Origin of the sequence: Rhizocola hellebori (assembly GCF_016862955.1) — a bacterium.
GTDB classification, from domain to species: domain Bacteria; phylum Actinomycetota; class Actinomycetes; order Mycobacteriales; family Micromonosporaceae; genus Rhizocola; species Rhizocola hellebori.
The window spans coordinates 1-57,671 of the sequence record NZ_BONY01000047.1 but is presented as its reverse complement, the minus strand read 5'-3'; the positions used below and the strand labels follow the sequence as shown (position 1 = coordinate 57,671).

General features: G+C 67.3%; 43 protein-coding genes (1 of these 43 running past the window's edge). 26 read left to right on the top strand and 17 right to left on the bottom strand.

What is annotated here, in order from left to right:
- From Rhe02_RS31515 to Rhe02_RS31500, 4 genes are all read left to right on the top strand, one after another.
- Positions 1-2,738: the 3' portion of a hypothetical protein gene (locus Rhe02_RS31515; RefSeq protein ID WP_203912061.1), read on the top strand. Its footprint begins 415 nt before the window's first position; the window shows 2,738 of its 3,153 coding nt (coding positions 416-3,153); its start codon lies beyond the left edge, outside the window; it ends in the stop codon at positions 2,736-2,738.
- Positions 2,739-2,804: 66 nt separating this feature from the next.
- On the top strand, positions 2,805-5,585 hold the full coding sequence (locus Rhe02_RS31510) for an AfsR/SARP family transcriptional regulator (protein WP_203912060.1): 2,781 nt from the start codon (positions 2,805-2,807) through the stop codon (positions 5,583-5,585).
- Positions 5,586-5,908: 323 nt separating this feature from the next.
- Positions 5,909-6,346: a hypothetical protein gene (locus tag Rhe02_RS31505; protein WP_203912059.1), complete on the top strand. Its 438-nt coding sequence runs from the start codon at positions 5,909-5,911 to the stop codon at positions 6,344-6,346.
- A 63-nt stretch (positions 6,347-6,409) separates the two neighbouring features.
- Entirely contained in the window at positions 6,410-7,507 is a 1,098-nt protein-coding gene (locus Rhe02_RS31500; RefSeq protein WP_203912058.1) for a hypothetical protein, read from the top strand.
- Between the two features lie 17 nt (positions 7,508-7,524).
- Here the strand turns inward: Rhe02_RS31500 and Rhe02_RS31495 are convergent, their stop codons facing one another.
- Both Rhe02_RS31495 and Rhe02_RS31490 read right to left on the bottom strand, forming a co-directional pair.
- Positions 7,525-8,175, bottom strand: a complete 651-nt coding sequence (locus Rhe02_RS31495; protein ID WP_203912057.1) for a hypothetical protein — start codon at positions 8,173-8,175, stop codon at positions 7,525-7,527.
- 66 nt (positions 8,176-8,241) lie between these two features.
- The gene (locus tag Rhe02_RS31490) at positions 8,242-11,070 is read right to left on the bottom strand and encodes an AfsR/SARP family transcriptional regulator (protein ID WP_203912056.1); all 2,829 of its coding nucleotides are present in this window, start codon (positions 11,068-11,070) and stop codon (positions 8,242-8,244) included.
- Positions 11,071-11,174: 104 nt separating this feature from the next.
- Here Rhe02_RS31490 and Rhe02_RS31485 point away from each other — a divergent pair, with 104 nt between their 5' ends.
- Entirely contained in the window at positions 11,175-13,442 is a 2,268-nt protein-coding gene (locus Rhe02_RS31485; RefSeq protein ID WP_203912055.1) for an FG-GAP-like repeat-containing protein, read from the top strand.
- Between the two features lie 53 nt (positions 13,443-13,495).
- On the opposite strand, the gene Rhe02_RS31480 is transcribed toward Rhe02_RS31485, so the two are convergent.
- A complete protein-coding gene (locus Rhe02_RS31480; protein WP_203912054.1) occupies positions 13,496-19,588 on the bottom strand; it encodes a PA14 domain-containing protein in 6,093 nt (2,030 codons plus the stop codon).
- A 156-nt stretch (positions 19,589-19,744) separates the two neighbouring features.
- Between Rhe02_RS31480 and Rhe02_RS31475 the strand changes: the two genes are divergently transcribed.
- From Rhe02_RS31475 to Rhe02_RS31460, 4 genes are all read left to right on the top strand, one after another.
- Positions 19,745-22,564, top strand: coding sequence for an AfsR/SARP family transcriptional regulator (locus Rhe02_RS31475; protein WP_203912053.1), 2,820 nt, complete (start codon positions 19,745-19,747; stop codon positions 22,562-22,564).
- Positions 22,565-22,647: 83 nt separating this feature from the next.
- The gene (locus Rhe02_RS31470) at positions 22,648-23,013 is read left to right on the top strand and encodes an ArsR/SmtB family transcription factor (RefSeq protein WP_239124170.1); all 366 of its coding nucleotides are present in this window, start codon (positions 22,648-22,650) and stop codon (positions 23,011-23,013) included.
- Complete coding sequence (locus Rhe02_RS31465; protein ID WP_203912052.1) at positions 23,010-23,486, top strand: SRPBCC domain-containing protein; 477 nt, start codon at positions 23,010-23,012, stop codon at positions 23,484-23,486. Before Rhe02_RS31470 ends, Rhe02_RS31465 begins: the two co-directional genes overlap by 4 nt.
- Before the next feature lie 197 nt (positions 23,487-23,683).
- A complete protein-coding gene (locus Rhe02_RS31460; protein ID WP_203912051.1) occupies positions 23,684-24,343 on the top strand; it encodes a Type 1 glutamine amidotransferase-like domain-containing protein in 660 nt (219 codons plus the stop codon).
- On the opposite strand, the gene Rhe02_RS31455 is transcribed toward Rhe02_RS31460, so the two are convergent.
- Positions 24,340-26,961, bottom strand: a complete 2,622-nt coding sequence (locus Rhe02_RS31455; RefSeq protein ID WP_203912050.1) for a ricin-type beta-trefoil lectin domain protein — start codon at positions 26,959-26,961, stop codon at positions 24,340-24,342. The two genes, Rhe02_RS31460 and Rhe02_RS31455, sit on opposite strands and share 4 nt — an antisense overlap.
- A 342-nt stretch (positions 26,962-27,303) precedes the next feature.
- Between Rhe02_RS31455 and Rhe02_RS31450 the strand changes: the two genes are divergently transcribed.
- From Rhe02_RS31450 to Rhe02_RS31390, 13 genes are all read left to right on the top strand, one after another.
- On the top strand, positions 27,304-28,413 hold the full coding sequence (locus Rhe02_RS31450; protein WP_203912049.1) for an RICIN domain-containing protein: 1,110 nt from the start codon (positions 27,304-27,306) through the stop codon (positions 28,411-28,413).
- Between the two features lie 300 nt (positions 28,414-28,713).
- Positions 28,714-29,163 carry a hypothetical protein gene (locus Rhe02_RS31445; protein WP_203912048.1) on the top strand — a complete coding sequence of 150 codons (450 nt, stop codon included), beginning with the start codon at positions 28,714-28,716 and terminating at the stop codon, positions 29,161-29,163.
- Between the two features lie 93 nt (positions 29,164-29,256).
- Positions 29,257-29,790, top strand: coding sequence for an SMI1/KNR4 family protein (locus tag Rhe02_RS31440; RefSeq protein ID WP_203912047.1), 534 nt, complete (start codon positions 29,257-29,259; stop codon positions 29,788-29,790).
- A gap of 140 nt (positions 29,791-29,930) precedes the next feature.
- The gene (locus tag Rhe02_RS31435; protein WP_203912046.1) at positions 29,931-30,485 is read left to right on the top strand and encodes a hypothetical protein; all 555 of its coding nucleotides are present in this window, start codon (positions 29,931-29,933) and stop codon (positions 30,483-30,485) included.
- Positions 30,479-31,483, top strand: a complete 1,005-nt coding sequence (locus tag Rhe02_RS31430) for a TrmH family RNA methyltransferase (RefSeq protein WP_203912045.1) — start codon at positions 30,479-30,481, stop codon at positions 31,481-31,483. The genes Rhe02_RS31435 and Rhe02_RS31430 overlap by 7 nt, the downstream gene beginning before the upstream one ends.
- Before the next feature lie 88 nt (positions 31,484-31,571).
- Positions 31,572-32,003 carry a YbaB/EbfC family nucleoid-associated protein gene (locus Rhe02_RS31425; RefSeq protein ID WP_203912044.1) on the top strand — a complete coding sequence of 144 codons (432 nt, stop codon included), beginning with the start codon at positions 31,572-31,574 and terminating at the stop codon, positions 32,001-32,003.
- A 6-nt stretch (positions 32,004-32,009) separates the two neighbouring features.
- Positions 32,010-32,327, top strand: a complete 318-nt coding sequence (locus Rhe02_RS31420) for a type VII secretion target (protein ID WP_203912043.1) — start codon at positions 32,010-32,012, stop codon at positions 32,325-32,327.
- Positions 32,328-32,337: 10 nt separating this feature from the next.
- The gene (locus Rhe02_RS31415) at positions 32,338-33,039 is read left to right on the top strand and encodes a hypothetical protein (protein WP_203912042.1); all 702 of its coding nucleotides are present in this window, start codon (positions 32,338-32,340) and stop codon (positions 33,037-33,039) included.
- 7 nt (positions 33,040-33,046) lie between these two features.
- Positions 33,047-33,757, top strand: a complete 711-nt coding sequence (locus tag Rhe02_RS31410) for a GH-E family nuclease (protein ID WP_203912041.1) — start codon at positions 33,047-33,049, stop codon at positions 33,755-33,757.
- Between the two features lie 11 nt (positions 33,758-33,768).
- Positions 33,769-34,518 carry a hypothetical protein gene (locus tag Rhe02_RS31405; RefSeq protein WP_203912040.1) on the top strand — a complete coding sequence of 250 codons (750 nt, stop codon included), beginning with the start codon at positions 33,769-33,771 and terminating at the stop codon, positions 34,516-34,518.
- Positions 34,508-34,816, top strand: a complete 309-nt coding sequence (locus Rhe02_RS31400) for a hypothetical protein (protein ID WP_203912039.1) — start codon at positions 34,508-34,510, stop codon at positions 34,814-34,816. Before Rhe02_RS31405 ends, Rhe02_RS31400 begins: the two co-directional genes overlap by 11 nt.
- Positions 34,813-35,196, top strand: a complete 384-nt coding sequence (locus Rhe02_RS31395; protein ID WP_203912038.1) for a thioredoxin family protein — start codon at positions 34,813-34,815, stop codon at positions 35,194-35,196. The genes Rhe02_RS31400 and Rhe02_RS31395 overlap by 4 nt, the downstream gene beginning before the upstream one ends.
- Before the next feature lie 295 nt (positions 35,197-35,491).
- Positions 35,492-36,400, top strand: coding sequence for a DNA-processing protein DprA (locus tag Rhe02_RS31390; protein ID WP_203912037.1), 909 nt, complete (start codon positions 35,492-35,494; stop codon positions 36,398-36,400).
- A 1,020-nt stretch (positions 36,401-37,420) separates the two neighbouring features.
- On the opposite strand, the gene Rhe02_RS31385 is transcribed toward Rhe02_RS31390, so the two are convergent.
- From Rhe02_RS31385 to Rhe02_RS31335, 11 genes are all read right to left on the bottom strand, one after another.
- Entirely contained in the window at positions 37,421-38,983 is a 1,563-nt protein-coding gene (locus Rhe02_RS31385; RefSeq protein ID WP_203912036.1) for a phospholipase D-like domain-containing protein, read from the bottom strand.
- Positions 38,976-40,202 carry a hypothetical protein gene (locus tag Rhe02_RS31380; protein WP_203912035.1) on the bottom strand — a complete coding sequence of 409 codons (1,227 nt, stop codon included), beginning with the start codon at positions 40,200-40,202 and terminating at the stop codon, positions 38,976-38,978. The genes Rhe02_RS31385 and Rhe02_RS31380 overlap by 8 nt, the downstream gene beginning before the upstream one ends.
- Positions 40,199-43,615, bottom strand: a complete 3,417-nt coding sequence (locus tag Rhe02_RS31375) for a DEAD/DEAH box helicase (RefSeq protein WP_203912034.1) — start codon at positions 43,613-43,615, stop codon at positions 40,199-40,201. Before Rhe02_RS31375 ends, Rhe02_RS31380 begins: the two co-directional genes overlap by 4 nt.
- 3 nt (positions 43,616-43,618) lie before the next feature.
- Positions 43,619-45,088 (bottom strand): hypothetical protein, encoded by a 1,470-nt coding sequence (locus Rhe02_RS31370; protein ID WP_203912033.1) that lies wholly within the window; start codon positions 45,086-45,088, stop codon positions 43,619-43,621.
- Between the two features lie 171 nt (positions 45,089-45,259).
- Entirely contained in the window at positions 45,260-46,522 is a 1,263-nt protein-coding gene (locus tag Rhe02_RS31365) for a HEAT repeat domain-containing protein (protein WP_203912032.1), read from the bottom strand.
- 11 nt (positions 46,523-46,533) lie between these two features.
- A complete protein-coding gene (locus Rhe02_RS31360; protein ID WP_203912031.1) occupies positions 46,534-47,736 on the bottom strand; it encodes an ERAP1-like C-terminal domain-containing protein in 1,203 nt (400 codons plus the stop codon).
- A 32-nt stretch (positions 47,737-47,768) separates the two neighbouring features.
- On the bottom strand, positions 47,769-48,926 hold the full coding sequence (locus Rhe02_RS31355; RefSeq protein WP_203912030.1) for a M1 family metallopeptidase: 1,158 nt from the start codon (positions 48,924-48,926) through the stop codon (positions 47,769-47,771).
- A 9-nt stretch (positions 48,927-48,935) separates the two neighbouring features.
- Positions 48,936-49,910 carry a threonine ammonia-lyase gene (locus Rhe02_RS31350; protein ID WP_203912029.1) on the bottom strand — a complete coding sequence of 325 codons (975 nt, stop codon included), beginning with the start codon at positions 49,908-49,910 and terminating at the stop codon, positions 48,936-48,938.
- 77 nt (positions 49,911-49,987) lie between these two features.
- Positions 49,988-50,383, bottom strand: a complete 396-nt coding sequence (locus Rhe02_RS31345; RefSeq protein WP_203912028.1) for an SRPBCC family protein — start codon at positions 50,381-50,383, stop codon at positions 49,988-49,990.
- Positions 50,380-50,697 carry an ArsR/SmtB family transcription factor gene (locus Rhe02_RS31340; protein ID WP_239124169.1) on the bottom strand — a complete coding sequence of 106 codons (318 nt, stop codon included), beginning with the start codon at positions 50,695-50,697 and terminating at the stop codon, positions 50,380-50,382. The genes Rhe02_RS31345 and Rhe02_RS31340 overlap by 4 nt, the downstream gene beginning before the upstream one ends.
- A gap of 104 nt (positions 50,698-50,801) precedes the next feature.
- Positions 50,802-51,506 carry an RICIN domain-containing protein gene (locus tag Rhe02_RS31335; RefSeq protein ID WP_239124168.1) on the bottom strand — a complete coding sequence of 235 codons (705 nt, stop codon included), beginning with the start codon at positions 51,504-51,506 and terminating at the stop codon, positions 50,802-50,804.
- Between the two features lie 141 nt (positions 51,507-51,647).
- On the opposite strand from Rhe02_RS31335, the gene Rhe02_RS31330 reads away from it, so the two are divergent.
- The 3 genes from Rhe02_RS31330 (at position 51,648) to Rhe02_RS31325 (ending at position 54,606) form a co-directional block, all read left to right on the top strand.
- Positions 51,648-54,029, top strand: coding sequence for an ATP-binding protein (locus Rhe02_RS31330; RefSeq protein WP_203912026.1), 2,382 nt, complete (start codon positions 51,648-51,650; stop codon positions 54,027-54,029).
- 98 nt (positions 54,030-54,127) lie between these two features.
- Entirely contained in the window at positions 54,128-54,253 is a 126-nt protein-coding gene (locus tag Rhe02_RS50620; protein WP_275412657.1) for a hypothetical protein, read from the top strand.
- Positions 54,250-54,606 carry a hypothetical protein gene (locus Rhe02_RS31325; protein WP_203912025.1) on the top strand — a complete coding sequence of 119 codons (357 nt, stop codon included), beginning with the start codon at positions 54,250-54,252 and terminating at the stop codon, positions 54,604-54,606. Before Rhe02_RS50620 ends, Rhe02_RS31325 begins: the two co-directional genes overlap by 4 nt.
- Positions 54,607-54,673: 67 nt before the next feature.
- On the opposite strand, the gene Rhe02_RS31320 is transcribed toward Rhe02_RS31325, so the two are convergent.
- Together Rhe02_RS31320 and Rhe02_RS31315 are read right to left on the bottom strand one after the other, a co-directional pair.
- On the bottom strand, positions 54,674-55,528 hold the full coding sequence (locus Rhe02_RS31320; protein ID WP_239124167.1) for an Ig domain-containing protein: 855 nt from the start codon (positions 55,526-55,528) through the stop codon (positions 54,674-54,676).
- Between the two features lie 190 nt (positions 55,529-55,718).
- Positions 55,719-56,891 carry an FAD-dependent oxidoreductase gene (locus Rhe02_RS31315; RefSeq protein ID WP_203912024.1) on the bottom strand — a complete coding sequence of 391 codons (1,173 nt, stop codon included), beginning with the start codon at positions 56,889-56,891 and terminating at the stop codon, positions 55,719-55,721.
- A gap of 94 nt (positions 56,892-56,985) precedes the next feature.
- Here Rhe02_RS31315 and Rhe02_RS31310 point away from each other — a divergent pair, with 94 nt between their 5' ends.
- A complete protein-coding gene (locus tag Rhe02_RS31310) occupies positions 56,986-57,633 on the top strand; it encodes a TetR/AcrR family transcriptional regulator (RefSeq protein ID WP_203912023.1) in 648 nt (215 codons plus the stop codon).
- Positions 57,634-57,671 lie beyond the last annotated feature (38 nt).

Below are 57,671 nucleotides of genomic sequence, written 5' to 3'. Positions count from 1 at the left end.
CCGACGACAAGACCATGGCTCAGACGCGCACCTACGAGTTCTCGGCGATCGCCAACCGGGTCGATCTCGTGTGGGACGACATGGCAGCGGGGAAGCAGGCCCTGTTCCGCTTCCCGTTCGTCCTCGACTACACGCCGCCGCGGCGCGAGTACGAGGTCAATGTCAAGAACGTGCCGATACCGCAGCAGCTCGAGAGACGCGATCGTGAGTTTCGCGAACACCTTTACACCAACGCCACCTACCACGACAGCAAGAAGGTGGGCCGCGACGAAGGCGGCGATTATTACCAGAAGTGGCGGGAGAAGGCGCCGCTGAACACGCAGGACAGGCAGTTCCAGCCTTCCAAGCTCAGCGACGAGTATCTCAAGGAGTGCTTCACCGAATTCGTCATGAAGGAGGGCGACACCTACCTGCTCATCGACCTGCCGCACGCCCAGTTCCTCTACCGCCTGCTCATGGAGCCGCCGCGGGGCAACCCTTTCGGGCCACCGAGGTTCACCGTGCAGCTGATGTTTAGCCTCGCCGGCGCGGGCGCTCCGCCTCCCGGCGGCGGTATCCGGTTCCCGGTCGAGGCAGTGATATTCCGGGCGATCGACGGAGCGGGCGAGCCGCCCAGGATGACCTACGGCAAAATCGACTATCGGAAAAGCCTGGACAAGCGTCACTCCGTGGACTACAAGGCCTACGTGCGCTGGTACTACGGCGACGAGGAACTCAAGTACCGCAACGATTCGGAGTGGCTGGACGCGTTCATGGACGTGTTCTTCGCCGACCAGAGCTATCCGATGGAGCTGACTGTGACGGCCCCGGCCGTCGCTCCCGACCGCGAAAAGCTCTTTCTCGGTGCGCTGCGCGAAGAGGCCAGCCAGAGCCAGCCCGGCCCGATCAAGGACCGGCTCAACGAGCTCATAGCGTGGTGCGACGACAAGAATCTGGGAAAGCGGCGCTACGTGCTCACCCAGGGCATGATGGTCAGCGGCCGCCAGGTCATCGGGGTGTCGCCTCGCTTCGATGTGTACGAGTGGAACCCCGACACCAAGCACGTGACGGTCATCCAGCTCACCGACTGGCTGACCGACAACGAGGTCGGGGCCCTAGCAGCCGACATCTACGAGAACACGGCCGGCATGCTGCCCTTCATCACTCTGGTGACCTGGGGCGGGGTCATCGTGATGACCGGCGGGGTGGTCGGCGTGCCGGTCGTGATGACGAACGTCGCCCGCAGTCTGGTGAAAACGCTTGTCACGCACGCGGTCGGCAGTGCCATCGCCAAGAACGCGGCGGCCGCCGCGCGCCGGATCCTGATGGCCGAGCTGATCGCGGCTGCGATGAGCCTGGTCCCGAAGAACGACAACCTGGTGTTCCAGTTCATCCACGGGGTGTTCGAGGGATTCGGCGGTGGCGCGGCCGAGCACTATCTGTCCGAGACCGACGAACGCGTGAAGCGCGCGATCAATCAGGCACCTCGGCTGATCCTGAATCACGTAACCAAGAACGGGTACCAAGCCATCCTTGTCTTCAACAAGGTCAGGGTCGCGCTGGTGCGGATCGCTGGGGTGATCCGCTCGCTGCGTGTGGTGCTGACCGACAAGAACGCCAAGCTGATAGCCGAGCAGCTCAACAAGTTCAGCCAGTACGCAGGCACAGGCTTTCTGGTCGTGGTATTCGTCGTGATTTATCTCGACTGGGCCTACCGGTCCCGTTGGGACAAAAATATCGAGGACTGGGTTAAGAAGCAGCAGCAGACCCTCAAATGGATGGTGGAGACCACCGGCAACGAGATCGCCGACATCGCCCGGGACTTGCGCGAGGAATTGGTGCCGGCCAGCGGCCCGCCGCCGCAGGACCCATCCAAGATCGTGCGCAAGTACAACCAGCGGATGTCCGGCACGGTCACCAGCAAACTGCGCGACGGCGTCAAGTCGGTGCCCGCCGTGGCGGATTACCTGGAGATGATTTTCGAGCGCATCGGGATAAGGAACTGGAACGAGCTCAAGAACCTGGGCATCACCGACGTGATGGAGCGCGGCGTCGACGCCCTGGCGGCAGCGGCACCCCATCATGCGCGCAAGCTCGGCGAGGCGGTGGGCGAGCTGATCGGCACCATCATGCTGGAACGCAAGATCGTCTCAGATAAGACGAGGGCGGGTACCGGAGTGGTGTTCGACCGGCGGCAAAGCGACCGCGCTGCCAAGACCATGCTGGCCGGTGGCACGTGGCGGGCGCTGTTGGAGTTCGCCATCCACCCGTTCGCAGAGCTTCACAATCTGCCGGCCTCGCTCAAACGTGGCCTGGAGGAGCAGGGCGGTGTCGATCGCCCGAAGCTGACCCGCGTACAGGACAGGGACACGGCTTTTCGCGATTTCATCCAGAGCCTGATCGGCAATGAGGAGGAATTGACCCGGCGGCTGGCCAAGCTCGCCGCCGACGCGGATCTGGAGAAAAACATCCGCAAGCTGGTGGCCAGCGCAGCGGCGAAGATCACCCCGCCGACGTTGGGTGACCTGCTCAAAAAACACAACGACGACTGGCCGGCCGACGCCGTCATGTTCCTGCTCTACACGTGGCTGCGGGTCGGAGTGCGCCACTTCGGCGAAATGTTCGACCTGCTCAACGACGATCAGCCCTACGGCAAGGTGTTCAAGCTTGCCGATCTGCTCGATATCCTCGGTCTGGATCTCCCGATGGACGACCAGACCCTGGCCTCGCTGCGGGCGACCTTCGTCAACAAGCAATGAGTGGTCTCGTGTCCATTGCCCGACGATCGGATCGACGAGGACGAATCGGGTCGGTAGCCTGGTTGGGTGCTGGACGGGGTCAGCCAGGGGTTGCGGATCAGGCTACTTGGGCCGGTGGAGGTGATCGTCGCCGGCCAGGCGCAGGCCGTCAACGGCCTGCGCCGCAGGGCCGTGCTCGCGACCCTGGCTCTGCATGCGGGCCGGGTGGTGAGCACCGACCGGCTCATCGACGTCGTCTGGGGCGATCGGTCACCGGCCACCGCGCTGAACACGTTGCAGCGTCACGTTTCCTACCTGCGTGGCCTGCTCGGCGGGGCCGGCACGATCGTGGCTCGCCCGCCCGGGTATCTGCTGGACATGGGGCCTGACGCCGTCGACGTGCAGGCCGCCGAGCGGCTTGTGCAGCTTGCGCAGCGAGCCACCGACCCGGCCGAGCGGGTCGCCTGCTTGCAGGCGGCCGTGGCGCTGTGGCGTGGCCAGCCGCTTGCCGACCTCGCCGAGCTGACCCGGCTGGAGGAACAGGCCGAACACCTGGTGCGCCTGCGCTGGGGAGCTGAGCGGAACCTGACCGAGGCGCGGCTGTCGCTGGGCGAGCACGCGCAGCTGGCGCCGGAGCTGGAACGCCTTGCGCGGCAACACCCGCTCGACGAACAGGTGCACGCGCAACTCATGCTCGCCCTGTACCGCAGCGGCCGTCCCGGCGATGCCGTCGCCGCCTTCCGGCGGCTGCGCGACGCGCTGGGCAAAGAGCTCGGCGTCGGCCCGAGCTCGAAACTGCGGGACCTGGAGGCGGCGATCGTGCGCCAGGACACAGCCATCGACGCACCGGCGCCGGCCGGGCAGTGGCTTGTGGCGGCGCAGCTTCCCTCGGCGGTGCCCACCTTCGCCGGACGCGATGCGGCAATGTCCACTCTGGACGATCTGGCCGGAAACGGTGGCGTGATAGTGGTGTCGGGCACGGCAGGGGTCGGCAAGACGACGCTGGCCGTGCACTGGGCGCACCGCAACGCCGCACGGTTCCCCGACGGCCAGCTCTACGTGAATCTGCGCGGGTTCGACCCGGCCGATTCGGCGGTCGAGCCGCAGTGGGCTCTGCACGGATTCCTTGAGGCGCTTGGCGTTCCGGCGGCGCGGATGCCCTCCGATCTGGACGGCCTGGTCAACCTTTACCGCACGATGGTGGCCGGAAGGCGGCTGCTGGTGCTGCTAGACAACGCACGTGAGGCGGGGCACGTGCGCCCGCTGCTTCCTGCCGCGCCCGGCTGTCTGGCGATCGTGACCAGCCGCGATCAGCTCATCCCGCTGGTCGCTGCCGAGAGCGCGCAGCCGTTGCGCCTCGACCTGCTCAGCCTGCACGAGGCCCGAGACATGCTGACGCTCCGGCTCGGCCAGCGCCGGGTGGCGGCCGAACCGGCGGCCACGGAAGCGATCGTCGACCGGTGCGCCCGGCTGCCTTTGGCCCTGGCCATCGTCGCCGCCCGGGCCGCCACGCATCCGGGTTTCACCCTGGCCGAGGTGGCTGCCCAGCTGCGCGATCTCGACGCTTTCGACGCCGGCGACGACGCGACCGATGTCAGGGCGGTGTTCTCGTGGTCGTGCCGGACGCTGAGCCCGGCGGCGGCGCGGCTGTTCCGGTTGCTGAGCCGGCATCCCGGCCCCGACATCTCGGGCCGGGCGGCCGCCAGCCTCGCCGCGGTACCCCCGGGCCGGATCCGGCCGCTGCTTACCGAACTGACCCGGGCCAATCTGCTCACGGAGCACGCTTACGGCCGGTACAGCTTCCATGACCTGTTGCGCGCCTATGCCGCAGATCTGGCCGAGCAGGCCGACTCGCCGGGTGACCGGCGTGCCGCCATGCACCGGTTTCTTGACTATTGCCTGCACACCGCGCACGCCGCCGACCTCGCCCTGCACCCGCACTTCAGCCGGATCGCGATGGAGACGCCGCAGGAGGGGGCCTCGCCCGAGCACCCGCGCAACCGCTCGGAAGCCGAGGCGTGGTTCACCGCCGAGGTCGCCGTGCTGCTGGCCGCCGTGGCGCTCGCGGCGCGGTGCGGGTTCGAGCGGCACGCCTGGCGTCTGGCCTGGTGCCTGGCCGGGTTCCTGCACCGGCAGGGGTATTGGCAGGATTGGCTGGGCACGGAGCACACCGCGCTGGCAGCCGCGTCGCGCATCGCTGACACGGCGGGGCAGGGCCACGCGCACCGAAATCTCGCCCTGGTCTGCTCGCGGCTGGGCCGCTTCGACGAGGCGAGTGAGCATCTGCGCCGTGCGCTGGACCATTTCACCGCTTGCGATGACCTGGCCGGGCAGGCGCACACCTACCTCGGCCTGGGCCAGGTCACCGAACGGCAGGGGCTGTACAGGGACGCGCTGGATCAGTCGCGGCAGGCTCTGACCCTGTTCGAGCGGGCCGGATGCCTGCCCGGGCGGGCTTACACGCTCAACGCCGTCGGCTGGCAGGAGGGGCTGCTCGGCGACTACCACCGCGCGATCGAGCTGTGCGAGGAGGCGCTGAAGCTGCTGGTGGAGGTCGACGACGTACAGGGGCAGGCAGATACCTGGGACAGCCTCGGCTACGCGCACCACCAACTCGGCGACCATCGGCGCGCGATCGAGTGCTACGAGCACGCGCTTGAGCACTTCGCGCAGGTCAACGACCAATACGGTGAGGCGAGCACCTACGCCAACATCGGCGGCAGCCAGCAGGCCGTCGGCGACGGCGAAGCCGCCCGCGCCGCCTTGAGCCGCGCACTGTCCATCTTGGACACTCTCGGCCACGCCGACGCCGATCGGATCCGCGCCGAACTTCACCGGCTCGACGCCACGGTCGGCACCGCTGCGTGAGGCTCACCGCAACGATGCCGGCCAGCTTCGTGCTATAGCCATGCCCTGCAGCGGAACGACGCGCCGAGGGCGGCTCGGTTGGCCAGCACCGGCCATTGGCAGACAACGGTCACCGCGCACCGGCGGCGGGAGCGGCGAAGTTCAGTACCGTGTGCCGTAGTCGTGGTCGCCTGTACCGCGATCGGACCTGAGCAGCGGGCCGAGCGTTGCTACGTAGACGTTTTGGGGCCAGATTGGGGCCGGAGCCCGTCAACCAGAACGAGCACATAAGTCGATACCTGATTTGCCGTGACTGCCGATCGGGCAGCCAGGAAGGAGAGACAGTGTCCAGATTCCGAAGGGTTGTCGCCGGGGCGCTTGCCGCCTGCGTGGCCAGCGTCGCGCTCGCCGCACCCGCGCAGGCCGACGCCCTCAGCTCTTACTGCGACGACGGGCGTCCGTCCGGCTACGAGCACTACCTGCAGGGCTATGCCGCCTACTCGGTCGATGGCCCTTACCACAACTGGTACCTGTTCAGCGCCTACTTCAGCTCGGGCTTCCACACGTACATCAACGACAACAACGATTTGGACATCTGGTTCCACCGCAACGGTGTTCAGATGTTCCACGAGTGGGACAACCATGTGCCCGGCTACCAGTGGCGAGACTGGTGGACCAGCCAATGGACGCTTGCCAGCGACCATGAGGTCACCCGATGGAAGGGCGTGTTCGACCTGCCGCTCGCGGGTGACACCTCCTGCAACGTCTGGGCCGAAACCTGATCAGCCGCCCGGGCCGGCGCTCGATCGCGGGTGCCGACCCGGGCCAACCCCTGGAGGCAAATCGTGCGAACCATCGGGCGCATCGCCGTCGCGCTTGCCGTGGCGGCCGCCGGGTGTACCACGCCTGCACGCCCCGCGGCACCGCCGGCAGACCGGGCACCGGTAATCATCGATGCCGATCAGTACGGCGTGATTTTCCTCGACGTGGCCGCCGTCCGCTACGTCGGCGTCCGTCGAGATGGGACGGTGGCCTGGCGGGTGCCGGCTGGCGACCGCGACCCGGCCCCGGTGATGTGCCTGGACCGATGTCCGGACGCCGTGCTGTCCGGCAGCGCAGCCTCGCTCATCTCGCCCGCCATGCCAGACCCCGAACCGGTGCTCATGGTGGACGGGCGGGCGCACCCGATAGCCACCCTGACCGCGCCCAAGCGATGGGTGCTGACCGCGCGCTCCGCGGACGACCTGGTTGTCCACACCGGAGACAGAAACGGGCAGTGGTGGCTGGAGATCCGGCACGGTGCTAACACCGAGCGCGTGTCGGTCGGGGGGCCCCGCACGTCGTGGCGGGAGGACGCAGATGGCCGGTACGGGCTCGCGGTGAGCGCGGCCGGCGCGGTCACGCCCGGTCCGACCGGTGCCGGACCGGCCTATGAGGCCAGGTGGTTCGAAAGGGACGATGCGGGCTGGCGGGTGACCGGGTCCCCGGTCCAGGTCGCCGGAGGAACCGCATGCCTGCACCCGGACGGGTCCCAGGCGCTGCTGATCGGGCAGCGGCCGGTGCTGCTCGACCGGACCGGTGCCCAGACACCTGTGACCGACCTGGAACGGGCGGGAACCTGCGCGCTGACCCGAGCCGGCGGCATAGTCGCCGACCTGACCCGGGCGGTGAGCGGCAGCCGATCGGCGCTTCGGGTCTTCGACGCCGCCGGTAAGGTCACGTGGAGCGCTGAGACCGCGCAGCCGGTAGCGGTGGTGGCAGATCCAGCCGGCGCCCGCGTCGGCTACGTGGCCGGCGACAGCCTGATCGAGATCGACCCGCTTACCGGTGCCGTCCTGCGCACGACCGGGCAGACGCGGGCCGCCCGCTACGACGGCTCGGGCGGCGTCGTCGTTGTCCACACGGATCTCAGCGTCGCCTGGCTCGACGCCGTTGGTCGCTAGCCTCGGCCGGCGGACGTTTAGGCCGCTGTCTTCTGGCCCCATTCGTTGGTGACCTCGGTGGCCACCACGTTGCCGTGGGCGTCTCGGAAGATCCAGGTGATGTCTCCCAACGAGACGTTGCGAGCGTAGAGCGTGAGGGCGAACAGGCCGATGTCGGCGCCGTTGGGCAGAGCCAGACGCACGACGGTGGCGGTCTGATCGGGGGTGACCGCGGTGCTGGCGGTGACGGTGGCGATGCCGGGCTGTACGAAGGCTTTTGCCTGAAAATAGCCCTTGTCGGCGACAAAGTTCAGGCTCATCGCTCGTCCCGGAGCTGGAATGAGCTGTGTGGCCTGGTCTGTGTAGCAAAAGCCGTCGTTTGATCGAGACTGTGCTATCAGTGCGCCGCAGAGCCGGCCGGTGCCCGACAGCCACATGACTGTCCAGAGTCGCAGGTTGACCGGCACGTCGGATCGTTCGAGCGGCCGGGAGACAATGACCGGTTGCCCGGCCGGGGGATCGGACTGATAGAAGGCGGTCGTGGCAGCGGCCGCTATCGGGTCGAGCAGGCCCTCGGCCTGCGACGCGGACCGGGTCGGGCCGACGTTGCCGCTCGTTGACAAGGTGGCCAGGGTCAGGGCCGCGATGATCCATAGCGTGACGCCCTGGCGAAGTCTCGATCCCACCACGTATTCAGTGTCGCATAGGTGAGTACGGCCCCGGGGTCGAGCGTCTGCTTAGGACAGTTGAGTGGCCTAAGCGCCGGCCTGCTCCAGCGCGCTGACAAGCCATGCCGGGACCGGGTCGCCTTCATCGGCCCCCACCAAAGGCTGGTCTGTCAAAGCGGCCGCGAAGTTTGCGGCGGTGAGCTGGCCGAGGTGCACGCATACGGCGATGCACTCCGCCGCGTCGTCGTCGGACTGCCGCCACCGGCCCAGCCGCCGATGAGCGACCGCGCGCAGCAGCAGCGCGATCCACTCGTTGTGCCGGTCGCCGTAGCGCCGGCACAGGTCAAGACCGGCCTGGGCGGCATGCACCGCGTCGGTCAGCAGGCCTTGTGCCGCAAGCACTCCAGCCATTTGCACCTCGCTTGCCGCCGCACCGCCCAGGTCGCCCTTCTCGTACTTGATGCGCAGCGCTTCGTCGAGATGGCGGCGTGCGTCGGCGTAGCGGCGCTGGACAAGATAGTGCAACGCCGCATTGGCCAGGGTGTGCGCGGTGCTGCGGTCGTCGCCGACCTGACGGCGCAGCCGGATGGCCTCCTCGTGGCAGCTGGCGGCGCTGTCGTGGTCGCCGAGCTCGGAGTGAGCTGACGCGAGGTACGACAGCACGGCAGCCTCGGTGCTGTGACGCTTCGCCTTGCGGCTCAGCGCAAGCGCCCGCGTGAGTGTGGCGACGGCCTGCGCCTGGCGGCCCTGGCGGGAGGCGATCGCGCCCAGGTTCATCGCAGCGACCGCCTCGGCCAGAGTGTCACCGACACGGCGCGCCACCGCGGCGGACAGCTCACACAGGTGCTGCCAGTCGGCAAAATGTCCTGCCCCGGCGAGGAACATCGTCATCACCAGCTGCAGGCGCATGGGATATCGGCACAGCGGCTCACCGGATTCGGCGAGCTGGCCGGCGAGGGCGATCAGATTGACCCGCTCGGCATCGAACCAGGCCCGTGCCGCGTCCAGATCGGACAGTCCAATCAGGTTGGCGTAGCGACCCTCCGACAGCTCCTGCTCGCCGCCAAGCGACTGCCCGGGGCGCAACAGGTTCGTGGCACGGCGAGCCGCCCCGAGCAGGCACGTGGCCACCCGCACCAAGGCCGCCTCGCCTTCGGCGGGGTCGCCCTCGGCATGGCGCTCCATCGCGAAAAGGCGGACGAGGTCGTGCAGCCTGTATCGCTCGCCGCTGCGCTCCAAAAGCCGCGCGGCATGGAGCCGGTGCAGTATCTGCAGGGCCGCAGTGGGCGAGAGATCCCACAGTGCCGCCGCGGTGCGCACTTCGAGGTCGGGTAGCTGCAACACACCCAGCAGGCGGAAGGCCCGCGCGGTCGGCTGGTCAAGGGTGCGATAGCTGGCGCCCAGGCTGGCCCGCACCGCCAGATCGTCCAGCTCCAAAATGTCCAATCTGGACCGTTCGTCGGCCAGCCCGGCGGCGAGGGTCTGCAGGGCCAGCTCCGGCTCGGCCAGCAGCCTCGCCCCAGCGACCCGGATCGCCAGGGGCAGCAGCTGACAGTAGCGCAGCATTTGTTGCGCCGCTTCGGGTTCATGGCGCATTCGGCTTCCTGCGTAGTGGCTGAGCAGCTCGGCGGCCTCGTGCTGGGGCAGGCCGCCGATTTCGATCCGATGCGCGTCGAGGGTCACCAGGGGCTGTCGGCTGGTGACGAGCACGGCACAATTCTCACTCGCCGGCAGCAGCGGGCGTACCTGGGCGGCGTCGCGGGCATTGTCGAGCAGGAGCAGCACCCGGCGCTGCGCGAGCATGGAGCGCAGCAGAGCCGTAGCCTCGTCGGCGGCCCCGGGCAGGCGTGCCGCCTCCAGCCCAAGCCCGCGCAGCAGGCGCGACAGCGACTCCAGCCCGGTCAGCGGCTCACACAACGGGTCGAAGCCGCGCAGGTCGAGGTAAAGCTGGCCGTCGGGGAAGCTGTGGCGAACTTGGTGCGCCCAATGCGTGGCCAGGGCGGTCTTTCCGGCGCCGGCTGGCCCGGTGATGACGCAGACCGTGCCCGGCCATGCGGCGTCGAGCGTGGCGAGCTCATGGCAGCGCCCGGTGAAGTGGGGCACGCCCGGAGGCAGCTGGGCAGGCAACGGCGCGGGCGGGCGGGCGAGACCGACGGTGGCATCGGTGAGGTCCAGGACGGGATCGGCATTGAGAATGGCGTGTTCGAGCTTGAGGAACTGCGGGCCTGGGCCGAGGCCGAGCTCCTCGGCCAGCAGCTGCCGGGTGTGCCGAGCCACGTTGGTGGCGTCGCTGAGGCGGCCGGACCGGTACAGCGCCAGCATCAGCTGACAGACCAGCGCTTCCCGCAGCGGGTGCTCCTTGACCAGCTGGGTCAGCACGGGGACGGCGGCCGCGTGACGTCCCACGGCCAGCTCCGCGTCAAGGCGCAGCTCTTGCGCGGCAAGGCGTTGCTCATGCAAGCGGTGCCGCACGGCGGGGGCGTAGGCGGCGGTGACTCCGGCTAGCGCCTCCCCGCGCCACAGCCCCAAGGCGCTGTCGAGGCGCCGGATGGTGTCGTGGTGTTGGCGGCGCTGCCCGGTGTCGCGGGCCGCCGCCAGCTCTGCAGCGAAGAGCTCGGCATCGATGTCATCCTCGTGGGCGGTGAGCGCGTAGCCGCCCGACCGCGTCGCGATCGGGTCGGGCAGGCCGTGCCGGCGAAGTGAACCACGCAGCCGCGAAACGGCCACGTGGATCTGCGCGGTCGCGCTCGCCGGTTCCATGCCGCCCCACACCGCCTCGACCAGCTGATCCTGGGAGACCAGCTGATTGGCGTGCAGCAACAGGTAGGCCAGAATCCCGCGGTGCCGCGGCTGGGCGAGCGAGACCAGCTCCCCACCGACCGTGAGCTCAACGGGACCCAACAGCCTGTAGCGCATTTCTCACCTCTTCATCCCCGAAAGGCCACCGTAGGAGATTGCTGTGCGTCACGGCAAGGCGTTGACAAGCGGATGGATAAGGCGTTGCCGTCAAACTGCCGATCGTGAACTATGCAAATCCACGAAAGGGTCACCGGGCAAGACGGTTGACCGCTGCCGGGGCTGCGGCGATGCTGCTGGCCAGCCTCATCAGCGCACCGGCGCGGGCGCAGGCACCCAGCCCGCAGGCCCACGGTCTTGTCGAGATAGGACAGCGCGAGATTCCAACGCCGGTCAGCGACGACCTGGCCAACTCCTACCGTGAGGCGGTGCACGAGGCCGAGAAGAACCCGGACGACTTCGGCTACCCGGCCCTCGACCGGGCCGCTGGAAAGGTGGTGCACCGGCCGGTCACCGCCGCGGGCGGCGTGCTGGCCCAGGCGAAGGCGGCAGACCCGCTGCGGCGCACCGCCCCGGCCGGGCGCAGCTGGCGTGAGCTGGAGGACATCAAGCACAGTCTCATCCTGCTGCGTGATGAGCAAATCCCTGACGCCGACGCGATTTTCCTTGCCGAACGTGACGAGGAGAACAACAGGATCATCGTGACGGTGAGCCGCGCCAGCGATGCTCTGTTTGGCTACCTTGCCAAGCGCTACGGCACGCAGGCCGTGGCGGTGCGCATCGACCCGGCCGGACCGATCGACAATCCGGCCACCGGCGGCCGCGACGGCGACCGGTCACCCTTCTTCGGCGGTGCCTCGATGGTGGCCTGCAGTAGCGGTTTTCCGTGGGTCTACAACGGCACCTACGCGATGCTCACCGCCGGGCACTGCGCCCCGACCGGCGGCGAGCTCGAAACGCCGTTGCGTCAAATCGGCTATGTCGCTGAACGTACCCGGGAGAACTGGGACGACCTCAGGGGTACGCAGTTGTTCCCCGGGGAGAGCGTCTACCGGGGTGACGTCGCCCTGATCGCCAACACCGCCAACGGTTCGGTGGACCCACGCATCTACCGCGGTCCGGCTGGTTCGAGCACCTCCGCCGCCATCAACGACATGTGGTCGGGCCGGGCCACCCCCGGCGACCAGTACTGCACAGGTGGCCGCATGGCCGGCGAGTCTTGCGGCTGGACGGTGGTGGAACCCGGGGTCGAAGGCACCTACAAGAACGGCGAGAAATTCTACAATCTGGTATTTGGCTGGCGGCAAGGCCCGAACTGCGTCATCAAAGGTGACTCCGGTGGCCCGGTCTACACCGTCCGCTCGGACGGAAAGGTGGCGGCCAAGGGCATCACCAGCGGCGGTACCACCGAGTCCGCAGCTGAATGTCATCACTATTTCACCGACATCTGGGACGCCTACTACGCCCTTCCCGGCTTCCTGTTGACCGACACCACAACGGTTACCGGCGCCGCCCCGGCCATGTTCTACGGCACCGGAACAAGTCCCATCCTGTTTCGCTGGTACTCGTCGAACACCGCCTTCCCGCGAGCCAACGACTGGACGACCTCGGGCAGCTACTCGGTCAGCCAGATCGGCGATCGGATGGCCTCAGGCGACTTCAACGGCGACGGCACCGACGACATCGTGGTGGCCTACGACTACGGGTCCACGTTCCGGTTCCACGTCTTCGAGGACGGCTACTACTACCAGGGCGACGCAGGCTGGTACACCTCGGGATCCTTCGCGGTGGAGAACGTCGCCGGGCGCATGGTGGTCGGCAACTGGGACGGCGACCTCTACGACGACGTCGCCATGCTCTACGACGCGGGTGGCGGAAACTCCCGCATCTACACCTGGCGCAGCACAGGTTCCGGTTTCGAGCTGCTCAGCCAGCAGGATATTGCTGGCTATTCGGTGGCCAACATCGGAGACCGGGTGGCGGCCGGTGACGTCGACGGCGACGGTCATGACGACATCGTGGTCGCTTACAGTCTGGGCAGCACCTTCCGCTTCGATGTCTTTCCGTTCGGCATCTACAGCCGAAGCACCTGGTACACCTCAGGATCGTTCAGTCTCAGCAATGTCGGCAACCGTTTCGTAGTCGGCGACTGGGACGAGGACGGCGATGCAGAGCCAGCCCTGCTCTACGATTACGGAGGCGGTCACGTTCGGCTCTGGCGGTGGATTTCCAATTCCGCGGTCTTCCAGCTGACCAACGATTGGAGTGTCGCCAGCGGCTACAGCGGCGCTCTGGTGGGCGATCGGATCGCCGCCGACGATGTCAACGGCGACGGCCGCGACGACATAGTCACGGCCTACGATTACGGACCGAACTTCCGATACCACGTTTTTCTTGACGGGTACCTGTATCAAGGCGCCGGCGGCTGGTATACCTCCGGCACGTTCGAGCTGAACAACGTCAGCGATCGGCTGGTGCTCGGCCGCTGGTAGTAGCGAAAAACGCGCCGGGTGTAGGCCCGGCGCGTTTTCGATCGGCTACCCGGTCACTTGGCTCGTCGCCAGAGGTACTGGGTGCCGTTGGTGTAGCAGTTCTTTCCGTTGCTCCACATCGGAATGGACGGCGGTGGGAATCCCGATCTATTGACCTTCACCGTGGCGCAGGCGTTGCGGTTCTTGGCCAAGGTGAGCCAGATGCCGATGACTGCGGCGATCGCCGCGATCACCCCACACCACACGCTCTTGGAGATGGCGGCGCAGAGGAAGGTGGCCACCGTCGCACCCTTGTACCCGTAGTTGTCCATCCATACCTTCGCCAGACGGGTGAGGTTGCGGCTCAGGTACCACGTGCCGGTGACGATGCCGTACCGGAAGTAAACGTGGTACCTGCGGTGGCCGTCGAGGTCGATGCTGTTGACCGAGTCGTTGCAGACGTAGTCGTAGGCGTTGCAGGAGCCGTCCACCTCGGGGTCAACCTCCAGGAACCGTCCCAGCAGGGGCGAGTACTGGCGAGCACCCATCTCGATGACCGGCTGGATCCCGGCTTCGTGCTCCAGCGGGCGCTGGTGCTGGCCGAGCCAGCCATAGTCGAGGTTGCCGGCGGAATTGTCGGGCACATTTCCAGCGACCTGGTTGCCGTAGGGGTCGTAAATCGTGGTCGCACCCACCTTGGCTCCGGCGCTGTTGGCAATCGCCACCAGGTCGCCGTGAATGTTGGGATACGACCACACATTGCCTGCGGCCCGGATGGTAAGCAACGCCCCGCCCGGCAGGCTGAAGGTGGTCTCCTGCACGGTGTTGGCGGTGTCCATGGCGAACGCCGGGGCGTCGCTGCCACCGGTGTAGCCGTAGCGGGCCACGACCGCGCCATTGACCCGGCGCTCGACGATGCGGTCCAACGCGTCACGCACGTAGGTGACCGTGCTCGACGCCTTGGTCGTGGCGACGTGCCGGTCGGCCGCGTCGTAGGTGTGGGTCTCGCCGAAGACGGCCGTCATGTTGCCGTGCGCGTCGTAGCTGACGGTGCCTACCGCCGGGTCGGTCGCCAGATACATCCGGTCGGCGTGGTCGTAGCAGTAGGCGGTGGAGACCTGAGCGCCACCGGTCGGGGTCACCGACGTCGTGGTGCGGTTGCCGTTGCGGTACGAGCCCGGGGCCGTGCAGTAACCGTTGTCGAAGAACTCGTACGTATAACGGGCACCGGGAACCCATGCCTCGATCAGGCGCCCGGAGCTGTCGTACCTATAGTCGTCCCCGGCGTGGTGGTCTACCCCGTCCACCACTTGACCGACCACGGCGCCGGTCGGGTCCCGGGTGACCTCGTCGCTGGTGATCAGCGACCACGCCGGCCCGAACCAGGTCACAGACCGCAACCGGCCCAGGGTGTCGTAGGCGAACGCCCCTGCGGTCCCGTTGCCGGCGTTGCCCGTCCCGGACGGGTAGACGACCACTGTGGGGCGGCCGCCGGCGTCGTAGGTGAGCCCGTCGGCGAGGACCTGGCCGTTGCGCTTCATCGAGATCAGTCTGTTGGCGGCATCGTAGGCCTTCTCGATAGTGCCGGCCGGACCCGAGCTGGTGGTCTCCCGCCCGGCTAGGTCGTAGCCGAACGTGGTGGCGTTGCCGAACACATCCCGGTGGGCGACCGGCCGGCCCAGCAGGTCGACCTCCGACATGATCGTGCCGGCCGGGTCGGTCACCGTCGTCACCAACGGGCTGGCAGGCCTCGGGCCTGGCCCGTCCGGGTCGGCGGTGTAGGCGTAGGTCACCGTCCGTGCCGCGGATCCGCCGAACGCCGGGTGGGCGACCGTGACCACCCGTCCCCGTGCGTCATATGCCGTACAGGTCCACGGCTCGGTGCCAACCCGCGAGGCGACGGTACGGCCTGCCGCGTCGTGAACCCATTCCCTCACCAGCGGGGTCTGTGGGCCGGTGCCGTCAGGGTCCGCACCCGTCTCGAGTCGGGCCAGCCCGCCCTGATGCACCGCATCGGATGCGGTGGTACAGGGGTTGTCGCGGCTGTCGCCGGTGCCGTAATAGGTGACGGTGGAGGTCGAGGCCCCGCCCGCGGGCAGGGTCCGTGACACCTGCCGGACGTAGCCGGTGCCAACGGTTTCGAAGCCCGCAGTCTCGGCCAGACCGGCCCCCGCGGGGTCGGTCGTGCTGCGGACCTTGATCCCGTGCTGCGCGCCGATGCCGGTGGTGGCATCGGTGTAGCTGAACGTGGTGGACCTGCCGGATGCGTCCACTGTGGACGTTTCCAGGCTGTAGCCGGTGCGTAGCGCCGAACCCGGTACCGTCACGAAGCTGGACGAGCCCGGGGTCTTCCACAACATCTGCAGCTTGGCCGGCCCGGTGACGTCGGCGTAGTCAATGCGCAACCGGCGGGCGACGTTCGCCGCCGTCACGGTGACCGTGACGTCGTCACCGGGGCTGGTGGTGTTGTCCCACTTGAGGAGGTGGATCACATCGTTGAGATAGACCGCGAGCTTGTTGTCGCGGACGAACCGCAGCGTGTAAGTACCCGCCGAGGGGAAAATGATCGTTCCGGTATAGCGGCCGGAGAAATTGTCCGCCGGTACGCCGGTGCCGGGTGAACCGCTGCCCCAGTCACTGCTGAGCGGCCCAGGGTCGTGCGCATGCAACGCCGGGGCGCCGGTCAGGTCGGGGTTGGCCCACCACCGCACGGCCAGGCCGTCCAGGCCCTCGTCGTAGCGGGTCACCTGACGCGGGACGCCGGCCTGCCCGGTGCCGTCGGGATTGAACATCGAGGCGGGCGCCGGACCCCACTCGTCGGTCGGCTGGTCCAGCGCGTCGTAGCTCGTCGTGCTCTTCAGTCCGGCGGAGTCCAGTACCGAGGTGACCAGATCGTCGGCGTTCCACGACATGGTGATGTTCTGCCCGAGAGCATTGGTGTCACGGGTCTGTCGGCCCCGCGCGTCATAAGCCACGGTCCGGTAGGTGCCGGTGATCCCGGCCCGGGTGACACCGGCCGTGCCACTGGTCAGCTGACCGCTGGCGTCGCTGGCCGGGGCGTAGGTGTAGGTCTGCGCCGGGCGCTGGTCTCCCTGATTGGGCGGCGGTTGGGTGACAGCGGCGACACGCCCGGCACCGTCGTAGGAGATTTCCACCAGCAGCTTGTCCCAGTCGGTTCGCCCGGCGAAAGCCGCATCGAACGTGGTCGGGTCGTGGTAGCCGATCAGCCGCCCTGCGGCGTCATAGCTCAACCCCCAGTAGGCGTCGCCCGGGTTGCGTACGTAACCCAACAGCCCGTTCTTGTAATAGAGCTGGGTTGTGCTGCCGTCCCAGTAGTCCACTTTGCACAGCATGCCGGTCGGGGTCGGCCCGAAGGTGTCCCCGCCGAGCACAGGCGGGCGTTCCGGGCACGCCGCGTTCGGCGCATAGGTCAGCTGCACCGCGCGGCCGGAGACCGGGTCGGTGAGCGCCGTCAGCCGCCCGGCCGTGTCGTAGCTGGCATTGGCCGCGGCCGACCGCTGGTCGTCCAGCGCGCCAGTGACTCGGTCCAGGAAGCCATCCGGGCGGAACAGGTAGGTGCGGCCGTCGTCGGCGTGCACGGTCACGGTGCCATCGGCGTTGACGACCACCACGTCGTCCACGCCGGGTGGTGGGGCGTAAGCCAAACCGAAGGCGGTCTTGGCAAACGAGGTGGTCGCGCCGTCGGGCGCGTAAAGCGTGACGCTGCCGTCGGAAACCTCGGCCCGGATGTAGGCCGAGCCGCCGTCGGTGGCCTGCAATGACCAGCCGGCGGGAAGTATCCGCGGCTCGGCTGAGAACCAGCCTGCCGGGACGACGAACGCCTGCGCGGGATCGGCCGCATTGCGCGCCCACAGCTCGATAGCTGCGGGGCCGTCGGCCTCGAAGTAGTCGACCGTAATCCGCCGCACGCCGCTGGCGATGCTGCCCGTCTGGAAGTCGGGCACGGCCGGCAGCGACCGCGGCATCCACTTGTCCAGCACGGTGATTCCGTCTATGGTCACCCGCACCCCGTCGTCTGAGCGGGCGCCGAACTGCCACTGCCCGGCCGGCAACGCCACGAAACCGCGCCAGCGCACCGAATACCAGTCCTGTGGCACACCCGGGGACGGCGAAGTGGATTCCTCACCCGCGGACCCTTCGGCCGGCACGCTCCAGTTGAAGCTCACCTGGGCGTCGTTGCGCGCCAACACCACCGGGTCGGTGGCGTCGATGACCGTGTCCCGGTCGGCATCCACCCGGTACTCGGCGGCCAGACCGCCCGACGTCTGCTGTGAGTTGTAGGCGAAGTCCACCCCGATGCCGCCGCCCACGGTGGGCATCCGCACCTCGGGCAGGCGCACCGAGGCGTTGCCGGTGACAAGGTTGGTGATTACCCCGCCGAAGTTGTCGGTGGGCGACACCGCGCCCGCACCGAGCCGGCGGTCCACGGTGATGCGCCTTACCGTGCTTGCCGTCCACGCGTGGCCGTCGCTGGCGAAAACCTTCCAGTAGTAGGTGACGCCGTCCTGCAACACGCCCGCCGGGACCTGCCATGAGGTCGCCGCGCCCGCAGGCGAGGTGGCCACCAGGCCGGACTCGCCGTCCGCACCCGTGGCGATCTTCGCGGTGTAGGACACCGAGTCGCCGTCGGGGTCGGTGACCGCGTTCCATCTCAGCGTCGGGGTGGTGGAAGTGATTGCCAGAGCCTGGTCGGTCGGCCCGAGCAGGCTGGGAGCGGCGGGTTTGCGGTTCACGTTGAGCACCAGCGTCGGCGGATGGAACCGCTTGTAGGTGTAGACGCCGGCGGTGTTCGCGCCGGAGAACCCGAACGCCCCGTTCTGGGTACCGAAGTACTGCCACAGACCGACCAGATCCGTGACGTCCAGGGTGGCGGCGCCGGTCACCTCGGTGGTGGTGAACCGCCGTGAGGTGTCGCCGCCGCACACCGCGCCGTTGTAGTCGGCGCTGCATGCCCACCAAGCCGTGACGGGGTACCCGGTGGTGGTGCCCTGCGCCACGCCGAGCTGGAGTCCGGCCGAAAGCAGCTGCCGGCCGTTGATCTGGTCCCAGTAGGGGAATGCGGCCACGGAGCGCCAGTAGGAGTCGCCGCCACCGGCGCCGCCCTGCGAGTTGCCGACCCGGATGCCGTCCTGCGAGACCACCGTGCCGTCGGACTTGAATGACTGATGGATGGAGTTGCCGATCACCACGGTGGTGTCCAGCACCACCGGTCCGCCGAAGCCCGTGCCCGCTGTTTCGAGGTGGCCCGGCCGCGTGTCGCTGGGCAGCGCGTCGGCCAGCCATGTCCCATCCACGCCCACCATGAGCCGCTGGTGGCCGTTGGGCTTGCCGGTGGCAGTCAGTGTCGGCGTCGCTGCGGCGAGGCTGTCGGCCACGCCTGCGCTGGGGTATACGTGCGGCTGTGTCAGAGCCATCTGCCCGGCCTGCGCACCGGTGACCGCTACGGTGCCCGAGCCGGCCACCAGACCGAGGCCCTCGACCGTGAACGGGAACACCGCCCGGCCGCGGCCACGGATGTCGATCTCCTGTCGCACCGCGCCGCCGGAGACCGTGTACCTCACGTCCACGCCCCGCCACACCTGCCGGTAGATCACCGTGTCACCGTCCACTGTGGGCGCCACGGCGGAGGCGCCCTGATCCAGCTCCGGGGCGAACCGGACCAGGCCTGCGTCGGTAACCAGTTCCACGCCGCCGGTTGCGCCCGGCCCGATCGGGCCGAATCGCACTGTCCAGGCGTTCGCGCCGTTGCGTACCCAGCCGGGTCTGGCCGGATCAGCCGAAAGCGTGTTATCGACGCGGTCCCAGCCGGTCGCGCCGGCGCGGCGGTAATGCACCGGTTCGGCGTGGATGCGCACGGTGTGGGTGCCGTCGGTGTTCGCCCAGACCTCGGTCGCGGCGCTGCGCTGCTCGGTGAGCTCACGCTGCGTCGGTGGCAGGTCGCCCGCTGCGCGGCGAGCCCTTGCCGGCAGTGGTTGTGCCCAGTCGGCCGGCACCGACAGCGTGCCATCGGCACCCGGCGCCGACGTTGCCACGGCTGGCCGCTTCACGGGAAGGGACAGAACCGGTGGCTTGCCCGGGACCCCCGCAGCGGCGGCGGGCTGCGCCGGCAGGGACTTCAACGCCAGCAGACCAGGCAGGATCACCACCAATACCCATGCTCGTCGATATCGGCCTGACGCCAAGATTCTCATCATGCTTCTCCCGTTCTTGACACTGATCGGAGAATGATGGCGGGCATCGATCTATCGATGCTCTATCCGATATGTAGTGAGGCCACGGACCTGGACCCGGGGGGACGGATCATGCAGTGGCGGGTACTCGGTTCGGTGGAGGCGTGGAACGGCGATGCGTGGATGCCGGTACCGGCTGGAAAGCAGCGGGACCTGCTGGCGATCATGCTGATGCATCCGGGCCAGATGCTGGAACGCCGCTGGTTGGTCGAGACGCTGTGGGAAGGCCGCGGCCCGGAGTCGGCGGTACGGCTGTTGCCGCACTATGTTTGGCGTCTGCGTGGGCTGCTGCCCGGCTGCGCCGAACGGCTGCGCGGCGTGCCTTCCGGCTACCTGCTGGAGGTGGCGGCCGGCGACCTCGACAGCGAGCGCTTCGGCGAGCTGTTGGCCCAAGGGCGCCATGCGGCCCGCTCTGGCGAGCCCGATCGGGTGGTCCGCACGCTTTCCGGCGCGCTCGGGCTCTGGCGCGGCCCGGCGCTTGCGGATGCCCGGACGCTGCCCGTGCTCGACGAGGCCGCGCGTCGCCTCGACCAGCAGCGGACCGAAGCCAGGGAAGTGTTCGCCGAAGCATTGCTGGACATTGGACGGTCGGCCGAGGCGGTCACCGAGCTGGTCGAGCTGACAGCGGCCGAGCCGTTCCGGGAGTTGCCGTGGCGGCTGCTGATGCTCGCCTTGCACGGCAGCGGGCGCCGACCCGATGCGCTGGACGCCTTCCAGCGGCTGCGCGCGCTCTGGACAGACGAGCTGGGCATCGAGCCCAGCCAAGAGCTGCACGATCTGCATCGGCGCCTGCTGGCCGACGACCCGACGCTGACGGTGCCGGCCGCGGGCCGGGCGGAGCTGAACGGCCGCCGCCTCGGCACCGCCCCGGGTGTGCCGAAGCAGGTCCCCGCCACCGGAGAACATTTCATCGGCCGGGCCGCCGAGCTGGCGGAGCTGACCCGCCTGGCGGAAGCGGCCGCCGAGATGGGCGGCGCAGTGGTGATCTCGGCGATCGCGGGGACAGCCGGGATCGGCAAGACCGCGCTGGCCGTCCATTTCGCACACCGGATCGCAGATCGCTTCCCGGATGGGCAGCTCTACGTCAATCTCCGCGGCTTCGCTCCAGGCAATTTGCCCACCGACCCGGGCGTAGCGATCCGCAGCTTCCTGGATGCGCTCGGCGTTCCGCTGCAACGCATTCCGGCCGACCTGGACGCGCAGGCCGCCCTCTACCGCACGGTCTTGGCCGGCCGGCGGATGCTGGTGCTGTTGGACAACGCCGGCGACGCCGACCAGGTCCGCTCATTGCTGCCCGGCGCACCGGGCTGCCTGGTCGTGGTCACCAGCCGCAGCAGCCTGGCTGGTCTGGTGGCGACCGAAGGCGCCCGCCCCCTGATTCTGGACCTGCTCGCCCCGGCCGAAGCGGGTGAGCTGCTTGCCCGCCGCCTGGGCCGGGATCGGGTGGCAGCCGAACCGAACGCGGTCGACGAGATCATCACGTTGTGCGCGCGGCTGCCGCTGGCGCTGGCCATCACCGCGGCCCGCGCGGCCACCCGCCCCGACCTGCCGCTTGCCGACATTGCCAAGGAGCTGCGGGAGGGTCAGGGCAGCCTGGACGCCTTCGACACCGGGGACGCGCTGGCCGATGTGCGTACGGTCTTCTCCTGGTCCTACCGCCGGTTGAGTTCCGCGGCCGCACGCGTGTTCCGGCTACTCGGCCTGCACCCGGGACCGGACATCGGGGTGCCCGCCATTGCGAGCCTTGCCGGTCTCCCGCCCCGGTCGACACAGTCCCTGCTGGACGAGTTGGCGCGGGCACACCTCATCCTCGAACACCTTGACGGCCGGTACGTCCTGCACGATCTGCTGCGTGCCTTTGCCGCCGAGATGGCCGACCGGACCGACGCTGAGCCAGACCGGCAAGCGGCGTCGCGCCGCATGCTGGACCATTACCTGCACACGGCGCACACCGCGACCATGCTGCTCGACCCGCACCAGAGCCCGGCCGCACCCGCCGCCGCACAGCCCGGCACCACACCCGAGCGGCTGGCCGACTACCACCAGGCTCTTGCCTGGTTCACCGTCGAGCATTGGGTTCTCGTCGCCGCTGTGGACCACGCGGGCCGGACCGGGTTCGACGCCTACACCTGGCAACTGGCCGGGGCAATGCGGTCTTTCTTCGACCGGCGCGGGCACTGGCAGGACTGGGCCGACACGCACCGTGCCGCCCTGGACGCCGCCCGCCGGATGGCCGACCGGCCTGCGCAGGCTTACGCCTGCCGCGGCATCGGCGGGGCCTACACCCGGCTCACCCAGTACGACCACGCCGCCACCTACCTGCGGCTGGCACTGGACATCTATCTGGACATCGGCGATGTCACCAGCGCGGCCCGGACGCACCTGAGCCTGGCCATCGTGCTGGAGCGTCAGGGCCGCTACGCCGACGAGCTAGACCAGGCGAAGCACGCCCTTGACCGGTACCGGGCCGTCGGCGACCGGGTGGGGGAGGCCAACGCTCTCAACGCGGTCGGCTGGTCATACGCCCTGCTCGGGCAGTGTGACCAGGCGCTGGACTTCTGCCAGCAGGCAGTCGCCCGGCACAAGGAACTCGGCGACCGGCACGGTCAGGCCGCCGCCTGGGACAGCCTCGGCTACGCCCACCATCGCAACGGAGACCACGATCGGGCCATTGCCTGCTTTCAGCACGTTGTCGAGATCGACCGTGAGCTTGGCGACCTCTTCGGTGAGGCCGACACGCTCGGCCGGCTGGGCGACGCGCACGATGCCGCCGGCTCGCCCGAAGCGGCCCGCGCGGCCTGGCAGCAGGCCGTGGAAATCCTTGACGGGCTTGGCCATCCGGACGCCGACCGGATCCGCGCGAAGCTTGACGCCAAAGCGGCAGGACCCTGATTCAGGTCGAGCTGGTGCATCGAAATCGCGACACTGAAGCATCCACTTGACTATCTCCGTCGGCTTGCCCAATACTTAAGCTCATGCTTGCCTATGCTCCCGACCTGGATCGGGTGTTCCAGGCGCTGGCCGACCCTGGCCGGCGGCTTATGGTCGATCGGCTTAGCCGCGGCCCGGCGTCGGTGAGTGAGCTCGGCAGGCCGCTGGCCATGACGCTGGCCGCGGTCCTGCAACACGTTCAGGTGCTGGAGGCGTGCGGCCTGGTCCGGTCGGCCAAGCTTGGCCGCACCCGCACCTGCAGCATCAACCCGGCGGCCCTGCGTTCGGCGGAGAGCTGGATCGCCGACCGGCGCACCATGGTCGAGCGCAACCTGGACCGGCTCGGCGAATACCTAGCCGCGACCGCCGACCAGCCAGACCCGACCAGCCACGCTGAGGGGCAGCAATGACCGATCGTTGCGTCATTCACGACACGTTCTCGATCGAGCGGACCTACCCAGCCACTCCGTCGCGAGTGTTCGCCGCCTTCGCCTCCGCGAAGGCCAAAGACGCCTGGGGATCCGTCAGCGAGCACGAAATCGCGGACGGCGCGGCGGGCGAGCAGCAGTTCGACTTCCGGCCAGGCGGCCGGGAACTCTTCGGTGTCAAGGCTCGCGGCGCGACCTACCGGTACGACGCCAGGTACTACGACATCGTGCCGGACCACCGAATTGTCTACAGCTATGAGATGTACGCCGACGACGTGCGGATCTCAGTGTCGGTCGCCACCATCGAGCTCGCGAAGAGCGCGGCCGGCACGACGCTGACCTGGACCGAGCAGGGTGTCTATCTGGACGGCATCGACGGCGCACAGGCGCCCGCGCTGCGCGTCGGTGGCACCAACGAACTCCTCGACGGGTTGGCCCGATACCTAGCCAGCTGAGTGGATCCGACCAGTTTTCCCGTGATCGCTGGGACGGCCGCTGGGACCTCGGTGTCCGCAACGGCGCCGTGGTCTCCAAGACGTCCCGCTCCCAGCTCGTGGTCTTCGAGGTGAGACCAGACAAGGCATACGCGTACGCCAAGGGCGGCCCCTTCAGCCAGACCACCTACCACCTCTAGACACGAATTGGAGTCATCTTGAAGCTCTTACTGACCTCAGGCGGCGTCACCAATCCCAGCATCCAATCGGCGCTCGTGCAGCTTTTGGGTAAGCCGATCGGCGAGTGCCGCGCCCTGTGCATCCCGACAGCACAATGGGGTCACCCGATGTGTGGTCCGACATCGGTACGGGGCTTCGTCGCCGCCGAACCCGATTTTCGGCACCTGTCCGGCCTGGGCTGGGCGTCGCTCGGTGTCCTCGAGCTCACCGCGTTGCCCACCATCGGCGCGCAGCGATGGGTTCCCTGGGCCCGGGAGGCCGACGTGCTGCTGGTCGACGGCGGCGACGCAACATACCTGTGCCACTGGATGCGCGAGTCGGGGCTGGCCGATCTGCTGCCCTCGCTGCCCGACACGGTCTGGGTGGGAGTCAGCGCCGGAAGCATGGTGATGACGCCCCGGATCGGAACGTACTTCGTCGAGTGGACGTCCGCGCCGGACGACCGAACCCTGGGAGTCGTCGATTTCTCGATCTTCCCGCACCTGGACGCTTTCCCCACGAACACCCTTGCTGACGCACAGCGGTGGGCGGCCGAAATCGGCGGGCCGGCCTATGCCATCGACGAACAGACGGCGATCAAGGTCGTCGATGGCTCCGTCGAGGTGATCTCCGAAGGGAAATGGACGAAGTTCGGCTAGAGGCGTGCCCATCTCTGGTTGGCGGCGCCCGTACACGGCCAGATCACGAGCAGGGTGCCGTTGGCCGTGCCCTGGCCGGTGGCGTCGAGGCACTTGCCGGAGGCGACGCCCACGACCGAACCGTCCGAGCGTACCCGCCATTGCTGGGCGGCCGAGCCATTACAGTCCCAGCTGCGCACCGCGGTGCCGTCGGCGCTGGATCCCCCGGCCGCTTCCAGGCATTTGAGGCCGAACACCACCAGCTGATTGGAGACCGACGAGGTCCAGATCTGGTTGGCGGCGCCATGGCAGTCCCACAGTGCGGGCCTGGTTCCGTTGGCCTGGTTGCTGTTCGGAACGTCCACGCATCGGCCGGACTGCTGTCCCTTGAGCACTCCGGGCACGGGGTTGCGGGCCCATTTCTGATTGGCGGAGCCGGAACAGGTCCAGATGATGAGCCCGGTGCCGTTGGCCAGCCCATGGTCGAAGGCGTCAAGGCACTTGCCCGAGGCCGGATTGACGACTGAGCCGTCGCCGTTGACACTCCATTGCTGCGCGCCGGAGTTGTTGCAGTCATAGATCTGTACGACCGTGCCGTTGGCTGTGCCGGAGCTGCGAACGTCGAGGCACTTGCCGCCGAAGATGGTGAGCTGCCCGGCGGGAGTGGAGGTCCAGCTCTGATTCGCGCCACCGCTGCAGTCCCACAGGTTCACCGGGGTGCTGTTGGCCTGGCTGCCTCCGGGCACGTCGATGCACAGCCCGGACTCGTGGCCTTTGAGAATGCCACCCGCGGCACCGGTGCCACAGGTGGTGAGCCCGGCCGTATAAGCGCAAAGGACGGTGGCGAAACCACCACGCGTGGGCATGGGCACTGACAGAGTGTCGGCGCTGGTGACGACACGCGTCTCGCGCAGCAGCGAACCGGTTCCGTCGCGGACGGTCTCGGCCAGCCACTGCCCACCACCGAGGAACGTCAGCGGGGTGCTGAACGTCTTGGCGGAGAGGGCGGAAACCCCTGCCACATACCACTTCCCAGCGTTGCGACGGGCCAGGTAAGCCTCGCGTCCCGGGCGTCCGGCGAGAAGGCGGGTCTCCTCCCAGGCGGACGGAAGCTGGTTGAGGATTCGCAGAGCCTCGGGCCTTGCTTCGTAACTGCCCGGGTTGTCGGCGTCGTGCTGCCAACCGGATTCGAACACGATCGCCGTGGCCAGCTCGTGGGCGTCGGTCGTGTCGCGGTTGCTGATGCTGAAGGTGACCGGGGTGAAGTCCATGCTGGAAATGGCGTTGCGGGTGAAGGGCAGGATGGTGTTGAGGGCGGCCCGGTTGGCTTGCTGCTCGGCTCCGTATACAGCCTCGGCCGTCATCACGTGTGGCCAGGTGCGCTGCATGCCGCGTGGGGTGGCGCTGCCGTGGAAGTTGGCCATCAGCTGCAGCTGCGCGGTGCGGGCCAGCACGGCGTCGTACCACTGCAGCGTCGGCTGGGTGAACTGGAAGCTGAAGTCAATCTTCACGCCGGCCACACCCCAGCTTTTGACCAGCGGCAGCCACTGTTCGCGTTGCTGCGGGGTTTGCAAGCTGGCGGAGTTGAACCACAGGATGACTGCGACGCCACGGGCGCGGGCGTAGGCGACGACATCCGGTGCCCAGCTGAACTGCCATCCTTCGTCGATGAGCACGTAACCCCAGCCGTTGCGTTGCGCGAAGTCGATGTACTGGCGCTGCCGCGCGGGATCGGACGGGCTGGAATGCTCGGTGAGCCACGACCAGGCCACCGTTCCGGGCCTGACCCATGAGGTGTCGGCCACTTTGGACGGTGTGGCGAGGTCGTCAACGAGCGTGGATTCGGTGACAGTTTTGAGGTCCCCGATCGCGGCGGTGCGCCAAGGGCTGGAAAGCGGCAGCGTCGTGGCGATGGTGGGGCTGGCCAACGCGATGGTGAACGTCCCGGTGCCGGTCAGATGGGACAAGCTCGCCGCGGCGTAGCGTCCATCCACATCGGACTCGGCTAACAGGGCGAAGGTGCCGCCGACGTCGAACAGCGCCGGAGCTGGATAAGTGGCAGTGGCAGCCCCACCGGCCGTGGTTTCGAACCACACGCCCTGATCCTCGGCGTGCGCGGGCGACAGCCAGGCCGGGGCCGAGGCGGGCACGGCCCACGCCGACGCCTCCCGCCGCACGGTCACCGACCCGGTACCCGGCAGGACGTAGCGGTAAGCGACGCCGGTCGCGGATACGCGAACCACCACGTCAAGGCGCGCTCCGCCGATGCCTGTGAAGGACAGAACCGTTTCGTTGTACGAGGTTTGGCGGTTGCGCTGCTTGCCGGTCGGCATCGTGTAGGTCTCGGTGACCGTGCGGTCCTGCCGCTGGCTGAACGACAGGTTGCGGGTGAGATCCACTGCTGCGGTCTCGACGCCCAGCGGCGCAGGCGAAAGCACAGTGACGCCGTTTCGCGCCGCGGAGAACGTCAGCAGGCCGCCGTCGAGGGAGACGCTGGCTGTCAGGGCGGCGCCGCCGGGGGCGGTGACGGTCCAGGTGAGCGGCGCGGCGAAGGCCCGGCCGGGGTTCAGCACCACGGCGATGACCACCGCAACGAGCGCGGCCAAGACCTGGCGACGGTGACGGCTAGGTGTGGGCACGAGTTCCTCCATGCAGCGGGACAACGTTGTACCGGTGCATGGATGCCCGCCGCTTGCGGCATGCCCCTTCACCGGCCTTCGCCGTGGTGAATTTCCTCTGGGTGAACCCGGGCACGCCGCTGCCTGGCGAGCCAACTTTACGATTCTTTTATTTCGATGTCCAGATGTTTCTGCCAGGTCGGACTTAGTTCGGGCCTTGCGACAAAAGTTTTGGGACGGCCATCCCGGCGGGACAGCTCTTGACATCCATTTCTTTACATGTTTGCAATAGTTCCGAGCCTGCCAGGTACCCGACCACTATTGACAACGTTGCCTTCACTTGTCCATCAGAGAGGACCCGCTATGCGATGGAACCTCAGGCGGCTCGGTGCCGCCGGGATCGGCCTGGCATTGGCCGCCGGGCTGTCACTGGCCGTCGCCGCCCCGGCGCAGGCCGAGTCCAACGGCGGCGTAAGGATAATGCCGCTTGGCGACTCGATCACCGATGGCTTCAATGTGCCCGGCGGATACCGTATCGGGCTGTGGCAGCGACTCGCCGCCGCAGGCACCCTGACCGACTTCGTCGGTTCGGGAGTGAACGGGCCTGCCAACCTCGGCGACCACGACCACGAAGGTCACTCCGGCTGGCGCATCGACCAGCTCGACGCGAACATCGTCGGCTGGATACGGGCCGCGAATCCTCGCACGATCCTGCTGCACATCGGCACCAACGACATCGGCCAAAACTTCGACGTACCCAACGCGCCGGCCCGGCTGTCCGCGCTGATCGACAAGATCCGTGTCAATGCGCCGCTGGTCGAGCTGTTCGTGGCTCAGCTGGTGCCGCGCAGCAACGCCGGCCAGGAAGCCCAGTCGCAGACGTTCAACGCCGCCCTGCCCGGCATCGTCGCGCAGAAGGGGCCCCGCACCCACCTGGTCGACCAGCACACCGGCTTCACCACCGCCGACCTCGCCGACGGCCTGCACCCCAACGCGGGCGGCTACGACAAGATGGCGGCGCGCTGGTACGCGGCGATGCAATCGGTGCCGGGCAGCCTCTCGTCGGTGGCCGTGCCCCCCGTCGGCTCAGCCGCGCTTCTGTCCAACCCACAGTCCAAGCGCTGCATGGACGTTTCCGGCGGCGCCAACACCCAGGGCGCCCAAGTGCACCTCTGGGACTGCCACGGCAACGCCAACCAGCGCTGGACGCGCACTGCCGCAGGCGAGCTTCGCATCTTCGGCGACCGCTGCCTCGACATCAACGCCAACGGCACCGCCAACGGCACAAAGGTTCAGATCTGGCCCTGTAACAACACTTCCGCCCAGCGCTTCACCTTCAACGCCGACGGCACCATCGTCGGCGCCGGCTCGGGCAAATGCATAGACGTCAACGCCAGCGGCACCACCAACGGCACCCTCATCCAGCTGTGGGCGTGCAACGGCACCGGCGCACAGCGCTGGTCGCCCCGCTAAGGATCGCCATTCGGAAAGCGGGCAGCACCCCAGACGTGGGTGCTGCCCGCCTGCGCGTGTGCGGCAAAACCAATGGACCGAAGCCGTTGAATGAAAGAACATGGGTTACCGCGGTTGATGACTTCGCCGACTAGCTATGGTTTGGGGGGTGAGAACTAAATGTCCGGGCGGTGGCGCAGGATCAAGGGCGGCCTTCCGAATGTCCTCGTAGGGGCTCAGCTGGTGCGGGTCAGACGAAGCATCGCAGGCTGCGACGAGCTTCGAGGGTACGTGCTCGCATGGTCGCCCCGCTGGACCCTCATGGCCGATGTGGACGACGAAATCTACCTCAACGGGTGGGTGGCCTTCCGCACGAAACATCTGGAAGCGCTGGAAACGAGTGGCTCCAAGGAGCGGTTCATACAAAAGGCACTTTCGCTTCGGGATCAATGGCCACCGAGGCTTCCGGATCCACCGATCGCGCTCGGCAGCACCCGTGAGCTTCTGCTGTCAACCGCAAAGTATCCACTGACCACTTTGCTTGTGGAAGAGTGCGACCCGCAGGTCGCCTATATCGGTGTGCCACAGGCAATCGGCCAGAAGTCGCTATCGTTGCGTGAAATTTCCCCGTCGGCCAAGTGGTCGAAAACCCTTACGCGATACCGGTATCGGGACCTGACGAGAATCGAAGTAGGCGCGAAATACGAGGACGCCCTCTTCTCCGTCGCAGGCCCACCCCGAGCCCACGGCAAACACAGCGGTTCGGCATAGTGGATCGGTGCCTAACCTGGACTTCTACGCCGTCGGTGCTGACCTGAGGCCGCGCGGCTCATCGCCGGCCTCGTCCTGTTACCGTCGCCCGGCATGAGAGATGGGGTTATGCGGCTGGCCCACGAGGCGGTTCGGCCGCCCGGAACGTCGTTTCCCGGTGGCGCCGACGAGGCCGAGATCGCCGATCTGCAACAAGCCGCCGGTCTGACACTTCCAGCCGATCTGGTGGACTGGCTGCGTGTGTGCAAGGGCGATCTCATCGGACCTGGTGGCCTCTACGGTGTGCAGGACAGCCCCACGGTGACTGGCATCGCCAGCGTCCTCGGCTGGTTCCCGAACTGGCGCGAACGCGGCTGGCTTCCCGTGGCCGGCGACGGCAACGGCGACCACTACGTCCTCATCACCAGCGGCGAGCTGAGCGGTTGCGTCGGATTCGTCGACCAGGCCGATTTCGAGGCAATCGGCTACGTCGTGGCCACCAACCTGTGGACCTTCCTGTGGTTCCTGCTGGGCCGGGAGGCCGGTGACCGCCGGTGGCCTTTCGACCGCAACCACGTCGTCGCCCACGACCCAGCCATGGCCACCATCCCCGCACACCTGCAACCATGGACCAAGGCGACCGCCTGAAATCCCGCCATCCTGGCCGAAGTCGCCACCGGCTCAACGCACCTCGCGACGCGATGAGGGGCGCACGGCGGGTGTGGAGTCGGCGAAAACCCGGTGGCGTGCTGTGCGGTTTGGCTGTTAGGTAGTTCCAGTGAGTGCTGTTGAGTCGTAGCCTGCGCACCGATCCGTACCTGTTGCGCGCCACCCGCCGGGCCAAGGCCCATGTGCCCGTGCGGGTCTGCCCGCCGCGAGCCGGGTTCGTGCATCCAGCCGACCCTGGCGACATCGCTGGGATCCTGACTTTCTTTGGGCCGGCCGCTGTGTACGGCGTGCGTGGGGTCGAGCTGCGGCAGCAGCCTGCGGCGGGTGCCGGTGTGGCTGTCGCGATGCTGCGGGTGCCAGGGCTTGTGCTGTTGTTTGAGCAGCCTATGTCCCCGTGGGACCTGTCCGGTCAGCTCACCGACATGGCCACGGCACGCTTGCAGCGCGCAGGCGCCCGGGTGACACCCAGCCACACCGGCGTCAGGGTCGATTGGCCCGGCAGCACCCTGCGCGACTTCATGCTTTTCGACGGTCTCATGCACGAGATCGGCCACCACATGATCCAGCATGCCGCTGGCAAGCACCGCACCCGCGCGATGCGTACCGCCGACCATGAACGCCGCGCGGACGAGTACGCCGTGCGAGCGCGGCGCATCTGGGCGGCACAATGGTGAGCACGCGCGCCCACCTGATCGGCGATGGTGTGGAGAACCCCGCCAACGCGCTAGCTCTCGCTGAAGCCGCGCGGATGTTTGCCATATCGTGCAGCTTCCGCGACACCCGGGGCCTGGCCGAACAGCTTCCGGATTTGTCTACTGTGGACACAGCTGCGCTGTTGGGTGGCCCTGGCCAGCTCATCGCCGTGGACAACACGCCAGGGGCGGAGTCGGTGTACCGTGCCGGGCTGCTGCACGACGGGGCATCCGTCGTGGTCGGCAACGAGCGCCGCGGCGTGCGGCCCGACGTTCTGCGCGCCGCCGCCAGAACAGTGCAGATCCCTATGCCGGGCCACGGCGTCAACACGCTCAACGTGGCCACCGCAGCGGCTGTGGCCCTGTACTACCTGCTCGATGCGAATGGCCGGCGCCAAGCACGCGCCCCGCGCCCCGAGACGCACCGTCCAGCCCTGCTGCTGGCCGCGCCGCGTGACCACGTCGAGGCGGGAAGTTCACTGCGTTCGGCCGCCGCATTCGGCTGGCAGACCGTCACCGTCGACGACCGTGAGAAGGTGTGGTTCGGCACGCCACGTCCGGTGCGCAATGAGGCCCGAGCGGCCGCGCGCAGCCACCGCAACCCGCTGCGGGTCGTGCCGGCCGGTGACGCCTGGTCGCCGCCACCGGGCAGCCGAGTTGTCATCTGTACACCAGATGCCGATGGTCCGCCCTTACATCGCACCGAACTGACCGGCGCCGGCACCGTGCTCGTCCTCCCAGACGGCCACGGTTGGCAGCACCCACCGGGCGCCCAGTTCGCCCGCGTCGCCGTGCCTGGCGAAGCCGGCCGCTATCGTCTCCTGACGGGCATCGTGCTCGCCGAGGCAGCCCGCCAGCTCGGCATCCGGACCACAGCGCATCGCCCACCACGGCGCGGCCTGTCCTACCGCAGCGTGCTGGACCAGACCACTTCACCGGACATCGACCTGGTTCAACAGTGGGAACTGGCGCAATACTGAGCATCCGTGGGCGCTCGGTCTTTTTTGTGTCCTCGTTCACCTGCTAACGTCCGACTACATATCCATGTCGGACGATCAAGGGGGGCGGATGTGGGGCGGTGACCCGGGTGCGGGCGGTCTGCTGGATCCAGACAGCGCCCACGAGCAGGTCGCGCGATGGCGCGACCGCGTCGACCGGATGGCCAGTGACACGAAGGCTATGAGCGACCGGCTGCGGCAGGCGCAGGTGACCGCGACCGACGTCAATGGCATGGTCGAGGTGACGGTCGACGTCAGCGGCCGGCTGGTGAACCTGCGGCTGAATGAGCGTGCCCGGCGTGCTTCGCCCGAGGCGATAGCCGCGACCATCATGCAGACCATTGCGATGGCTGCTGGGCAGATGGGGGAGCGGGCACAGCAGATCATCACCGAGACGATGGGGGAGGAGTCCGCGGCCGGACGCGAGATGGCCCAGCGGATGGTGCAACACCTGCGGCCGCCCGATCAGGCGGCGGGTGACGAGCGCGAGCGGTGGAGGTGAGCTGAGATGGCGGAAGGGTTCCAGATAGCAGCGGAGCAGGTGCGAGGGCACGCGCGCAACATCGATGCCATTCACGACCGGTTCCGTGCGGTCAGGGCGGCCAGCGCCCACATCACGCAGAACGACGCCGCCTACGGCACGTTGTGCCAGTGGATGCCGCGGGTGCTGGAGAGCCGGCACAAGCGCCAAGACGAGCTGCTGGCCTACGTCGAGGAGAACCTTTCGCTGGTGGCACATGGCCTGCGCCGGACGGCGGAGCTTTACGAGAGCGCCGACAACTCGAACGCCGAATCGATCAACGCGGTGGCGGCGGACCTGTGGTGAGGTGGGTGCGGTGACTGATACGTCGCTCGTCGCCGATGTGGTATCGACGCGGCAACCGTGGACAGGGGCGATGCTGCCCGACGCGATCCAGGGCCTGGTCGACGCGATCCGCAGCGAGGGCTGGGTGGATGACGCGCTGGCCGGCGCCGGGCTGGCGCTCGAGGTTGCGGGCACCTACATCGACCCGTTGAGCGCCCTGGTGGCCAACGGTCTGGGCTGGGCGATGGAGTACTTCCAGCCGCTGCGCCAGATCCTCGACTCGCTGCTGGGCATGCCCGACGTGGTGGCCTCGCATGCGGCGACCTGGAGCAACATGGCCGGCGAGCTGCAGCGGATGACTGAAGACCTGCAGCTGCACCTCGGCCGGGACATGCCCGAATGGCAGGGCGACCGGGCCGTCGACTACCAGGAGCTGATGGTCCACAACGTGGAGGCGCTGGGCGGGCTGGCCGGTGCCTCGGAGGCGATGGCGGCTGCTACCACGGGTGCGGGCAACCTGGTGATGTTCACCCGCGACCTCGTCCGTGACCTCATCGCCGACCTGGTGGCACGGGTGGTCGTGTGGGCACTCGAGGCCCTCACCGTGATCGCGATCCCGGCCGTCGCCGTGCAGATCGTCGCCGCCGTGACAAAGTGGACCGGTCGCGTACTCATGTATGTCAACGCTTTGATCACTAGCCTGACGAATCTCAACAAGCTGGTGAACGGGTGATGCGCCGATGACGCCGAGACCCCGTCGGCCGCGCACCCACGGCGGTGACGGCACCACGCCACGCCCCCACGGCGACGATGGCACGACGCCGCGCAGGCCGCGTGTCTCGACTGCCGTGCCGAGCGTGAGGCAGGCGCATACGTCGGTCACCCAGGCCGCGCAACTGGGCAGGCCCGGCAACCCGGGATCGCCGGGGGCGATGCGCAGGCAGACAGCGGCCCCCACCACCCGGACACCCGGCCAAGGCCAGCTGCCCCCGGGGCACCGCTACGACGCCGAGGGTTTCGTGCGCGGGCCGGACGGCCGCTACGCCCGGGACCCGAACCACGTGCCCGGAACACGCGACAGGTCGACCGAGTACCCCAGCGGTTATAGGCAGGGCACGCACGACCAGATGGCCGCCAGGTACACCGACGAGGGTCAGCGGGCCGGTGGCGTGCCGGTCGACGCCCAAGGCAGGCGGATTCCGCCCGAGCAGCTCACCTGGCGCGACGAACAAGGCCGCCGGATCCCTTACGACCAGCTCACCTACGACCACCGGCCGCCCGTCGTCGAGCATTGGAACTCAGGAGGGCGCAACGCTTCCCGAGCCGATCGCATCGATTGGTACAATGATCCAGATCATCTGAGACCGATGCGGGGTTCCGAGAACTCGGCTGCGGGTGGTCGCTTGCGCCAGCGCTACAGTCAGGACGTTGGCCCCAACTATTCCGAGTAGCGTGGAGTGTCATGGTCGATATCGCTGCCGCAGTGCAGGGGTTCCCCGAGGCCGCGCCGCTGGCCGGGCTGAGCGGCGCATGGAAGTGGTCGGCCGGCAGGTTCCACTTTGCTCTCGCGCTCAGCCCCGAAGGCGACCGTGCGTTCCAGCTCAACTGCCGCGGCACCTGGGAGCCTGACCTCGCGATCGCCGTGCTGACCTTCGCCCGAGCCCACAGTGAGACGGTGCTGGCCGCCGCACCGCTGGCCGTGGTGGAGGGATTCGCCTCGCCGACGGCGACACCTTTCGATGTGGTCGGCGCCGCCATCCCAGCTGTGCATCGCTACCTGGAGTTCGACAACGCTGAGCTCAACGAGGTCTGCTACGCAGTTTTTCCTGGGTACCGTTGCGAGTTCTCCGGTTTGGAGACCCAGCCGGAGGCGGTCTACCGCTTCGACAGCATGCTCGACCCGGCGAACCTGCAACGGCAGCCTTCGCCCTGGGTGCGGATGCGGTTCGACAATCCGAAGACCGGTGCCGGCAGTATCGGTTCGGAGCTGGGCATCGCGTCGGCGGAGATTCTGCTGCGGGAGCTGCGCGACCTCGAGCTCGCCGATGGCGCCTTCATCGAGCTGGAGAACTTCCGCGGCGAGACACGCCGGGTGCTGTGGTCCGGCGCCCTGCAGCTCGAAAACGGCGACGAGACCCGCGTGATGCAGATGGCGGAGTTGCTCGCGTGGGCCCACCGGTTCGTCTACGAAGGAATCGACAGTGCGACTTGAGATCGACGGTGAGCCGGCGGCGAACAACCCCACGGCCGCAGACATCCGCAAAACGCTGAAGCGGCTCGACCCTTCCGGGCCGGCGTGGGCTGTCCTGGACATCAGATCCGATTACTACATCCAGACCCGGGTCTTCGACGACGGTGATTTCGCCGTGGAGTACAGGGAGGGCGGCGTGGATCAGCACTACAAAGCCTTCGGCTCCCGCGAGGCCGTCGTCGACGCGTTCGTCGACTATCTGGGCAGCGGCAACCGCTGGCGCACCGCCTTCGAATGGCGGCGGGTGGACCTGACATGACCGATGCGGCAGAAACCGCGGGCATCGTGCTCGCGGTCACCGACGCCACGTACCACGAAGAGATTCTCAACAACCGGGGTCTCATCATCGTGGCGTTCATGACTCAAGACGACAGCAGCTGCCGAGCCTTGCGTCCCATCCTGGCCGACCTCGCCCGCGAGCGGGCCGGCCGTCTCGTCGTGGCCACGGTGGACGTCGCCGCAAACCCTTCCGTCGCACAATCATGGGGCATCGCCGACGTCCCGGTCATGCTGCTGCTGCACCGAGGCAGATTGGAACGCGTCCTGCGCGGCGTGCGTCCCCTGGCCCGGCTCATCCGTGAGATCGACGAGGCATCCGCCGACCCCGCGCCAGCCAACCGCTACACCGCCCTCGGCTGACACACCGGCCCAATGCCGCAAGGTCGCGCCGAATACTGGCCCACCAGCGGATCAACAACGTTGGTGACATCCATTCCCGTGTACGCGTTCGCGATCCGGGTCAGCATTCGACATCCACGATGAACCAACAAGGCTGCCGGTGGCTGGCAGCGAGCGTGCTGTTAGATCCGTGGGCGACAAGCGTGATCTGTTCGAGTTCTGTCGTACGGCCATCGCAGGATGTTCCGCATGGTGATCCATCCGAAACTGCCGAGGGACGAGACCTTGGTGGCTGCCTATCGCCTAGGCTGTGCTCATGAGCGCTGATCTACACGAGCAGGCCACGCTGGTCGCGCTGTTGCGCTCCCGACCGGACGGGATGAGCTGGCCAGACATCACCACGGAAGTCGTTGCCGCCGGATCTGCCAGCCAGCTGTGGGAACGGCTGCAGCCACTGGTTCTGCTGCCGCCACCAGGTGAGGCCGACCCTGTCGAGCAGGCAGCCTCCGACATCGCCGCTTGGCAGGCAGAAGGCCTGATCTTCGCTACGGTCCTGGACTCGTCGTACCCGGTCCGGCTACGTGGTATCCACCAGGCCCCGCCGGTGCTGTTCGGCAGAGGTGACCTGAAGGACGAGGACACCGCGGTCTCCGTGGTCGGTTCCCGCAAGGCAAGCTCTCGAGGTCTGGCCATGGCGACGGCGATCGCCAGCGAACTCGCCGCCCAGAACGTCACGGTGATCGCGGGGCTTGCCCTGGGCATTGACACCGCCGCTCACCAGGCCGCCCTTAGCCGAGGTGCCAGGACAGTGGCGGTTATCGGCACCGGGATCCGCATGTACTACCCCGCGCAGAACCGTGAGCTGCAGGACGAGATCGCATCCCGCGGTCTTGTGCTGTCGCAGTTCTGGCCCGATGCCCCGCCGCAGCGGCACACCTTCCTGATGCGTAACGCCACCATGTCCGGTTATGGCATCGCGACCGTGGTGGTGGAGGCGGGAGAAACCAGTGGAGCCCGTGCTCAAGCGCGGATGGCTGTGGAGCACGGTCGGCCTGTCATCTTGACCGACTTGGTTGTGGATAACAATCAGTGGGCCAAAGCTCTCATCGGCAGGCCCGGTGTGCATGTTGCACATGGCCTGCGCGATGTGATGGCCGTCATCGATCAGCTTCGTTCGTCGCGGGCTGAAGAAGACGATCTCATCCGTCGCCTCATCCGGGCGTGACGTGTTCCGCCTGCCCAGCCTTGATCGAATCACGGACCTGCTGATCAGCCGGGCAGGTGGATACCTGCGCAACACCGTCCGCGAACCGCAGATCACCTGCCACGTCTGCAGTACGCCCGTAGCTGGGTTCAAGCTTTGCGTCGCCTGCCACAAACACACAGCCGAACACGGCCAGCGGCTGGCCGACTCGGTCGGAGCACTGACCTACGCGATACGCGGTAAGCAATCGGGCTACGCCATGCGCGGCTACAAAGCCAACAGGCCGCCGAGCGACCACATCAACCTCGTCTCATTGCTCACGTGGACGGGCATAGGCCTGCACGGCGACTGCGCCAGCGCGCACACCGGATCCCCGGTCACTCACTGGGCGACAGTCCCATCTCTGCCGCATAAACCTGGAGTTCACCCATTCCACAAGCTCGCGGCAAAAGCACTACCAGCACAGCATGAGATCGTCCTGGTCGCGTCGCCCAACGTCGCCGACCCGCGAGCCGCCGCGCCGGGCAATTCCGTACGACAAAGACATTGCCGCCCAGCTCACACGTGCTTGTGCTGGACGACACCTGGGCACAAGGTGGGCACGCCCAGTCCGCAGCCCTGGGACTCCGCGACGCCGGCGCGGATAAGGTCTCGATCCTTACCGCCGCGCGATGGCTTAACCCTGGATTCGGTGACAACAGCGAGTTCGTCAGCAAAAGCCTGACCAGCGACTACAACCCGCATCAGTGCCCCTGGACAGGCGGACAGTGCCCGCCCTAAGAAGGCACCGCCCTGGTCACGTCCTAATCCTCGGGTGCGGGATGTGGACACCCCGCCGATCCTGGCTCTCGTCCATTGCGGCGGGGCGTAGCGCGCATAGTCGACTAGGTTAGATGGTGATCGATTGCCGCGCAAGGGCTGGATGTCGGATTTGAAACTCGGCTGTTGTGAATACCCCAGCGGACCCCAATGTGTTGCGCAGGTCGGATAGCGACTGTTCGAAAGCGTCACTCATCGATCCCTCCGGTGTCTGTTGACAGGTTACCTAGGTGAATGAATTCCCGTGTAGCGGAAAACAGCCGTACAGACACCCCGATCCTGTAATCGGCCACCTCCTCGTTGCGCCTCGCGGACCAGTCGCATAATGGCGTCGCCTCCGCCGGGCGTCGATTCGGGCAACAGCTGATAGGAAGAACCGTTGGGGCGCAATAGAAAACTGCGATCACCCGCCGCGAGCTCGATGGACTTGGCCTTGCCCCGCACCCAGGTTACCGGTCGCTGGCAGGCGCTCTGGTGAAATTGCAGCCATGCCTGCCAGTCGCATTCGATGCCGATCTCGGCGTCCAGCGGCCACGGTGGCATCACGGAGAGCCCGCGAGCGAGCTGATGCGCGGTCGGCTGAGGCGTGTAAGTACGCGTCGCGCAGCTGAGTGCGTGCTGGAAGTAGGCGGTCAGGTCGGCCATCGCCGGTGTTCCATCGAGGCGGGTGCCCACTTCGATGCCGGTGCCCGCGAGCAGGCCGTGATCGCCGTCAAAGTTGGCGGAGAACAGCACGCCGTGTTGGTCATCGGCGATTGCGGCTTTGGCATGGTTGGAGTCGTCGGCGAGAACCTCGACTCCCATATCGTGGAAAAGACCGGCATCACGCCGGTGGCGGTCGCGGTCGTTGAGCGCGCGTACCAGCAGCTCGACTTTGACGCCGCGGGCGACCGCCGCGGTCACCAGATCCAGAACTAGTTGTGGGTTCTCCTGCATGCGGTTGAGGTTGAAGCTGGCGAGCACCAGACGCCGCCGGGCACGATCTATCACGTCCTGGACGCTGTGCAGCAGGCTCGCGCGGCGGGGATCGGTGGCATCGCCTCGGCTGGGTGTGTCGAGATCGTCTGTCCAGACGAGCGCCGCCTCGCCATCGAGCTCTGGATCGGCCACCTTGAAACGGATCTGCGGAAACTCCTTGCGCACGGCCACTCGGTACCCGTCGCCAAAGGCTGGAAGCTCATATTTGCAATCTGTCAGCCACATGCGGGCAAAGAGCCGCGCTAGCCGGGAGACCGAAGGCTGGTGGTTGAGGACGACGCCGACCTCTCCCACCCGGGTGAATGCCCGCGTCTCCAGGTTGGCGCTGCCCACCCAGGCCACCGCGTCATCCACGACGAGGAACTTCGCGTGGCAGTTCTCGTGGCCTCTGACCGCGACACCCTGGTTGGTGAGCGAGATGAACCTCTTTTTCTCCGCCTCGACCTTCTGGCTTATGTCCTCGCGATCCGCGATTTCGGCAAGGCCGCGCTGAAGGCTCGTTTCGGTGAGCCCGCTGATGACGTATACACCGCCGAGTAGGCGACGGGCGGTCTGTGCCAGCAACTCGATCAGTTCATCGTCACCGACGATGAAACTGGTGATGAAGACTTTCTGCTTGGCATTGCGGATGAGCTCGAAGACGGCATCGCGCAGCGTGGGCGCGGAATCCCGATAGGTGCAGCAGAAGCGCCATCCGTCGCTGTCATCGGCTCGATGGTGGAAAGGGCGTTCGACATGCTCTCGAAGCAGGAAGTAACCCTCCTCCGATCGGGTCTCGCTGAGATCAATAGCGCGCGGATCAGGCATAGTCGAAGTGTTCGCTTTCTTTTGCTTGGTACACCAGCGAGTAGAACCTCAATTGCCATGCCCGCGACATGAGACGGGCGATTCCGCCCACCTCCCGGATGCCCGCATGATGCTTGCCGATCGCGCTGTCGCCTGCACCATAGCGCTGGAGGGTCTCCTGCAGCACTCGGTCGAGCCGGATCAGCTGCCGCGCCTCGTCGTCGACGGGTTCCAGGACAAGGGCCATCGTGACATTGAAGTCTGGCTCGCAGATCTCAAGCCCGATTGGCAAGGTGAGCAAACCTTCGCGAGAGAGGGTTTGCGCATGCCGCCCGTCGATGGAGAGCCGCCACGCACCGGAGTGGTCCTGGACAAGCGACGGCCAAGGCGGCTCGGCAAGGCCAAGCGAGCGCATCGCCTCCTCGACGAGGGAAGGCTTTCCGGTCAGTTCGGTGACTGCCCCCGCCCAGCGGCCTATGAGTCCCTTGGCATCGCTCACGTCGATCGTGACACGGTTGGCCTTCTTCGACTTCTTACGTGGGTTCTCTGATGCGTCCAAAAGGGCCTGACTGCGGCCCTCGCCGAGCACAAGCGTCGCCGCGCACAGGAAAACTGGGCACACCGGCACCGGAGGCTCCGGATGGGCGCCCACCATGGCGGTCAGCGGCTCGTCGTCGCCTTCCGTCAGCTCGATGGCGTTGGCCGGTAGGCCCGCGACCCGGCCCTGCCTGACCCGTGCGGAGATAAAGTTTCGGAAGGTCGTGCGGTGAAGCGTCTCCGGTAACGGCGACGCGCCGATCGGTTGCAGCCCAGCCCTTTCCCAAACAGCCAGACCCTCGTGCGCGACGAGAAGCTCATCGGTACCGGGGAGATAAACAAGGTCGACAGAGGCGGTGGTGGTCTTGGCGGCCTTGCGCGGCATCTCCGACGGGTCTTCGGCTGCCGTCGGGCGTAGGGTGCCGTCGCGCCAATCGAGCAGACCCAAGCTGTGCAGCCGGCGGGCAAGGCCGTTGAAGATGAGTGGGGGAAGACCGGTGAACTCCTCGAAGTCTTGCGCGCTCAGGCTTCCCAGCCGGGTGACGGCGGCGACGGCGAATTCGTCGAGCTCGTTGAGTTCAATGGGCTCAGTGAAGGTGATCCTCACGTCACGCCACCAGAGCACGGCCAGACTTGCCGACGTGATATGAAGGGTTGGGCGGTCGGTCGGCGGCGCGTTTTCCGCGCGGCGGTAGGTGGTCACGACTTTTTCCGGGCGGCCGCGGTGGCCCAGTCGATGTTAATTTCCAGCACCCCACGCTGTTCTAGCGCGAACATGTTCGTGAAGAATTGCTCAGCTTTGGGGGTACCGCGCAACGCCCGCAAGGTTGGGCCATGCCCCACCAGCACAAGCGAGCGGCAGGCCCGGGTGCACGCGACATTGAGGCGGTTGATGTTTTGCAGCCATGGCGCCCAGCCTGGTGTGGGTATGGCCGTCCCCTTGCGCGGTGGGGCTTTGGGGTCTTTCGGTCTACCGAAGGTGCGGCAGAACGAGATGACGACGATGTCACTCTGCTGGCCCTGGATGCGGTCGATCGAGTCGACGACCCGGAAGGCGAGGTGAGGAAACCTCGGATATCTTGGATACCCCAGCTTCTGGCGGATCAGCCGGGCTTGGGCGCCGTAGAAAGCCAAGACGCTGATGCTTGTCCGTCCGGGTATGCCGAGCTGGCCCAGCTCGTCGTTCCACCGTCTGCAGACCTCCACCACCCAATCAGCTTCCAGATTATTGATGAAGCTGGTGGTGCCGTGAGGCAAGTCATCCCATGGCCACGCCTGTTTTGACGTGTCGAGGAAGACAAGCGGCGCGCTGAACGATGGTGTGAGCAACGGCTGGGGGCAGTCGGGATCTGAGGGCGGCGGCGACTTGTAGTTCCCGCCGTATACCGGCTCTCTGACCAACTCGGCGATTTCGGCAGGCATTCGCCGCTGCTCGATCAGGCGCGACCGTGGCCCTGTACGTGAGTCGACATGTGCCACGCAACGCTGAAAGAGGCTTGTCACCAAGTGCTCGCGCATCGCCTCCATCAGGTGTCGCTCCGGCTCGGTGTCCTTGCCCAGCAGGTGCTTGACCTGCTCGGCATATATTTGCCGATGAGCTCCAGCCCAGGTGCCCTTGTCTACCAGGCGGTCCGCTATCTGTTCCACATTCTTCTCGCGAAACGGGTGCTGCTCAGCATCTTCGAATGCGCGCCAGAGCCCGCTCAGATGCTTCACGGCGCTGTTGCGGTCGTATCCGGCCTCGCGTTCGCTGAGGTGGATGGCAGCCATCGCGTGGATATGGTGCTCCACACCGGCGTCCACATAGGGCGCAAGCTGTTTCTCGTCGCCGACGAGGATCCATCGATGAGCTCGCAGTGCCGGAATCAGAAACTCGGCGGCGGTGACCTTGCTCGCCTCGTCAACGATCAGGGTGTCATAGTCCAAATCCCGGAAGGTTTTCGCGCCACCGAAACCGGCGGTGGTGGAGCAAATCAGGTTCGCTGCGCTCGAAAGGGCCTTACCCAATACGGCTTGCGCCTTGGCCAGATCGGAAGCCGCGTCGGTGCCATCTGCTCCGATGATTTCGAACCACTGCTGTTGGACAGCTATCCGCGCGGCAAGCTCGGCGTGTTCGGCCTCGATCGCGCGGCGTGCCCTGACCGCCACCGCCTTTGTTGCCAACAGCTCGCCTAGGCCTAGCCTGGAAAGGCTCTGTGTGGCCAGGAGCTGTGCCGCGGCCGCCGCTTCCCGCCTTCGCTCGGCCGCCGCAACGACGGCCTGGTCGGCGTGGGCTTGTTCCAGGCCCGCGGTGACCAGCCGGTCGCGGGCGGCTTCCTGCTCTGCCCGGTGGCGGTAGGCATCCTGATAACGGCCTGTGGTGGCTGCCTTTACCTGTTGGAGTCGCTGCGCTCGGACTTCGAGGCGGGCCATCTCGCCGACACCTATCCTGTCCAGGAATCTGCCGAACCAGCCACGCTCACGCTGGATCAAGGCTAGCCGGCCTGCGATCTCGCGCTCCTGGAAATCAATGCGCCCGAGTTCGTCGCTGTGGTGACGCATCCATGCCAGCAACCGGCCGAGTTCCACCTCGTACCACATAATATGATCGTGACGATATTTGGCCCGCTGCATCGCGTTCTGTCGGGCGGCGGCCAGTTCCTTCTCGGCGCTGTCAAGCTCAGCCTGGCTGGCGAGCCAGCCGTCGACTGCTCCAAGTCTTGCCTGAGCTTGGCTGAGGCTTTCGTTCCACTGAGGCAGCTTGCTTGTTGAGGGTATGCGTAGTGTTCCTGAGACGACCGCGTCATAGCCACTGAGGGTAAAGCGCTGCACATCGTCCGCGACATACTTGTCGTTCCAGGAGAGGCGCAGCGGCAGCACGCCGGGTTCGTCAGCAAGTCGCTGCAGCACCTCGTCGAGCGCGACGTGCGTGGGCGCTGTCAGCAGCACGCGCTCGCCGCGGGCAACCAGGCGGCTGGCGACCTCGGTGATGACCTGTGTCTTACCGGTGCCGGGTGGGCCTTGGACGAAATAGGCGTGCGGCGCGTCCAGCGCCCCGGCAACGGCGAGCCGCTGCTGCTGGTTGAGTTTCCGTCCGGATTGCCTTATCTCCGTTAGCCTTCGGTGGGCCAGCTGCTCGGGGTGGCAAAGCATGATGGCTAGCGCGGTCCAGTTTCCCGCGGTCTTCTCGTCGAGGAATTGGTAGAGCGACGTGAGGTGCCTTCTGTACCGGAATTCGCCCGACTCCGACACGACGACCCGCAGACCGGGCCGTGCCCAGCCCTGCAGTCTTTCGGAGTCACGATGTTGGCTGGAACGGCTGAATACCACAATCTCGTCAACGATGTCGGCCGCCTGCAATACAACGCTGCTCTCCATGTCGCCCGTGGGCCAGATCGCCAGCCGGATCGGGTCTTCCTGAAGCTGGAAGGGCGAGGGTTTGTCGAGCCGCACCACCACCTCGTCGCTGTACTTGTGGTTACGGCCAAACCACTGCGCGCCGTCGAGGAGAGTGCCTTCGGCGGTTGCCTTGTCGCCTTTCTCGGCCCGCTGCTTGGCCAGCTCCAACAGCGTGCGCAGCGAGCCGAAGCGGCGGCGGACGTCGTCTCGAAGCTGGGTGTGCAGCCGTGGCGTCAACCTGACCGTCGTCAGGGTTTCTTCTGCCTCGAATAGCCAACGGCGCCAGTTCACCTCCTCGATGAGGGTATCGAGGTCGCAGGACGGTGTGTCGGCTGCGTTATGCAGCGTCACATTCGATGGGTAGACAGGCATTTGCGACGGCTTCGGCGCGTCGCGTCGCCGGTAGGCCCTGTCCAGCACTGTGATGTCGCCCCAGTGGTTGCGGGACGGCTCGGTGTGCAGGCGCACCTCCAGCTTGCGGGTCATCAGCTGGTAGAAGCGCCGATCTGGTGAGTCGCTGTCGAGCAGCCACGCGCCGAAGATCCCCTGACGCAGCTCATTCAGAACCCTGTCGACTGTCAGCCCAGCCCTGTGAAGCCTGTTATCGAGTTGGTCGAAGACGGCGAAGTCGAGTGAAGGGTCGGCGGAGGCGCGCCGCGACGAGATGAGCTGAGCGCGGAACTCCTCCATCCACGGCGCGGTCAGGTTCCGTTCCCGCACTGGCGTTTTCGTCGCCATGCTCTACTGCCCGCCGCGCAGGAACGCCAGGGCGCGTCTGCACTCCGCCAGGTCCTCGTCCTGATAGTGCAACTGCCAATAGGCCCGCAACACGCGCTGTGCCTTCGCATTGAGCGCAGCAGACTGCGCCATGGTGATGAAGTTCTCGCCATGCGCCAGTACGGAGTTGTTGCGCGCCTTGGCGAGCGCTTCCAGCTCACGAAGGTGCACGTCGCCGTCAAGGCCAGCCAATGCGGCCAGCTTGTCCCCGGTCACGTTCAGCAGGACCGCGGCGGCGAACGGGCCGACCTGGGGTGGAAGCGACCGCTTGACCTGGTCCTCGCGGACACCGTTGACCACCAGTCCGTATGAGTGCTGTAGGGCCTGCCGATCACTTGAAAGGAGGCTCCAATCAGGACTGCCGCAATCGAACCCGCCATGGCTCTGGCTCAGATGCGCTGCCAGACAAAGCTCTATCGTCCGGTACGAGAAAAGGGCCGCAAAGTCGTGCCGGCCCACCCGGCGGTAGTGATCGTCGAGGAGGCTGAAGGTGAGCAGCAGCGCCCGCCGCTCGCCTCGGGCAAGCTCATCGAGGTGGGCAAGCTGATCGTAGATTCGGCGGACATCCGCCTCGGCCAGCTCCCGGCGTGCCACCGACAAGACCGATTGGACGCCTTTGATCGCTTCGGGCAACGCCTCGCGGTCGAGGTCGAGCCACGCCCGGTACAGCGCAGAGAGAGCCTCCATGACACGCGGCTGGTCAGGCTGAACCAGCCGATCACCGAGATCACCGAAGCGAGTGCGGGCCACCTCGAAGTTGCCACTGGTGAACGCCTGCCGTGCGACCTCCATTTCCTGCTCGCCGAAAATCGAGGTCGGATTGTCCAGCAGCAGGATGCGATCGGAACCGGGAAGGGCCTGCCGAAGCCCACCGTCATATTTTCCGTCTACATAGGACAATCGGAGATTGAGTTGCCACGCGGCCAGCGCCGCGCTCGCGCCCATGACTTTGCGGCCGCCCGTGATGTCAATGTAGGCGGTGATCGGCCGGGAGTGGCGCCGCTCCACGATCTCTACCTCATGCCGCACGATGCGGTAAATGTCGAGCGGATTGGTGGCTACACACGCGCTGTGGGAGAAGTCGGCGCCGCGCAAGGGCCCGCCCATCACCAGGTGGTCGTGGATGATGTTGATACTCTCGCCTGCGTCGTCAGAGGTGATCAGCACGAGCCGTTTGGGCCTGAGAATCTTGAATGCCAGCACTACCGGCCGCGGTGACAGACCGGTCATGCATATCAGAAGGTCGATCTCTGTGGGGCGCTCGGGTGGCAGCTGCTCGCGTGCGCTGTCCGCGCATGAGTCAACCAGATGGTCCAGGTAGTAATGGGTTGCCTGCTCATAGGCGCTCCCGCCGCGATAGGACTCCTTTCCTTCGCTGATCCTGCGCATGAAGGCCAGATGCGACGCGAACTGCTCGTCGGCGGTCTCCTCCACGATCGGCCCTCCGAGGGTCTAGCGCTACTATGCTGACGTAACCGCAACATAGTGCCATACATCGCTACGATAGGTGGGCCTCGGCGGGACTTCGCGACCAGTCCAAGGCCGCCAAAGAGAGTGTGTCCGGCTCTTGGGCCGATGTGACGGGGTAGGGCCCTAATCGTGCCGTCAGATCGGCAAGGTGCCGTTGGGTACGCCGTACTGGCGGCCGAACTTGGTCAGGGCAAGCAGACCGTGTCCGTGGACCTGGGTCTGAGCGCCAATGCTGTCGGGTGACACAGACATCGCCGCCGCCACCATCAACGCGTCGCAATACGTCCCTTCGACGTCATCCTCGTCGTCCTCCTCGAAGGAGAGGGTCTTGCCCTGTTCCACCGGTAGCCTCGGTCCGGCCTCGTTGTGGCGATCATCCTGGTCATAGGCGCGTATCAACTCGCCGCCCTGGCAGATCACCCAGGAGCCGGATCCGGTCTGCGCGTCGTGCCAATAGCACTGCGCCTGACCGAACCGTTCGCTGAGCTCGCGGCAGGCTCGCACCGTTTCGGCCCAGTCTGCGTCCGCGTAGGCGTACCACGGTCCCATCACGAGGGTCCAGCCGTCGAGGCGGGGTGTAAGGAACACCCGGCCCATCCGCTGGTTGTCGTCGGCCATGCCGTGGCCGTCACAGTAGAACGCGGCGAAGCCGAGCGTCATCGTTGCCGGGCGTGGGGTGGACAGGTCGAGCGCTTCGCAGATCGCGCGGTGGTCGCTGGTGGGCAGCGCCAGCCAGCTGCCGCAGGTGCCGCAGCCCTCGATCGGTTCGGCCGCCTCACGGGTGAGCTTGATGCGGATCAGGCGCTCCACGGCGGCCCGATCGGAATCGCTGAACGCCTGTTCGCCTGCCACCTCGGCGATCGCACGCAGCGCGCCTGGGCGCAGGTGCCCGGGACCGCTGCGGCGGACCTGTTGCAGCAGCGGCAGGACGTCCTCGCCCAGCGCGGCCATCGCCCAGACGGCCCGTTGCCGTACCTCGTCGTCGGGGGCCGCCAGCAGCGGCAAAAGGTCGGGCAGCGCCGGCAGTCCAGCCTCCTTGCAGTACTGCACGCCCAGCGCGGCCTCCTCACGCACCCGCGGATGTTCGTGCGAGAGTGCCCGCGCATACAGGTCGATCACCTCCGCACCGAAGCCCGCGAACGCCCAGGCACACCGACGCAGCGTCTCCGGCGACGCGGCGACCGCGATCGCCTCGACCACCGGCCAGAACGCCGGCCGGCCAATCCCGCGCAGGATTACCCCCGCGTCTGACCAGGAAACCGGCGACTGCTCGTCGAGCAGGCTCGCCACCAGCGGGGCGACCGCAGGCTCGCCGACCTGCTTAAGGTCCTTGATCGCCTCGAGGCGAGCCTTCTCACCCCGGCCGGACAGCTGCGATATCAGGTCATCCACCGCCATGGGCAGCGACCCTACCGTGGCGGGTGACCACGGTCGTCCAGCTCGTCCTCCCAGTGCCGCCTGAGCACGGCGGGCAGGTCGGCGCGCAAGGCCTCGCTTACCAGCTCCAGTTCCTCGACGGTCAGCGGGAAGGCAGGGAAGGCCCGGCCGACGGCGGCAGCGAACGCCGACCCGCGCCGGGCAAGCGTTGGAGCGACCGCGACATAGGCGGCAATGTAAGGCGCGACAAGCTCTCTTTGCGACAGTGACCAGAGCCCGGCCGCCAGCGCCCGGAATCGGTGCACGGACACGTTGGGATCCTCGGTCATCGCCGCCCAGGCTGCCGATTTCGCCTCAGCTGTGGGGCGGGCGGCCAGCGCGGTGACGGCGCCGAGGTCGCCCTCGGCGGTGCCGTCCCGCAGCCGTTCGGTCTCGATCTCGGGCGCTTCCAGGCCACCCAGCTCGGCCAGCCGGTGTACGACAGCCCAGCGCAGTTGCGGGTCCAGGGCCAACCCCCGATCGGTGGCGTCGGCGTCCAGCCAGCGCCGCAACAGCGTCGCGTCGCTTGTGGCCCAAGCGAGCCCGCGCGCCAGCGCGACCGCCCGCTGCTCGTCGGTGTCGCTGGGGAGTGTGCACGCCGCGGCGACCGTCTCAAGCGCGGCGGCTACTTGTGAGGGTGGTAGTACGCGGCGCACCAAGTCGTTGCGGGTCCGGTCGAGGGCGGCAGTCACCAAGGTAGGCGACGACTCGAGCGGCAGTTGGCGGGTCAGCAGTTCCAGGTGTGCAGCCGGCGGAACCCGGTCCAGCGCGGTGGCCCACAACACCGCCCGGGTAAGCGGATCGGGCAGCGCGGTCAGCGCATGCGTGATGCTGTTGTAGGACAACGCGTCCAGCTCGATGCGGGCGAAGGTCTCGCCACCCGAATTGGGCACAACGACAAGGCCTGCCCATTCCGGCAGCTGCAGTGGCTCGTCGGCGAGGTCGACCAGCCGCGAGCCGACCGGCTCCAGCGACGTGGAGTATGCCGTGACGGTGAACCGGTGTGGCCGCACGCCGTCGCGGGTCAGCACCGGAACGTCGCCGACGCGCGAGACCCGGATGGTGTCGTGTCCCGACTGGCGCAGCCACACTTGGGCCCAACCGCGCACGTCGCGCGGCGAAGCCGCGTCGAGTGCCGAGAGCAGATCCTCCAGCGTGGCGTTGGCGAACCGGTGCCGGGACAGGTGCGCGTTCACCCCGGCCAGGAAATCCGTTGCTCCTAGCCAGGTCACCAGTTGCCGAACGCGGCGTTGCCTTTGCCGTACGAAATATTGTCGAAGATCGTCGTGCCGGCGTCCACGTCGGGCACGTCCTCGGCGGCTGGCGCGACCGGGTGCGTGGAACGGCGCCGGTCGGCCAGGAACGCGGCGGGCTTGTGGCCGGCCTCGAACGACACCCGGGTGCCCGCGTACCCGGCCGCGGTCTCGGCCACCTCGAACCCCATGTAATCCGCGAACGACTCGTTGAGCCACGCGTCCTGCCACCACACGGGGGAAACCAAGTCGGCGAACCACATGTGCGACATCTCGTGCGCGATCACCATCGCGCGGCGCCGGCGGTCATCGTCGGTGACCCTGCGCCGCGGCAACATGGCTTCGTTGAAGGTGACGCACCCCGGGCACTCCATCGCTCCCCAGTTGAGCTCGGGCACGAAGACCTGGTCGTAGGAGTCGAACGGGAAAGGCTCGGTGAAGATTTCGGCGTAGTGGTCGAAGCAGACTTCGGTCACCCGCCGCAGCTCTGCGGCATCGCGCTCCAGCTCGGCGGCCAGCGAGCGGCGGGCGTGCCATCCCATGGGCACGCCGCGGTGCTCCCACCGCACCGAGTGATACGGCCCCGCCACGACCACGAACAGATCGCACGGGATCGGCGGCGTGGTGGCGAATCCGAACCGGCCCCCACCAACGGCCGTGGACAACCCGTTGGACAGGACAGTCCAGGCCGGATCTGCGGTCACGCTGAGCGTGATGGGCCCCTTGAGATCGAGCTGATCGAAGCAGGCGAAGAGGCGCTGGGTGATGTCCAGGCCGAGATATCCGCCGACGTACCGCTGCCCGTCCACCGGGTCGGTGAAGGTGTGTAGACCTTCGCCGTCGGTGACGTATCGCAGCCGCGCGTCAACGACCACTTCGTGCGGCCCTGGGGCCAGGCCGTCCAGCCGGATACGGCTTCCGTCGTAGGCCGGCGCAACGGTCGTGCCGTCCAGCGTCACCTCAAGCGATTCGGCCCGGTGCAGCTCGAGGAACGTATCGCCACCATGGGTACTGAACCGCACGGCGACCCGGCTACGGAAGGCCTCCGGCGACGTCAGGTCGAGCGCGAGATCGTAGGAGACCTCGGAGATCATGGCAGCCCGAGCACGGGCCTCGTTCAGGGTCAACGACACCCCGACAGGCTACGCGGCGCCCTGGCCTACGGTGCTGACCCAGCCGGCCAGGTCTGAGTAGGACACGTTGCCGCCGCAGATGAGCAGCCCGAGCGTGATGTCCGGACCTACCTGCTCGATGACACGGCTGGCGGCCGCGATGAGGCAGCCCGATGCCGGTTCGGCCCAGAGTTTCGCGTGTTCGGCGAGGGTGAGCACGCCCTTGACCGCTTCGGCGTCGGGTACCACGAGGACCTCCTGGACCAGCGCCTGGACGTGGGCGAGGGTCCGGTCGGTGGCGTAGGGTGCGGCCAGCGTCGAGCAGATCGAGGAGATGGTGACCGGCACCGGCTTGCCGTTGGTCATGGCCTGGCTCATCGCTTCTGCGCCAACGGTTTCCACGCCCCACACCCGAACGTGTGGCAGCAGGGATTTGATGGCCGTCGCTGTTCCGGAGATGAGTGCGCCGCCGCCGATGCTGACGATCACGTCGGTCAAGCCGGGTTTGTCCTCGGCGAACTCGAGGCCGGCCGTGCCGTGCCCCGCGATGATCAGCGGATCGTCGTAGGCGTGAATGTAGGTGTGCCCCTGGGCGCTGATCTGCTCGGCCTGCTCGAAGGCCGCGGCGGAATTGTGCGCGAGCAGCAGGGTGGCGCCGCTGGCGCGGACAGCGGCGATCGAATGGGCAGGAGCCGATTGCGGCATGACGATGGTGGCGGCGAAGCCCAGCTGCTGGGCGATCTGGGCGAGAGCCCGGCCGTGGTTTCCGCCGCTGACCGTGACCACGCCCGCACCCAGCTCGGCCGGTGTCAGCGACAGCACCTTGTTGGTGATTCCCCGCGGTTTGAAACACCCGCTGCGCTGCAAGTTTTCCAGCTTGAGCGAGACCGGGACGCCGAGCACGGCGGTCAGGCCGGGACTGTCCACCGCGGGTGTACGCAGGACGTGCGGCCCGATCCTGGCCGCGGCCGCGCGTACGTCGTCTACCGAAATGAGTTCTTGCACACCACATGCTCGCCCGAGATCGCGGCCACCGCAAGGCGGTTGGCTAACTTAGCCGCTGGCGCAGCCTGTCGGCGTCCCTACAAGCAGGACGGGAGCCGGTCCAGGCAATCGTTCCAGCCTTGCGCGTGGGAGTCGCGTTCCTCGGCGGTGGCGAGGCGGTCGTGGCGCAGGCTGAGCACTGTCTTGCCGTGCGAGGCCTCAAAATCGACGGTGACAAGGCTTTCCGCATCGTCGCCGTCCCATTGCCAGGTGAACACCAAACGGTGCGTAGGCACTACTTCGCGATAGACGCCACTGACGGCCATCCCGGTGCCCTCTATACGGTAGGCCCCACCGACACGCACGTCGGCGCTGACGCGAGGTGAAAGGCGCTCGGGCCAGAACCATGCGGTGAGGGCGGAGGGCTCGGTGAACGCCGCCCACACCCGTTCCGGTGGGGCGGGTAGAACTCGGGTGATTTGAACGCTGGTCATTGGGTCTCCAAGAATCGCTCAAGGTTGTCGATGCGCTCTGTCCAGAACTCATGGTGCTGTTGGAGCCAGACGCTCGCCTCGCGCAGCGAGCCGGCCGCCAGGGTGCAGACTTGCGTGCGGCCGTCCCGGCGTTGGGAGATGAGACCGGCCCGGCGCAAAACGGTCAGGTGTTTGCTGATCGCCGGCAGCGTCATGCTGTGCGGCGCGGCCAGTTCGCCGACGGTGCGGGCGCCTCCGGCCAGTTCGGACAGCATGGCCCGGCGGGTCGGGTCAGCCAGCGCCGCGAATATTTCGTCGAGACAACTATTAACCACTTGGTGAAGTATAGGAGGGCCGTCCCCGGAGGACAAGGTCCCGCAGCGGCGGATGCATGATGTCGCGGTAGCCCCGGCGCACGCCGGGGCTACCGTCAAAGATGTCAGTAGGCGATTGCCCATTCCTCGTTGAAGGGCAGGCTGTAGTCGCAGGTGTACTGGACGGCGCTGGCGTTGTTGGCGACGCTGGCACCGGAGACGGTCAGGCACTTACCGCTATTTCTGTTGATGGGGTGCCAATAGATACCGGTGCCGTATACGTCGTAGACGTACCATTCCTCGTTGTATGGGGAGTTGTATTCGCAGGTGTACTGGACAGCTCCGGCGTTGTTGGCGCCACTAGCACCTGAGATCGTCAGGCACTTGCCGCTGTGGGCGTTGATGACATGCCACCAGTTGCCCGTCCCGTAAACGTCTTCGAAGTACCAGTCCTCGTTGTGGGGGGCGGAATAGTCGCAGGTGTACTGGACGGCGCCGGCGTTGTTGGCGACGCTGGCACCGGAGACCGTCAGGCATTTGTCGCTGTGGCGGTTGATGAAATGCCACGGTCCGCTCAGCGCGGCGGTAGACCGTCCCGTCTGCTTGGCGAACAGGTCGCGCATGGCCAGCTGCTGGGACGAAAGCGCTGTCGGATACGGTCCCACCGATGCGGGACCAACATCGAGAGCTTTGGTGATGGTGTCGTTTCCGGCACCGCTCGGCCGATCGGCCGCTTGAGCCGCTGTGCCCGTCGCCGCGACGAGGCCGGCCGCGACGGTGGCGGCCACGGCGAATCCGGCCAGGACGCGCCGGAGGGTTGGTTCGCGCAAGGTCCTCTCCTGTCATTTGCGAGCCCCGCTCTGGTGCGAAGCGCCTGGCGACGATCGTCGGCCGGGGGAGGCGATTCGGGCGCGCTTCCCGGACTCCATCGAACATGGCCGTACAAACGTTCGTCGATATATCCTCTGCGTGTGACGTCTGGGGGGACGGTGGGAGGCGGCTGGGATCGGTCGGCAACCGGCCCGCTGTTGGCGGGGACAGCGAACGCGCGCAGCTTGCCGGACCTGGCCGAGCTTCTGCGCGAGCTCCGGCGCCGCGACGCTCGGGAGCGCCGCAGCGCCCCCTTCACCTATCGCGAACTGGCCAGCAAGACCGGCTGGTCGTTCACGGTCATTTCGGATTACTTCGCGGGCCGGGTACTGCCGCCCACCGACCGGTTTGACGATCTGATCCGGCTGCTCGGCGCGACGCCCGCGGAGCAGGGCGCGCTGGCCACGGCCCGCGATCGGGTAGAAGAGCTGCGCCGGCGAGGCAATGCCGCGCTCGGGAAGCGGGCGCATCCGAGGCCGACGGTCCCGCGGCAACTGCCCGCGGCCGTAAGGCATTTCACCGGTCGCGAGGACGAGCTCGCGGTCCTCGACGGCGTGGCCGCCCGGGCCGCCCAAACCGGTGGCACTGTGCTGATTTCGGCGATCGCGGGGACAGCGGGCGTCGGCAAGACCACCCTGGCGATCCACTGGGCGCATCGGGTACGCGACCGGTTCCCCGACGGGCAGCTGCACGTCAACCTGCGCGGATTCGACCCGGGGGGCCGGATAGTGCCGCCCGCCGACGCCTTGCTCGGATTCCTCACCGCACTCGGGGTCATGCCACAAGCCGTCCCCGCCGGCCTGGACGACCGGGCGGCGCTGTACCGCAGCCTGGTGGCAGACAAGCGCATCCTCGTGGTGCTCGACAACGCGCGCGACGCCGAGCAGGTGCGCCCGCTGCTGCCCGGCACGGCCGGATGCGTGGCAGTTGTCACCAGCCGCAACCTGCTCTCCGGGCTGGTCGCCGTCGAGGGCGCCGAACCCCTTGCGCTGGACCTGCTTTCCGCGGGGGAATCGCGCGAGCTGCTGTCGCGCCGGCTCGGCCAGGACCGGACAGGAGCCGAACCGGAGGCGGTGGACCGGATCGCCGCCGCCTGTGCGCGGCTGCCGCTCGCGCTGGCCATCGTCGCGGCCCACGCCGGCCTTCATCCCACGCTCCCACTGCGCAGCGTCGCCGATCAGCTTTCCGGCATGCGCGACCGGCTCGACGCCTTCACCGGCCAAGATCCGTCAAGCGACGCACGCGCCGTGTTCTCCTGGTCCTACCACGCGCTGGATCCGGCCGCCGCCCGCCTGTTCCGGCTGCTCGGGTTGCACCCCGGGCCGGATGTGTCGATTTCGGCCGCGGCCAGCCTCGCCGCGCTGCCGGTCGATCAGACGAGCGAGGCGCTGTTCGCTCTGGCCGCCGCGCACCTGACCTCTGAACCGAACCGGGGCCGGTATGTCCTTCATGACCTTTTGCGTGCGTACGCCGCCGAGCTGAGCCGCACCGAAGACTCCAATGTGGAACGATCCGCCGCGGTGGACCGGATGCTCGACCACTACCTGCATACCGCGCACGGCATCGCGCTGATGCTGAACCCGAGCCGCCCACCGATCGCCCTCAGCGCCGTCGCACCGGGGGCGAAGGTGGAAACGCTGACCGACCCGAAGCAGGGCCTGGCCTGGCTCGCCACCGAACATCAGGTGCTCGTCGGGAGCGTGGAGCTGGCCGCCGGGGCGGGCCAAGACTTTCGTGCGTGGGCGCTGGCATGGTCCATCGTGGAGTACCTCGACAGGCATGGGCACTGGCCGGTTTACGCCCGCACGCAGGAGATCGCGCAAGAGGCCGCCAAACGGCTGGCAGACCCGGCCGCGCTCGCCTATTCGCACCGCTGCCTCAGCTCGGCCTGCATCCGGCTGGGCCGCTACGACCAGGCGCTTGACCAGCTGCGGCAGGCGCTGGCCGTGTCCACCACGCTGGGGGACAGCCTCGGCCAGGCCGCCGCGCACCTCGATCTGTCTTTCGCCCACAACGCGCAGCGACGGCACGCCGACGCCCTGCGCGAGTCCCAACGTGCCCTTGACCTTTTCCGTACGTTGGGAAGACGGCGCGGCGAAGCCCGGGCACTCAACGCGATCGGCTGGTGCCACACCCAGCTTGGCGACCACGAGCAGGCGGTCGTCCACTGTGAGAATGCGCTCGCCGTGCTGCGCGAGCTCGACGACCGACACGGGCTCGGGCTCACCTATGACAGCCTGGGTTACGCCCACCACCAGCTCGGCGATCACAGCCGGTCGGCCGCCTGCTTCCAGGAGGCGATCGGGCTGTTCGCCGACCTCGGTGACCGTTACGACCAGGCCGATTCGATGACCCGGCTTGGCGACGTCTGGCGCGCTAAGGGTGACTACGACGCCGCCCGCGACCTATACGAGCAGGCATTGGCGATCCTCGTCGAGCTCGGCCATCCGAACGCGGCCCACGTGCGAGACCGGCTCGGGTGACGTACCACGGCGCCATCAATCAGAAATCAATCGCCATGAAAACGGGCGCCGCGATGCTTGCCGCACTGTACGTCGATTCGATGAGAAAGGAGCACGAAATGATCAAGCGGATACTGGTAACGCTTGCCATAGCGGCCACGGCGTTCGCCGGTGTGGTCGCGGCGCCCAGCGCGGCGCACGACCCGGTAGCCATTTGCCCCCACCACAAGTGCCACACACCGTGATCAGCCGAAGCCAGGCCTTCGGGCCCCGGATCGCCTTCGTGGCCGCCGTGGCGGCAGCCCTGATCGGCTTCACCTCAACCGCGGCCTACGCCGTTTACGACGCCTTCCACGGCGAAGACGAAGCCTGGATCATCGGCGGGGGAGTCACCCTGTGGGTCCAAGACAACGAGTGCGACAACCATGGCGTTTACGGGGAAGCCACCTGGGACAACAACCTTAGCTACATGTCGGTTCACGACTCGGACGGATGCGGCGGGAATTACGCCTTCGCGAACACCTTCAACGGCCATCCCATCCAGAAATTCCGGGTCTGCGAGATCTCAAAGGGATGCAGCGCCTGGCGAGTCGTCTAGGGCGCCACAGAGTTCGGGGCGGACGTGTATACGTCCGCCCCTTGTCGGCGTTTGGGTTCAGTGGGATTCAGCAGCGTGGACAGCGATCCCGAAAGATAGTCCACTGAAATTGGGCACTTGAGGTGGCGCCGGTGGCATCGACTGCGGTGACAGTGGTCGCGTAGATACCCGCCCGAGCGGTGCCGCTGATCAGGCCGGTGCTGGAGTTGATTGACAGGCCGGTGGGCAGCCCGGTGGCGGACCAGGTGTACGGGGCTGTTCCGCCGGTCGCCGTCATTTGCAGCGTTCCGTACACAAGCTCGATCCCCTGCAGGTTGCCGGGGTTGGTCACGGCAAGCGGCGTGGCCGGCGGGGTCGACGGTCCGCAACCGATGTAGACGGGGTAGGTGACGATGGTGAGCGAGACCGACGGCGGGGTCAGGTCATAGCGAGCCAATGTCGCGCCGACGACTCCGGTGTACACACCCGCATTGCAGGTCGAAGTTTCGGCGGTGCCGTAGAGGACCGGCACATAGGCGGTAGTTACGGTGCGGTTGGCCACCCGGTCAGCCCCGCGGTACAACTCCACCGTGAGGACACCCAGGTGTATGTAGGCGTCGCAGAACACGAAGCCGTCGACGTAGATGTGCGCGCCGGCGGCACCTCCCCCGTAGGGAGCGGTGAAGTCGAGGTAGCAGTTGACCGCGGCTATGGCGCTGCCGGAAGCAGCCTTGCCGGCCTTGGCATCCGGCGCGCCGAGGGTCATCAGCTTGCCGTTGCCGCGGGCAGCCATCGCCAGGATCTGTTCGGTGGTCGCCAATCGCACGGTCGGTGAGACAGCACCGGCGGCGAGCGGCGTGGCCGCGGCGTCGGGCCCGGTGGGCGCGGCCTGAGCGGGATTCGACGTCCCGACCATGACGCCGGTCAAAATGAGTGCGGTCAATGGGGCAGCGGCTCGAAGCCAGCTCCTCCTAAGCAAATTGGTCACACCTCTCGCAATTCATGGATAGAGTCCCGGACGCGCCGACCGTAGCGATGACCTCTGGATCGTTGCTGGACGGCGGCTGGAACCGGACTGGCCGCCCACGGCCCGAATCGGCGCGCGCTCGGCTTGGGACTGTCCGATCTGGACGTTACTTCCGATGGTGGCCCGATGCGTGGAGCTGTGCGGGTTCGTGGCTGTACAGCCATGCGGTGGCCCTCTCATAGAACAGCGGCACGAACAGGCGCATCACGGCGGCTTGGAGCTGCCTCTTGAGCGGCCCTGCCCGCTTGATGCCGCGGTTGTCCTCGGCCGCGTCCAGGAGCTTGACGATCCGTGGACGCCGCTCGCTGTCATACGCCTTCAGCGCGGCGGCGACCGTCGGTTGCGTCTGCAATGCGGCGGCGAGAGTGAGCGCGTCCTCGATCGCCATCGATGCGCCTTGGCCCGCGCCGACCGGATGGGCGGCGTCTCCGATCAGCACAGTCCGGTCGCTGTGCCAGGTCGCCACCGGATCGAGGGCGTGGAAGATGACCGGTGGATGCAGGCGGGTGGTCGCCGCGATGACCGCCGACGGCACCTTCTCACGCTGGAAGTGCTGCTCTGCGCGCCGCAGCCATTCCGCTTCCGGCACGCCGTGGCGGTCCGGCTCGATCGGGTCGGAGATCTGTGCCTGCCACCAGATCTCGCCGTCGCCGGCGGCCAGGTGGATGAAGGCGCCGTTGCGGGCGAAGGTCAGGTTGAACACCCCCGGATCCACTCCGTCCATGCTGGACACGCCGGAGAGCGCATAGAGCCCGGCGTACTCGGGCGTGGGCGCAGCCGCGTGGAGCTGACCGCGTGCCGTCGACCAGATGCCATCGGCCGCGACCAGCAGGTCGGCGCTGTCGCGTAGGCCGCTGGCGAACTCGGCGGCCACGCCGTCGGCGGTCTCGGTCACTTGGACGGCACGCTCTCCGGTGACGATCCGCGCCCCGGCCGCGATGGCCGCGTCTCGCAATGTCGCCACCAGGCGCCCGCGCATGAGAGTGACGCTGTGCAGCGTGTCCGAGCTGCGTCTGCCGCGCGGCACGTCGCCGAGCAGCCGGCCACCGGCCGACCACATCCGCTGTCGCGGCACATCGATGCCCGCCGCCTGGACCTGCGCCAGGCAACCGAGCACTTCCAGGCAGCGCAGGCCGTTGCTGGCCAGGCTGACGAACGAGCCGATGTCTCCAGCTGGATCGCCGTACGCCTCGTAGACGGTGACGTCGAGGCCGACCTGCCGCAGCGCCAGGGCCGCCGCAGATCCGCCGACTCCGCCACCAATGATGATCGTTCGCACGCGAGCTCCTTGAATTGAAATTCACTGAATATAAGTTCAGTGAAAGTATGTTCGATACGATGGGTGCGGTCAACCTGATTGCGGAAGGACATCCATGGCCCGAGCCACAGCCACCACCGCGAAGGCGAACACGCGCAAGGCGCAAGCCGCCGAGACGCGTGCCGCGCTGCTGGCCGCCGCCCGCCGGGTGTTCAGCGAGCGCGGCTACCTCAACACCAAGATCACTGATGTCACCGCCGCGGCAGGCCGCTCCACCGGCTCGTTCTACGAGCACTTCGCCGACAAGGAACAGCTGCTGCAGGCCATGATCGCCGAGATGGAAGCCTCGGCCGACGCGCACTTGGCCCAACACGACCATCCCAACGATCACGACCTGACCGACCGGGCGCAGTTGCGCGAGCACATCGCCATCGCCTGGACGGTGATGCGCGAACACCGCCCGGTCACCGTTGCCCAGTTCCAGTCGATGATCGCCGCCGATCCCGGTTCCGGCCGGGCCTGGCAGAGCCTGCTCGAACAGACCACCACGCTGCGCGAACACCTGGAATACTCACGCGCGCAAGGGCATCCGCTGCCCGGCGAGCCGCAGCTGATCGCCGCGGCCATCGGGGCAATGCTCGGCATGCTCGGATATGCGACACCGGCAACCGTCCAGCCCAAGGACGACGACCGGATCGTCGACGCCCTCACCGACCTGCTGCACTCCGGGCTGACCGGTCCACGCCAGACCTCGCCCCAGTAGCTTTTGCGCTAGTTCGTGTGGTCGCGCGCCAGGATTCC

Coding starts and splice junctions, on each gene's coding strand:
- Rhe02_RS31490 (WP_203912056.1), bottom strand. CDS start 11,070: ATGCGCTACAGGCTGTTGGGTCCCGTTGAGCTCACGGTCGGTGGGGAG.
- Rhe02_RS31475 (WP_203912053.1), top strand. CDS start 19,745: ATGCAGTGGCGGGTACTCGGTTCGGTGGAGGCGTGGAACGGCGATGCG.
- Rhe02_RS31470 (WP_239124170.1), top strand. CDS start 22,648: ATGCTTGCCTATGCTCCCGACCTGGATCGGGTGTTCCAGGCGCTGGCC.
- Rhe02_RS31465 (WP_203912052.1), top strand. CDS start 23,010: ATGACCGATCGTTGCGTCATTCACGACACGTTCTCGATCGAGCGGACC.
- Rhe02_RS31450 (WP_203912049.1), top strand. CDS start 27,304: ATGCGATGGAACCTCAGGCGGCTCGGTGCCGCCGGGATCGGCCTGGCA.
- Rhe02_RS31445 (WP_203912048.1), top strand. CDS start 28,714: ATGGCCGATGTGGACGACGAAATCTACCTCAACGGGTGGGTGGCCTTC.
- Rhe02_RS31440 (WP_203912047.1), top strand. CDS start 29,257: ATGAGAGATGGGGTTATGCGGCTGGCCCACGAGGCGGTTCGGCCGCCC.
- Rhe02_RS31430 (WP_203912045.1), top strand. CDS start 30,479: ATGGTGAGCACGCGCGCCCACCTGATCGGCGATGGTGTGGAGAACCCC.
- Rhe02_RS31425 (WP_203912044.1), top strand. CDS start 31,572: ATGTGGGGCGGTGACCCGGGTGCGGGCGGTCTGCTGGATCCAGACAGC.
- Rhe02_RS31420 (WP_203912043.1), top strand. CDS start 32,010: ATGGCGGAAGGGTTCCAGATAGCAGCGGAGCAGGTGCGAGGGCACGCG.
- Rhe02_RS31410 (WP_203912041.1), top strand. CDS start 33,047: ATGACGCCGAGACCCCGTCGGCCGCGCACCCACGGCGGTGACGGCACC.
- Rhe02_RS31405 (WP_203912040.1), top strand. CDS start 33,769: ATGGTCGATATCGCTGCCGCAGTGCAGGGGTTCCCCGAGGCCGCGCCG.
- Rhe02_RS31395 (WP_203912038.1), top strand. CDS start 34,813: ATGACCGATGCGGCAGAAACCGCGGGCATCGTGCTCGCGGTCACCGAC.
- Rhe02_RS31390 (WP_203912037.1), top strand. CDS start 35,492: ATGAGCGCTGATCTACACGAGCAGGCCACGCTGGTCGCGCTGTTGCGC.
- Rhe02_RS31385 (WP_203912036.1), bottom strand. CDS start 38,983: ATGCCTGATCCGCGCGCTATTGATCTCAGCGAGACCCGATCGGAGGAG.
- Rhe02_RS31375 (WP_203912034.1), bottom strand. CDS start 43,615: ATGGCGACGAAAACGCCAGTGCGGGAACGGAACCTGACCGCGCCGTGG.
- Rhe02_RS31365 (WP_203912032.1), bottom strand. CDS start 46,522: ATGGCGGTGGATGACCTGATATCGCAGCTGTCCGGCCGGGGTGAGAAG.
- Rhe02_RS31345 (WP_203912028.1), bottom strand. CDS start 50,383: ATGACCAGCGTTCAAATCACCCGAGTTCTACCCGCCCCACCGGAACGG.
- Rhe02_RS50620 (WP_275412657.1), top strand. CDS start 54,128: ATGATCAAGCGGATACTGGTAACGCTTGCCATAGCGGCCACGGCGTTC.
- Rhe02_RS31310 (WP_203912023.1), top strand. CDS start 56,986: ATGGCCCGAGCCACAGCCACCACCGCGAAGGCGAACACGCGCAAGGCG.